Genomic DNA, 48,699 nt, shown 5'->3' with positions numbered 1-48,699 from the left:
CGGGTAAGAAACCCAAAGAAGGAGCGGTTACACGCAAGAAGAGAAAACAGCCCCCCCCCCCCCCCCCCCGCGCCCCCCCCCCCCCCCCCCCCCCCCCCCCCCCCGCCGGGTGGGTTCAGCTGTCGCGGGACACCGCGCACTCCGCGCAGGTGCCGAAGATCTCGACCGTGTGGGCCACGTTGACGTAGCCGTGTTCGGCGGCGACGGCCTCGGCCCACTTCTCCACGGCCGGCCCCTCCACCTCGACCGCCTTGCCGCAGGTGCGGCAGACCAGGTGGTGGTGATGGTCGTCGGTGGAGCAACGGCGGTAGACGGACTCGCCCTCGGCGGTGCGCAGGACGTCGACCTCACCGGCGTCGGCGAGGGACTGCAGGGTGCGGTAGACCGTGGTGAGTCCCACCGAGTCGCCCTTGTGCTTGAGCATGTCGTGGAGCTCCTGCGCGCTGCGGAACTCGTCGACCTCCTGGAGCGCAGCCGCCACAGCGGCCCGCTGCCGAGTGGCGCGGCCCTTCACGGGCGGTCCAGCGGTGGTCACCGTTGCCTCCTCACATCTGCCTCTGCCGGGGCCATTGTGCCAGTCCGGGCGGAGGCGGGTCAGACGCCCGCCCCGTCGGGGGCCGTGCGGCCGGCGGGGATCGCGCACTCCGCGGGGTCGCCGCCGGGGTGCGCGGCGGCCAGCGCCCGGGCGCGGCGGCGGGCCAGCGGGGCGGCCAGTGCGGTCAGCACGACGAACGCGCCGATCGTCAGCAGCACGATCGTCGCGCCGGGCGGCACGTCCTGGTAGTAGGAGGTGACCGTGCCGCCGAGGGTCACGCTCACGCCGATCCCGACGGCGAGGGCGAAGGTGGCGGCGAAGCTGCGGCCGATCTGCTGGGCCGCCGCGACGGGGACCACCATGAGCGCGCTCACCAGCAGCAGGCCGACCACGCGCATCGCGACCGTGACCGTGACCGCCGCCGTGACCGCCGTCAGCAGGTTCAGCAGGCGCACCGGCAGGCCCGTGACCCGCGCGAACTCCTCGTCCTGGCTGACCGCGAACAGCTGTCGGCGCAGACCGACCGTGACCAGGACGACGAACGCGGCCAGGACGCAGATGGCCGTCACGTCGGACTCGGAGACCGTCGACAGGGAGCCGAACAGGTAGGACGTGAGGTTCGCGTTGGAGCCGGTCGGGGCGAGGTTGATGAACATGACGCCGCCCGCCATGCCGCCGTAGAAGAGCATGGCGAGGGCGATGTCGCCGCGGGTCCGGCCGTACCAGCGGATCAGCTCCATCAGGACGGCGCCGAGGACGGAGACGAGCGCGGCCATCCACACCGGCGACCAGCTGAGCAGGAAGCCGAGGCCGACGCCGGTCATGGCGACGTGGCCGATGCCGTCGCCCATCAGGGCCTGGCGGCGCTGGACGAGGTAGATGCCGACGGCGGGGGCGGTGATGCCGACCAGGACGGCGGCGAGCAGCGCCCGCTGCATGAAGGCGTAGTTCAGGAATTCCATCGGATCAGCTCAGCAGTCCCGTGCGGATCGGTTCGGCGCCCGCCGGTGCGTGCGGGTGGACGTGGTCGTGGCCGGGCAGGGCGTGCTGGCCGACGGCCTTCGGGGGCGGCCCGTCGTGCAGGACGCAGCCGTCGCGCAGGACGACCGCCCGGTCGATCAGGGGCTCCAGCGGGCCCAGTTCGTGCAGGACGAGCAGGACGGTGGCGCCCTCGGCGACCTGGACCCGCAGGGTCTCGGCGAGGACCTCCTGGCTGGCCAGGTCCACGCCCGCCATCGGCTCGTCCATGATCAGCAGTTCGGGTCCGGCGGCGAGCGCGCGGGCGATCAGCACCCGCTGGTGCTGGCCGCCGGAGAGCGCGTCGACGGAGTCCCCGGCCCGGTCCGCCATGCCGACCAGGTCCAGGGCGCGGCGCACCGCCTCGCGGTCGGCCTTGCGGAAGACGCCGAAGCGGGTGCGCGCCAGGCGGCCCGAGGAGACCACCTCGGTCACCGTCGCCGGCACACCGCTCGCGGCGGTGGTGCGCTGCGGGACGTAGCCCACGCGCGCCCAGTCGCGGAACCGGCGCTGCGGGACGCCGAACAGCTCGATCTCGCCGGCGCCGACCGGCACCTGGCCGATGACGCTGCGCACGGCCGTCGACTTGCCGGAGCCGTTCGCGCCGAGCAGGGCGACGACCTCGCCGCGGTGCACGGTGAGGTCGATGCCGCGCAGGACCGGGCGCGAGCCCAGTTCGGCGCGGACGCCGCGCAGGGATATGGCGGGCTCGTTCATGCCGTCCTCCGTGGGGGCGGGGTGTCCGGGGCCGGTCACTCGGCTCCCAGCGCGGTCTGCAGGGCCTTGAGGTTGGCCTCCATGACCTGGAAGTAGTCGTCGCCGCGGGAGTCGTCGGTGATGCCCTCGACGGGGTCGAGGACGTCCGTCTTCAGCCCGGCGTCGGCGGCGAGGGTCCTCGCGGTCCGGTCGCTGACGAGTGTCTCGTAGAACACGGTGGTGACGCCGTCGGCCCGGGCCGTCTCCGTGAGCTCCTTCACGCGGGCGCCGCTGGGCTCGGCCTCGGGGGACAGGCCGCTGATGGCCTCCTCGGTCAGGCCGTAGCGCTCGGCGAGGTGGCCGAAGGCGGCGTGCGTGGTGATGAAGACGTCGGTCTTGCGGTTCTTCAGCCCGGTCTCGAACGCCTTGTCCAGGTCGTTCAGCTTGCCGACCAGGGCCTCGGTGTTCTTCCGGTAGTCGGCGGCGTGGTCCGGGTCGGCCTTCTCGAAGGCCTTGCCGACGCCCTCGGCGACCTCGGCGTACTTGACCGGGTCGAGCCAGACGTGGGGGTCCTCGCCGCCTTCGTGGTCGTGGTCGTGGCCGTGTTCGTCCTCGTGGCCGTGCTCGTCCTCGTGGGCGTGCTCGTCCTCGTGGCCGTGTCCGTCCGCGGGTGCCCGGAGGGAGGTCAGAGCGGCCGCGTCGATCCTCGTGCCGATCCCGGACTGGTCGATGGCCTCGTCGACGGAGGGCTGCAGGCCCTTGAGGTGGAGGGCCGCGTCGGCCTCCTCGAGCGACGCGATCTGCCGGGTGCTGAGCTCCAGGTCGTGCGGCTCCTGGCCGGGCTGGGTGAGACTGGTGACCCGGACGTGCTCGCCGCCGATCTGCTCGGCGAGGAACGCCATCGGGTAGAACGACGCGACGACGTCGAACTTGTCGGTGCCGCCCGCGGCGGCACTGTCGGAGGAGCAGGCGGAGAGGGCGCCGAGGCCGAGGACGGCGGCCGCGGACAGGGCGGCCGCGGATATGGGGCGTCGTCGTACGTTCATGACAGTCATTTTCAAATATTATGGAAACCGTTGTCAACAAGGCAGGTGGGGGTCCGAACAGGGAGACCGATTGGTTGAGGGGTGGTCCTCGCCGGTAACCTGGGTCATTCGCTGGAAGCATCTCGCTTCGTCGCCCGTCGTCGTAATGAAGAGAGCACCGTGGCCGCCGACAAGATCGACACCATCGTCAGCCTGAGCAAGCGCCGTGGCTTCGTATTCCCCTGCAGTGAGATCTACGGCGGCCAGCGTGCCGCCTGGGACTACGGGCCGCTGGGTGTCGAGCTCAAGGAGAACCTCAAGCGCCAGTGGTGGCGCTACATGGTGACGTCGCGCGAGGACGTGGTCGGAATCGACTCGTCCGTCATCCTGGCCCCCGAGGTGTGGGTGGCCTCCGGCCACGTCGCCACCTTCACGGACCCGTTGACCGAGTGCACCTCCTGCCACAAGCGGTTCCGCGCGGACCACCTGGAGGAGGCCTACGAGGAGAAGAAGGGCCACGCCCCGGAGAACGGCCTCGCCGACCTCAACTGCCCCAACTGCGGCAACAAGGGCACCTTCACCGAGCCCAAGCAGTTCTCGGGCCTCCTCTCCACCCACCTCGGCCCCACGCAGGACTCCGGCTCCATCGCCTACCTGCGCCCCGAGACCGCCCAGGGCATCTTCACCAACTTCGCCCAGGTGCAGACCACTTCGCGCCGCAAGCCGCCGTTCGGCATCGCCCAGATGGGCAAGTCCTTCCGCAACGAGATCACGCCCGGCAACTTCATCTTCCGCACCCGCGAGTTCGAGCAGATGGAGATGGAGTTCTTCGTCAAGCCGGGCGAGGACGAGAAGTGGCAGGAGTACTGGATGGAGCAGCGCTGGAACTGGTACACCGGTCTCGGCCTGCGCGAGGAGAACATGCGGTGGTACGAGCACCCGCAGGAGAAGCTCTCCCACTACTCCAAGCGCACCGCCGACATCGAGTACCGCTTCCAGTTCGGCGGCAGTGAGTGGGGCGAGCTGGAGGGCGTCGCCAACCGCACCGACTTCGACCTCGGCGCGCACTCCAAGGCGTCCGGCCAGGACCTCTCCTACTTCGACCAGGAGGCCGGCGAGCGCTGGACGCCGTACGTCATCGAGCCGGCGGCCGGTGTCGGCCGGGCGATGCTCGCCTTCCTGCTCGACGCCTACGTCGAGGACGAGGCGCCCAACGCCAAGGGCAAGCTGGAGAAGCGGACCGTGCTGCGGCTCGACCACCGCCTGGCCCCGGTGAAGGTCGCGGTGCTCCCGCTGTCCCGCAACCCCGAGCTGTCGCCCAAGGCGAAGGGCCTGGCGCAGACGCTGCGACAGAACTGGAACATCGAGTTCGACGACGCCGGCGCCATCGGCCGCCGCTACCGCCGCCAGGACGAGATCGGTACGCCGTTCTGCGTGACCGTCGACTTCGACACGCTGGACGACAACGCGGTGACCGTGCGCGAGCGCGACACCATGAAGCAGGAGCGCGTCTCGCTGGACCAGATCGAGGGCTACCTGGCCGCGCGTCTGGTCGGCTGCTGAGGCCTTCCCCGACGACCGACTCCGACCGGCCCCCGGCACGGCACCCCCGCGGTGCCCGTGCCGGGGGCCGGTGCGCGTCCGGGAGGGGCGCCGTGTCCCGCCCGGACGCGCACCCGGCCGGCCCGCCCGCCGCCCTACGCGGCCGCCGGATCCACCGTCGCCTGGTGGACCCGGGCCAGGTGCTCCCGCGCCGTGGCGGCCCACGCCGGGAACCGGGCGCCCCCGCGCCAGCCGCAGGTGCCGCACCTGAGTGTGCGCTGCACGCCGGCGCGTTGCACGCGCACGACGTGCCGGCGGCCGTGCAGGTCCCATCGGCTGACCTCGCCCGTGTCGATCTGCGGCATGACCCCTCCCGGTGTCCACGGCGCCGACGGTGTCGACGGCGTTCGCGTCGCGCTGTCGTCGTCCTTGTGCCCGCGTTCGGGGACGGCAAGGAGGGCGCGGCGGGAACGGGGCCGCCGGGTCCGGAGCCGGCTTCCCGCCGTCAGCCGGCGTACGCGCCGGCGGAGCGCCGCGCCTCGCGCCGCCCCGCGTAGCGCTCCCTGCGGTTTCCCGCCCTGGCCCACCGCTGCCGCTCCCTGATGGGGGAGCGCCTCTTGCATCCCGAGCAGCAGTGGGCGCCGGGCAGCCGTCCGACGTCCGCACCGCTTCCGGTGCGGGCGCGGCGTCCGGGGGCACCGTCTACTGCCGGGCGTCCGCTCCCGCCGCCCGGCAGGTCGGTGCCGGGTCCAGCCGCTCGGCCGTGCGCCGTGCCGTCTCGCGGGCCCAGCGGCCCGAGGTCGCCGCGCCCACCACCAGGACCAGGAAGCCGCAGCCGGTGATGATCCACCAGCCGGGCCGGGCCGCCGGTACGAAGGCCTCCGCGTACGGCGACGAACCCACCCCGGCCGCCAGGACCGCGCCGACCACCGCGACCCCCAGCGCCTGGCCCAGCTGGCGGCTGGTGGACGCGACCGCCGAGGCCACCCCCGCCTGGGCGACCGGCATGCCGGAGACGGCGGTGTTGGTGATGGGGGCGTTGACGAAGCCGAAGCCGACGCCGAACAGGACGTAGCCGACGAAGAGGGCGGTGCGGGAGGTCTCGGCCTCGAAGAGGGCGAACAGCAGTCCGCTCACCGTCATCGCGGTGCCCGCGACCAGCAGCGGAAGGCGCGGGCCCCGGCTGCCGACCAGACGGCCGGAGAGCGGGGCGCACAGGAAGGTGGAGGCGGCCATCGGGAGCATCCACAGACCGGCCTCCAGGGCGCTCAGCCCCCGGACGTTCTGCAGGTGGAGCGTGGTCAGGAAGAGGAATCCGCCGAGCGCCGCGAACGCGCTCACCGCGATCACCGTGGCCCCGCTGAACGGCGCCGAGCGGAAGAAGCGGAGGTCGATGAGGGGTTCGCGGCGGCGGGGCTCGTAGTACAGGAGGGCGAGCAGGGCGGCGAGCGCGAGGGCGGCGAAGGGGACGGTCGCCGCGAGGGTGGTGTGCGGGGCCTCGATGATCGCGTACGTCAGGGAGCCGAACAGGACGACGACCAGGAGCTGGCCGACCGGGTCGGGGCGGCGGGCCCGGGGCGCGCGGGACTCCGGGACGAAGCGCAGGGTGAGCAGGAGGGCGGCGAGTCCCACCGGCAGGTTGATCCAGAAGATCGAGCGCCAGCCGACCGAGTCCACCAGCAGGCCGCCCACCAGCGGACCGGCGGCCATCGAGAGGCCGACGACCGCGCCCCACGCGCCGATCGCGCGGGCGCGTTCGCGGGGATCGGTGAAGGTGTTGGTGATGATCGACATGGCGACCGGGTTGAGCATCGAGCCGCCCACCGCCTGCACCGCCCGGAAGGCCACCAGCGCCTCGAGGTTCGGGGCGAGCGAGCACAGCAGCGAGCCGAGGGTGAAGACCACCAGGCCCGTCATGAAGACCCGCTTGCGGCCGATCCGGTCGGCCGTGGAGCCCGCGAGCATCAGCAGCGAGGCGAGGACGAGGGTGTAGGCGTCGATGGTCCACTGGAGCCCCGCGGTGCTCGCGTGCAGCTCCCGCTGCAGGGAGGGCAGGGCGACGTTCAGGACGGTGTTGTCCAGACTCACGATCAGCAGGCTCATGCAGCAGATCGCGAGGACCAGCGCGCGCCGGCCGGAACTGAGCTCGGGCATGGCGTTCATCATAGGCGCACGTCGATAGTGCGGTTAACTAATGACCGTTACACGATCACCGTGACGGGCACCCCGCGGCATGCGGGACAATGGGGGAATGCCCGCGTCCACGTCCACGCACCCGACGAACCCGACCCTGCGGATCGGCCCGCACACGGTCCGGCCGCCCGTCGTGCTCGCCCCCATGGCGGGCATCACCAACGCGCCCTTCCGCACGCTCTGCCGGGAGTTCAGCGGGGGCAAGGGACTGTTCGTCAGCGAGATGATCACCACCCGGGCGCTGGTCGAACGCAACGAGAAGACCATGCAGCTGATCAGGTTCGACGCGAGCGAGACACCGCGTTCGATCCAGCTGTACGGCGTCGACCCGGCGACCGTCGGCAAGGCCGTCCGCATGATCGTCGAGGAGGACCTCGCCGACCACATCGACCTCAACTTCGGCTGCCCGGTCCCCAAGGTGACCCGCAAGGGCGGCGGCTCGGCCCTCCCCTACAAGCGGAACCTGCTGCGCGCCATCCTGCGCGAGGCGGTCGCCGGGGCCGGGGACCTGCCGGTGACGATGAAGATGCGCAAGGGCATCGACGACGACCACCTGACCTACCTGGACGCCGGGCGGATCGCGGTCGAGGAGGGCGTGCGGGCCGTCGCGCTGCACGGCCGCACCACCGCCCAGCACTACGGCGGCACCGCCGACTGGGACGCCATCGCCCGGCTGAAGGAACACGTCCCGGAGATCCCGGTGCTCGGCAACGGCGACATCTGGTCGGCCGGGGACGCGCTGCGGATGGTGCGCGAGACGGGCTGCGACGGAGTCGTCGTGGGCCGCGGCTGCCTCGGCCGGCCGTGGCTGTTCGCGGACCTGGTGGCGGCCTTCGAGGGACGCCCCGACGACCTCGCGCGCCCCACGCTGCGCGTGGTCGCCGACGTCATGGTCCGGCACGCGACCCTGCTCGGGGAGTGGATCGGGGACGAGGCGCGCGGGGTGGTCGACTTCCGCAAGCACGTCGCCTGGTACCTGAAGGGCTTCGCGGTCGGCTCGGAGATGCGCAGGCGGCTCGCGGTCGCCTCCTCGCTGGCGGAACTGCGGTCCGGGCTGGACGAACTGGACCTGGACCAGCCCTGGCCGGCCGGCGCGGACGGTCCCCGCGGCCGTACGTCCGGCAACAACCGGGTGGCGCTGCCGGACGGCTGGCTGAAGGACCCGTACGCGTGCGCGGGCGTCGGCGAGGACGCCGAACTCGACACGTCCGGCGGCTGACCGGCACCGCCCGGACCGCGGGGCTCCGCCCCGTGCGGAGCCCGCGCGCACGGCTCCCGATCCGCACGGTCGCACGCGTACGGCCCCGCTCCCTGGGGAACGGGGCCGTACGGGGGCCGGACCGCTCAGGCCGCCGGCTGCGGCGGGGCCGCGTCGTCCTCGGGACGCTCGGGGTGGCGGCGCAGGTGGACGACGGCGCCCACCAGGCCGCCCCAGACGATCACGATGGCCACGATCAGCATGATGATCGCACTCGTCGACATCAGTTCTTCCCCCCTTCGGGTGCGTCGGAGCCGGAACCGGAGCCGGTGCCCACCCCCGCGGCGGAGACCGGACCGGCCTCCGCGGCCGCTTCGGAGTCGGCGGAGCGCCAGGGCACCAGGCTGAGGACCACGCCGACGAGCAGCGCCCCCGCGGCGACGCCCCAGCCCGCCCAGAGCAGGAACTCCGTCGGGTAGCCCTCGTAGTTCTCGGCGAACTCCGCGCGCAGGCTGTCGACCATCATCCAGCCGAGCACCAGCGGGGTGACGATGCCGAGGCAGACCAGCCACCAGCGGCCGACCCGCATCGTGGAGACGTCGTTGGCGTGCTTCTGGAAGGCGGGCAGCCGCCGCAGCACCCAGCCCACGAGGACGAGCGAGGCCAGCGCGGCGAGCACGATGCCGTACTGGTTGATGAAGTGGTCCGCCGCGTCCAGCAGGTAGATGCCGCTGTCGGTCGGGAAGACGAGGACCGACACCAGGGCGACGGCCCCGCCGACGCCCAGGACCGCCGGGACCCGGCGCATGCCGGTGCGGTCCTGCACGGCGGCGATGACGACCTGCACGATGCTGATCAGCGAGGTGAGGCCGGCGATCACCAGCGAGGTGAAGAACAGCACGCCGAACAGCGTGCCCATCGGCATCTGGGAGATGACCGTCGGGAACGCCACGAACGCCAGGCCGATGCCGGAGCTCGCGACCTCGTTCACCCCGACGCCCTGGGCCGCGGCCATGAAGCCGAGGGTGGCGAACACGCCGATGCCCGCGAGGATCTCGAAGGCGCTGTTGGCGAAGCCGGCGACCATCGCGGTGCCGGTGAGGTCCGAGCGCTTCTTCAGGTACGAGGCGTACGTGATCATGATGCCGAAGCCGATGGACAGCGAGAAGAAGATCTGGCCGTACGCGGCGACCCACACGCTGCCGTCGCCGAGCGCCGACCAGTCCGGCCGGAACAGGCCGTCCAGTCCCGCGGCGGCACCGTCGAGCGTGAGCGCGCGCACGACCAGGACGACGAAGAAGAGCACCAGCAGCGGGATGAAGAACTTGTTGGCCTTCTCGATCCCGTTGCGGATGCCGAGCGCCAGGATGACCAGCACGACCACCCAGACCGCGAGGAGCGGCCAGAGCACCCCGTCCACGTAGGACGACATGACGCCGGGCTTCTCGGCGGCCTGGAGGAAGTCGCCGAAGAAGAAGGCGTTGGCGTCGTCGCCCCACTGCTCGCCGAAGGAGTAACCGATGTAGCGCACCGCCCAGGCGAGGATGACGGCGTAGTAGGCGGCGACCACGAAGCAGATCGCGACCTGCCACCAGCCGATCGCCTGCGCGGGTCTGGACAGCTTGCGGAAGGCCGCCGGGGGCGACTTCCGGAATCGGTGGCCGATCGAGTACTCGAGGATGAGCAACGGGATGCCGGCGGTCAGCAGCGCGACGAGGTACGGCAGGAGGAAGGCCCCGCCGCCGTTGTCGTAGGCAACGGCGGGGAAGCGCCAGATGTTGCCGAGGCCGATCGCCGATCCGATCGCGGCGAACAGGAAGCCCGCGCGGCTTCCCCACTGCTCACGGGAAGGACTGGACATGATCACGGTTCCTTGGTCTTTTCTTGCGTAGCGCGGCACGCTAGCAACAAGAACGCCTGGCGAACAGGGGTCGTCGCATAACGGTCACGCCCGTCGCCGCCGGGCCCGGCGGGCGGTGTCGTCCAAGGTCACGGCCGGGTCGCGCGGCCGGCCGGGCCGGGGTCGCCGCTCCCCTCCCCGCCGGCCGTCCGCGGCGGGGAGGCCAGGGCCTTTCGCTCGGCTCGGGCCGGGCTCGCGGGGGCCGGCCCGGTTCAAACGAAAGGCACTAGCCGCCGGCCGGGTGCGGAACGGAACCGTAGGCCTTCAGGAAGCGGTCGCGGAACGCGTCCATCCGCCACACCGGCGCGTCCTCGGCCGGCCGCAGGCCCTCCGTCCACTTCCAGTCGGCGATCTTCTCCAGCACCTCCGGGTCCTTGGCGACGACCGACACCGGCACGTCGCGGCTCGCGCGGGGGCCGCTGACCCGGGCGATGGGCTGGTGGTCGCCGAGGAAGACCAGGACGGTGTCGTCGGTGCCGTAGCGCTCGAGCCACTGGAGGAGGCTGGTGACCGAGTACTGGATCGACCGGCCGTACTCCCGCCGGGACTCGGTGGTGTCGGCGATGACGTCGGCGGACTTCCGCCCGTTCTTCTCGATGGCGTCGAAGACCGAGCCGTCGCCGATCTCGTCCCAGCCGACCAGCTCGGGGATCGGCGCCCAGGGCTGGTGGCTGGAGGTCAGGATGACCTCCGACATCAGCGGCCGGTCGCGCTCGCGGCCGTGCTCCAGGCGCTGGAAGGCCTCCAGGGCGTACTGGTCGGGCATCGTCGACCAGCTGAACTTCGGGCCCCGGTACCCGAGGTCGAAGGCGTCGTAGACCTTGTCGAGCCCGTACCACTTCGCCTCCGGCCAGGCCTTCTGCACGCCCGGCATGACGCCGACGGTGTCCCAGGCGCCGGTTCTGCGGAACGCCCCGGTGAGGGTGAGGCGGTCGCCGGCGGTGACGGTGCGGTAGCGCTGCTGGTTGTCGATCCACAGGCCGGACAGGGCCGTGGAGTGGCCGAGCCAGCTGCTGCCGCCGAAGGTCGACGAGGTGAGCCAGCCGCTGCGGGCCCGGTAGCCGGCCCGCGCGAGCGCCTCGGTGTGCGTGTCGAGGGTGCGCCTCACGCCGGGAGCGATGAGGGGGTCCTCGACGGCGGTGCGGCCGTAGCTCTCGATGAAGGCGAAGACGACGTCCTTGCCGCGCAGGTCCGGGAGGAGCTGCGCGGGCGGGGTGGCCCCGAAGGCGTCGGCCCGCGCCTCCTTCGCGAACGCCGCCTCGTCGCGCAGGGTGTCCGCGACCCGCTCGGCCTGCGCCCGCATGGCCTTGGCGGCACGGTCGGAGGCGACCGGCACACCGGAGATCTGCAGGCCGAGGGCGGTGCAGGTGATCCACACGGTCGCCGCCACCAGCGCGCCCCGGGTGGCGCGGGAGCGGTGCCGGGCCAGCAGGTTGCCCAGCCGGACGGCGGCCAGCGCCGGGAGGGCCACCAGGAGCAGGGCGAGGAGGACCGCGCCGACCGCGGCCGCGGTGGCGGCCGTGCCGCTCACCGAGTCCTCGACGTACGCCTGGGCGTCGTCGAGCAGTTCCCAGTCGAGGACGACGTTGAAGCGCCGGCCCAGGTACTCGACGAACCCCATGTCCAGCAGGTTCAGCACGGCCAGGACGCCGATGCCCGCCCCGTACAGCGCCGCCGCCGCGATCCGCGGGCGGCGCGGCAGGGCGAGCAGCAGCACGGCCCCGACGATCGCCTCGGCGGGTATCCGCAGGAACTGGCCCGGACGGAGCGCGGCGACGGTGTCGGGCAGCAGCAGGGCGCCGACGAGGAGGACGGCGGAGAGGACGTGCACGCCCCGGCGGGCGGCGCGCGCGGCGGCCGGGTGCGCGCCGCGCACGTCCGCGAGACGGGTGCGCGGACGGCGGAGGAGGGAGGGGCGGGGGACCGCGCAGGGAGGGGGCGCCGCGGACCCGGACCCGGACCCGGTGCCGGCGCCGGACCCGGTTCCGGTGCCTGTGCCGGACCCGGTTCCGGCCCGTGGTTGCTCGTCGGTGTCCGGTGTCCCGGTTCGTGGTTGCTCGTCGGTGTCCGGTGTCCCGGTTCGTGGTTGCTCGTCGGTGTCCGGTGTCTCGGTTCGTGGTTGCTCGTCGGTGTCCGGTGTCCCGGCCTGTGGCTGCTCGTCGGTGTCCGGTGTCTCGGTTCGTGGTTGCTCGTCCGCGTCCGGTGTCCCGGCCTGCGGCCGCTCGTCCGTGCCCGGCTTCTCCGTCTCCTCGCTCCTCCCGTTCTCTTCGGTCTTCCGTGCCGGTCGGCGCAAGCGTGAGGAGCCAGGCACCCGGAGGTCCTTCCGTACCCGTGCGGAACTCGGTCGATGCGGCGGACCCGGCGTGGGGGTCCGGGTCCGCCGCCGTTCCGTACGGGCGCGTGGGCCGATGTGTTCAGTCCGCCGGGGTTCCGGTGGCTCCACCCGCCCCGGCGCACGTCCGCATCGTGGGATCGGGCTCTCCGCACCGGCGTGATTCTCGCCACCCTTGATAGGGGATCCGCTCATATGAGCGGATCATGGGTGGCTGCACTTCTCAAAGTCTGGCACTCAGTGCCACCTCGCGATCGTTCATCGGGCGAAATCAGAGGTGCGAGTTGCTGCTCATCTGAGCGGTCGAGTGGGCTTGAGGGCGATGCCTGTCTTCAAGAAGTGAAAACATCCGGCCATGTCGGCTTGGCCAAGCTTTGACTTTCGATCCGCTGGCAGGCGACCGGTTACGGGCCCATGACTCACAGGTGGACGTACCCAGACGCCTTTGAACTGGGTATGTTCCTCGCCGTCAGGGCAGCCACCGCGTCCTCGAGGAGTCGAGACCCGTGTCGGAAAACAAAGATCATCATGGAGCTCAGCCGGGCGCGAGCGTTGAGGGCGTGAAGTTCGTCTACGACTTCACCGAGGGCAACAAGGACCTCAAGGACCTGCTCGGTGGCAAAGGGGCCAACCTCGCCGAGATGACCAATCTGGGCCTTCCCGTCCCGCCCGGTTTCACCATCACCACGGAGGCCTGCAAGGTCTACCTGGAGAGCGGCGAGGAGCCGGCGGCACTGCGTGACGAGGTGAGCGCGCACCTCGCCGCCCTCGAGGAGAGGATGGGCAAGAAGCTCGGGCAGGCCGACGACCCCCTCCTCGTGTCGGTCCGCTCCGGGGCCAAGTTCTCCATGCCGGGCATGATGGACACCGTCCTCAACATCGGCCTCTCCGACAAGTCCGTCCAGGGCCTGGCCGAGCAGGCCGGCGACGACCGGTTCGCGTGGGACTCCTACCGGCGCCTCATCCAGATGTTCGGCAAGACCGTCCTCGGCGTCGACGGCGATCTCTTCGAGGAGGCGCTGGAGGCGGCGAAGGCGGCGAAGAAGGTCACGGTCGACACCGAGCTGGAGGCCGCCGACCTCAAGAAGCTCGTCACCAAGTTCAAGAAGATCGTCAAGACCGAGGTCGGCCGGGACTTCCCGCAGGACCCGCGCGAGCAGATGGACCTCGCCATCAAGGCGGTCTTCGACTCCTGGAACGGCGACCGCGCCAAGCTCTACCGCCGCCAGGAGCGCATCCCGCACGACCTGGGCACCGCCGTCAACGTCTGCTCCATGGTCTTCGGCAACCTCGGCCCGGACTCCGGCACCGGCGTCGCCTTCACCCGCGACCCCGCCTCCGGCCAGCAGGGCGTCTACGGCGACTACCTGCAGAACGCCCAGGGCGAGGACGTCGTCGCGGGCATCCGCAACACGGTGCCGCTCGCGGAGCTGGAGCGGATCGACAAGAAGTCGTACGACCAGCTCATGCAGATCATGGAGACCCTGGAGAACCACTACAAGGACCTCTGCGACATCGAGTTCACCATCGAGCGCGGCCGGCTGTGGATGCTGCAGACCCGCGTCGGCAAGCGCACCGCGGGCGCGGCCTTCCGCATCGCCACCCAGCTGGTGGACCAGGGCCTGATCGACGAGGCCGAGGCGCTCACCCGCGTCAACGGCGCCCAGCTCGCCCAGCTGATGTTCCCGCGCTTCGACGAGAACGCCAAGGTCGAGCAGGTCGGGCGCGGCATCGCGGCCTCCCCGGGCGCGGCGGTCGGCAAGGCGGTCTTCGACTCCTACACCGCCGTCAAGTGGTCCCGCTCCGGCGAGCAGGTCATCCTGATCCGCCGCGAGACCAACCCCGACGACCTCGACGGCATGATCGCGGCCGAGGGCATCCTCACCTCGCGCGGCGGCAAGACCTCCCACGCGGCCGTGGTCGCGCGCGGCATGGGCAAGACCTGCGTGTGCGGCGCGGAGGAGCTGGAGGTCGACACCAAGCGCCGCCGGATGACCGTCCCCGGCGGGCACGTCGTGGAGGAGGGCGACCTGATCTCCATCGACGGCTCGACGGGCAAGGTGTACCTCGGCGAGGTCCCGGTCGTCCCGTCCCCGGTCGTGGAGTACTTCGAGGGCCGGATGCACCCGGGCGCCGACGACGCCGACGAGCTGGTCGAGGCCGTGCACCGGATGATGGCCTTCGCCGACCGCAAGCGCCGGCTGCGGGTGCGCGCCAACGCCGACAACGCCGAGGACGCGCTGCGCGCCCGCCGCTTCGGTGCCCAGGGCATCGGCCTGTGCCGCACCGAGCACATGTTCCTCGGGGACCGGCGCGAGCTGGTGGAGCGGCTGATCCTGGCCGACACCGAGGACGAGCGCGAGGAGTCCCTCAAGGCGCTGCTCCCGCTGCAGAAGCGGGACTTCGTCGAACTGTTCGAGGCGATGGACGGCCTCCCGGTCACCATCCGCCTGCTCGACCCGCCGCTGCACGAGTTCCTGCCCGACATCACCGAGCTGTCGGTCCGGGTCGCGCTGGCCGAGTCCCGGCAGGAGCCGCACGAGAACGACCTGCGCCTGCTCCAGGCGGTGCACCGCCTGCACGAGCAGAACCCGATGCTGGGGCTGCGCGGCGTCCGTCTCGGCCTGGTCGTCCCCGGCCTGTTCACCATGCAGGTGCGGGCCATCGCCGAGGCCGCGGCCGAGCGCAGGGGCGCCAAGGGCGACCCGCGCGCGGAGATCATGATCCCGCTGGTCGGCACGGTCCAGGAGCTGGAGATCGTCCGCGAGGAGGCCGACCGGGTCATCGCCGAGGTCCAGGAGGCCACCGGCACCGAACTCAAGCTCGCCATCGGCACGATGATCGAGCTGCCGCGCGCCGCGCTGACCGCCGGTCAGATCGCGGAGGCGGCGGAGTTCTTCTCCTTCGGCACCAACGACCTCACCCAGACGGTGTGGGGCTTCTCCCGGGACGACGTGGAGGCCAGCTTCTTCACGGCCTACCTGGAGAAGGGCATCTTCGGGGTGTCACCGTTCGAGACGATCGACAAGGACGGCGTGGGCTCCCTGGTGAAGCTCGCCGCCGAGGCCGGCCGCAGGACCCGGCCCGACCTCAAGCTCGGCGTCTGCGGCGAGCACGGCGGCGACCCGGAGTCGGTCCACTTCTTCCACGAGGTCGGCCTGGACTACGTCTCCTGCTCCCCGTTCCGCATCCCGGTGGCCCGCCTGGAGGCCGGCCGCGCGGCGGTCACGTCCACCGGGAGCGACCACCGCTAGCCCTTCGGGGCGCACCGGCCCCGGAGCCGTTGCCTGTCACCCGACCACCCTCAACCGATCGGCAACGGCTCCGGATCACGAAAGGGGGGGCGGCGCCCGTGCGGGGGCGCCGCCCCACCCGCGTCTCCGCCGTCTTTCCGCCTCGTCCGCGACGGCGTGACGGGTCCTTCACAGCCGAACCGCAACTTGTCCCCCATCCGGAGGGCCGGGTGGGCGAGAATGTCCGGTCCTGTCGGAGCCCGAGGCACGGAAGCGGTGGGTATGGAGCGGACGGAGCAGGCGGCATCGGCGGCGGCCGGCGAGGCCGGGGGCCGGACGGCCGGGGGCGTGATGTCGCCCGAAGTGCCGTCGCGTCCCGTCCTCGTGCTGCGGACGGGCGCCGCGGCCCCACCGGCCGCCCGCGGCGACCGGCTGGCCGCGCTGGACGGGCTGCGGTTCCTCGCGGCGCTGGCCGTGGCGCTCTTCCACTTCGTCGGCCAGACCCCCGGGACGATGCAGTTCATCTGGGGCCGCCCCTACCAGGAGGTCTTCCCCGAGGCGAACGCCTACTTCGCCTTCGGCCGGCTGGGCGTGGACCTGTTCTTCCTGATCAGCGGTTTCGTCATCTGCATGAGCGCGTGGGGACGCACCCCGCGGGACTTCTTCATCTCCCGCGTGACCCGCCTCTACCCGATGTACTGGGTGGCGATCGCGGTGTCGGCCAGCGTCATCTACCTGCTCGACACCCCGTTCGGGAACCCCCACCCGCAGATGCTGTTCGCCAACCTCACGATGCTGCAGACCCCGCTCGGCGTGGACAACCTGGACTCGGTGTACTGGACGCTGTGGCCGGAGCTCTGCTTCTACCTCACCTTCGCGGTCGTGGTGTGGAAGGGCCTCACCTACCGGCGCGTGGTGATCTTCTGCGGGCTGTGGACGATCGCGGCGGTGCTGGCGCCGACGGCCGACCTGCCGCTGCTCACGCTGCTGGCCAACCCGGTGTCCGCCCCCTACTTCATCGCGGGCATGGCGTTCCACCTCGTCCACCGTTTCCGTTCGACGCCGCTGCTGTGGGGCATCGTGGTCATGTCGTGGCTGCTGGCCCAGCACTTCCTGCTGACACCCCACGGCGGCCGCAACGACTGGGACGCCTGGGCGCCGTGGCGCGGCTGGCCGATCCTGGTGACCACGGTGTTCTTCCTGCTGATCGCCGCCATCGCGCTCGGCTGGACCAGCCGGATCCGCTGGCGCTGGCTGACGGTGGCGGGCACGCTGACCTTCCCGCTGTACCTGCTGCACAACGTGATCGGCGTGACCGTCGCGCACCGGTACGGGGACCGGGTCGACCCGTGGGTGCTGGTCGGGCTCACGGTGACGGGCCTGGTCGTCCTGTCGTACGTCGTGCAGCGGTTCGTCGAGCGCCCGATCGCGGTGGCCGTGCGGCGCCGGCTGAGCAGCGCCGAGTTCGGCCTGAAGCCGCCGGCCCCGCGCCGCCGCTGAGCGGACGGACGGCAACGGCTCCGCATCACGGGGAACGGGGCGGCACCCGTGCGGGGGTGCCGCCCCCGCCCGTGTCCCGGCGCGGGGTCAGTGGGAGGCGCGGCGCCGGCGCACCGCGAGCGTCACGCCGCCCGCGAGGAGCACGGCGGCGCCGCCGGTCGCGAGGTACAGGGTGGTGTTGCTGCCGCCGGTCTCGGCGAGGTCCGTGCCCTTCTCCCGCTCGCCGGTGTCGGAGCCGCTGTTCTCGGCGCCCGCCTCCGTCCCGGTGTCGGTGTCGATGTTCTCGTTGTCGTGCGGGGTGAAGTCCGCGGGCGGCTGGTCGCAGCCGATGCCGTCGCCGTCGCGGTCCAGGTGCTCGCCGTAGTGGTCGTCGCCCTGGGAGATGCTCTCGTACCCGTTGGCGTACGCCTCGGTGCAGTTCTTGAACGGGTGCTCGCCGTCGTGGGCCACGGCGGCGGTGGCGGGCAGGACGGCCAGGGCGAGGGCGGCGAGGGCCGTGGCGGACGGCGTGCGGAGCGGGTTCATGGAGAGGCCCCCAGATCAGGTGCGTGTGCGGGTGCTCGTTTGAGATCAAGAAGCTACTGAGGGGTTCGCCCTGTGGCGATAGCGCGGGGGGCTTGTGATGAAAACGTGACGTGATCGCGGGGTGGCTCTCCGCTACCTCCCCCGTCGTCACCGTTCCGTTACCGACGGTTCCGCCGCCGCCGTCGTCGTCCGACCGCCGTTCCGCCGCGACCCGGAGCGGTTCCCTCGCCTCGTGGGCGACGCCGCCCGCACCGCGTGGGCGACGCCGCCCGGCGGACTCCCGCCCGTCCCCCGCCGGCGGCCGCCGCCACCGCCGCGCGGGGGACCGGCGCCGGCGGGGCCGGCCGTGAGGGGCCGCGGGGGCCGCTCAGGTGCGCGGCTCCCACCGGAAGCGGCGGGCCGCGATCCAGGCGAAGACGCCGGTCCAGACGACGGCGAGCGCGCCCCTGGCCAGCGCCGCGCCCGCGGACAGCTCCCCGGTCCAGCCCGACCGCACGAGGTCGATCGTGGAGGACAGCGGCGCGAGGAGCAGCGCCTCGCCCAGCGCGTCCGGCAGCACCTCGCGGGGGATGTAGATCCCGGAGATCATCGGCAGGACGAAGAGCGCCGGGAGCGTGGCGACCAGGACCGACTCCACGGTGCGGCACAGCGCCGCCGTGGCGGCCGCCATCGCCGTCATCAGCGCGATGCCGGTCACCAGCCCGGCGACCGCGACGAGCGGGTGGCGGGGGGCCGCGCCGAACATCACCGACAGCACCACCGCCACCGTGACGATCTGCACCGTGCAGACCGTGGCGTACATGGAGGCGCCGCCGGCGAGGATCACCGGGTCGGACACCTCTCCGGTCCGCAGCCGCTTGAGGACGAGCTCGTCCCGCCGCGCGACGTACAGGCCGGTGACGGAGGAGTACAGGGAGAAGATCAGGAGGATCCCGGTGGCGGTGGACACCATCGAGGGGCCGAACGCGACTCCGTGCCGGGCGAGGTCCATCTGGTCCTGCACGAACTTCATGGCCATCAGGAGCATGACCGGGACGAGGAGCACGAAGACGTAGTTGGACTTGATGCGGTGGAACAGCTTCCACTCGATCCGGAACAGGGTGCTCGTGTGCCGCAGGGCGGGGTTGCTCATGCCGCGTGCTCCTGTCGCTGGGTGCCGTCGGCGCCGGCGATGCTGATGAAGGCCTCCTCCAGGGAGGCGGGCCGTGCGGTGAACCGGTCGAGGGTCACGTCGTGCTCCTCGGCCCAGGCGAGGAGGCGGGCGGCGTCCTTCTGCAGCTGCCCGGTGGTGACGGTCACCCGTCCGCCGGGTTCCCGCACCACTCCCGTCCCGCTGACGGGCAGGTCGTGCACCGACCGGCCGGCCAGCCCGAACGACAGCGTGGACGGATGGTCGGCCACGATCTGCGCGACCGTGCCCGAGGCCGCGATGCGCCCGCGGTGCATGATCGCCAGCCGGTCGGCGAGGGACTCGGCCTCCTCCAGGTAGTGCGTCGTGAGCAGGATCGTCGTCCCCTGCTGCCGGAGCTCGCGGATCAGCTGCCAGGTGGCACGGCGGCCCTCGGCGTCCATGCCCGCGGTGGGTTCGTCGAGGAACAGCAGGTCGGGGCTCGAGAGCGTGGCGACGGCCAGGTCCAGCCGCCGCCGCTCACCGCCGGAGAGGTTCTGCACCATCACCTCGGCGCGCCGGGACAGGCCGGTGAGTTCCAGGGCCCGTTCGACGGGGCGCGGCTCGGCGGTGAGCTCGGCCCACATCTGCACCGTCTCGCGCACGGTCAGATGGGAGATGAACCCGCCCTCCTGCAGCATCGCACCGCTGCGGGGACGGATCCGGGCGCGGTCGGCGACCGGGTCGAGGGAGCCGAACAGGCGGATGCGCCCGCGGTGCGGCGCGGCCAGCCCTTCCAGGAGTTCGACGGTGGAGGTCTTGCCGGCCCCGTTGGTGCCGAGGAGGGCGAAGAGCTCGCCCTCCTCGACGGTGAAACTGACACCGCAGACGGCGTCGAAGGCACTCCTCCCGCGCCCGTACCGGCGCCAGACGTCCTGGACGTCGATGCGACTGGTTTCCGCATCCGGCATGTCTCGCTCTCCCTTGAGTGTGGGCTGACGCGACGAAGATCCTGGCACGCACAGCCCCGCCGAGTGAAGGGCGGAAAGGATTTCACAATTAATTTTGAGCGAACCGGAGGCAGTGATTTGAGGTTCCTTTGAGCTTCCACTCGCTTTACCTGCTCTTAGGCTTGATCATGTCGGACATTGTGGGTGATCCTCGCCGAAAATCGGTGTCTTCACGTGGTGTGATCAAGCCTTGACTCGCCCCCGGGGCTGAGTTAGCTTCTTGCTCGCACAGGGCGGCCAAGTGTCGTTGGCCAGTGCACTGTTGGGGGCGTTGAACGGGGTACGGGGATCACGGCGGGCGGTATCGGCCATTTATGCGCCAAGCCTGCTCGTCACACTTCTTTAATCCTTCTTTGCGTCTTCATGGGGCTTGCCCTGTGTGCAGAAAACCTGTTGGAGCGCACCGCCGCAGGTGGTGGCGCAGTCGGTTGATCCTGGGCCAAGGAATTCCTCGCGCGTCACTCCGTTTGTGCAGCGCAACGGGGTTTTCCGCGGTCCGGCAATTTGTGGAGAGGAAATCATGCTCGTCGAAAAGGTGAACGCCAACACGTCGCTCGCGGGGATGCTGGAGCAGGGAGCCCCCGCCGGCGGAGCGGCCCCCGTGATGGCCACCCCGGCGCTGATCGCGACGCCCGTCATCGCCAAGGCCGCCGGTGCCGTGATCGGCGCCGGCGCCGTGACCGGTGCGGCCTACGTGGCCTACAAGGTCGCCACCGGCTGACGCCGACGGCCACCGCCTCCCGCGTCCCGGGAGGGAGTTCCCGGCGCCCGGTGAGAGACCGTGACCGCGCCGTGCACCACCCGCGGCCCGTCGTCCGGGCCGCACCAGGAGAACCCGGTTCTGGCAGGCAGTGATGGTGCCTGCCAGAACCGGCCCTCGTCCCACCTACCAGATCAACGGAGGAAACACAATGTCCGTGCTCGTCGACAAGGTCAACGCGGGTGCCGGTCGGATGACCGAGGGTCCGGTCGCTCCGGTCATGGCCACCCCGGCCGCCTTCGTGGCCGGCGTCGTGGCCGGCGCCAAGGCGTCCGCCATCCTCACGGCCGCCGCCGGCATCGGCGTCGCGGTGGCGAACGCCCAGAAGTAATCGGGCGCGGGCGGGGAGTCCTGCTTGTCCGGGGCTCCCCGCCCTTTCCTTGTCTCCGCCACCGCAACAGCCAAGCGATCAGGAACAGATCATGTTGTCACGTCTCCGCAAGGTGGCCGAGTCGGCATGCGCCAGGCCTCTCACCACCGCCGAGCGGCTCTCCGCCGCCACACATCTGCTGTCCAGTCTCGAGTACATGGTGCGCAGGACCGACCGGGAGCCGGGCGGACTGAACGACTGGACCCACACGAGGGCCCAGGTCCCCGCCAAGAGCAGGGCGATGCAGGCGGTCAGGGACTTCATCGCCCGTGAACCGGTCACCCAGGCCCTGCACGGCTCCCGCGCCCTGGCCGCGGCCGTGCTCATCTCACCGGTGAAGAGCAACAAGGTGCGGATGGCGGCCAACGCCTACCTGGCGGGCAGTCAGATCCTCGTGTACCCCCGGCACCTCTTCGGCACCGACGGCTCCGACCAGGTCTCGTTCCTGGTGCAGACCGCCGCCGCGCTCGGCCGCGCGGGCGGCACGGACGCCACCCGCAGCGCCGCCGTGCAGTTCATCGGCGCCCAGACGGTGCTGTCCTACGGAGCGTCGGGATGGGCCAAACTCCCCGGCGACGCCTGGCGTTCGGGCGACGCGCTGGTGAAGATCATGCGCACGCAGACCTACGGCGACGAGTGGTTCTTCAAGCAGCTCGACCGGTACCCGGCGGCGTCCCGCGCCGTCTGCCACGCGGTTCTCGCCCTGGAGTGCGGCTTCCCCCTGCTGCTCCTGCGGAAGGGCAAGTACATCGACGCCGGCCTTCTGGCGATGGGCGCCTTCCACCTGGCGAACGCCCGGTTCATGGGGCTGTCCCGCTTCGCCTGGGCGTTCGTGTCGACGTACCCGTCCGTGCGGGCGCTCGCCAAGGGCACCGGGGAGGCGGCGTGAACCCGCGCACCGCGATGACCTTCCCGAAGCTCACGACGGCCGGCCTGGCGGCGTGCCTGGCCGCGGGCCTGCTCCACCGGAGCTACGCCAACCTCGCCTCCCGCCGGGGGCACGCGGGTTTCGAGCAGCGCCGGCGGCGCTGCCGGAGCGGGAACATCGTCACCTACCACGTGCGGCGCGGCACGGCCGGAGGACCGACCCTGGTCCTCGAGGCCGGCCTCATGAACACCTCGGCCGCGTGGCTCCTGGTGGCCGACCACCTCGACCCCTCCGTCTCCGTGCTGCTGTACGACCGCGCCGGGTACCGCGCTTCCCTGCGCCGCTGCCCGGAGGACTACTCGCTCAACGAGTCCGTGAACGATCTGCTGGAGATCATCGAGGAGGGCGTGGGGACCGACGGGCCGTGCGTGCTGGCGGGGCACTCCCTCGGCGGCTACCTCGCCCACCGTGCGGCGGCGGCCGCCGGCGGCCGGGTCCACGGCCTGATCCTCGTCGACCCGACCCACCCGGGCGAGCTGCTGCACTCCCGCAAGCAGCGCGAAGGCTCCCGGGGCGTCAACCTGACGATGAAACTGGGCCCGTGGTCGGCGGCCTTCGGCGCCGGCCTGCTGATCGACAAGAAGGGCCTGTTCGCCTACGCCGAGGGCAGCCCGTACTACCGCACCCTGCGGCTCGAGGGCTCGGCCACCTCGACCTGGTACACCGCGCGGCGCGAATGGGACTACTCCTACGCGTTCATGCTCGACGGGGGCCGGCCCCTGGACACGCTGCACGTGCCCGTCTGGGTGGTGGCCGCGGAGTCCACGCTGCAGCAGACCCCCGAGCACGAGCAGCTGTACAAGGAGTACATCGCCTCGGGGACGGGCGGCCGGATCGTCACGGTCCCCGGATCCACCCACCTGTCGATCACCGGCGGCACCGCGCACGCCCCGCTCACCGCGCGGACGATCGAGGAGGCCCTGGCGGACATCACCGAACGCCCGCACGACGAGGACCGGCGACAGCCCGAGGAGGCAGCGTGAGCAGGACCGCGACGGTGATGGAGCGCGCGGTTCCCGCGGTGCTCGCCGGCTGGTTCGTGGCGTCGGTGCTGTCCCAGCACCCCGACCGCGGCTTCGACAAGATCCGCAAGGCGGACCGGACCGGCACCGGGATCGTGATCCCCAACTGGCGTTTCTTCGCCCCCACCCCCGCGGTGGAGGACCAGCACTTCCTGTACCGGCTCGCCAGCGCGGACAAGACGGAGCACACCCCGTGGCGGGAGGTGTACCAGATCGCCCCCCGCAGGCTGGTGCACGCCTTCTGGTTCCCCGGCCGCCGGATCGAGAAGGCCATCTTCGACGTCGCCTCGACCCTCGTGCACAACCCGGGCGCGATGACCCCGCTGCACGAGGAGGCCAAGAAGTCGGCCTACCGGCTCGTCAACGAATTCGTCCGGGCACGCCTGACCCCCGAACCGGGCTTCCCCCTGTTCCAGGTCATGCTCGTGCGCTACTCCGGCTTCGACCACAGCGAAGACCCCAAGTACGACCTGGTCTTCGACTACGAAGAGGTGAACCCGTGACCCTCGACGTGCAGTACGGCACCGCCGTCGCATCCGTCTACGACTCCCTGATAGCCCCCGCGATGCCCCTGGAGGAGGCCGTCGAACGGCTCCGTCCGCACGTCACCGGAGCACGCGTGCTGGAGATCGGCGTGGGCACCGGCCGCGTGGCCCTCCCGGTGGCGCGGCTGGCCCGCGAGGTGGTCGGCATGGACAACTCCCGGGCGATGCTGGACAGGCTCCGCGCCAAGGACGTCCCGGAGAACATGTCCCTGGTGGAGGCCGACTTCCGCCGGCCCCTGCCGCTCTCCGGCCGTTTCGACACGGCGTACTCCACCATGGGCTCGCTCGCCTGCGTACGCTCCCGCCAGGAGCTCACGACCGCGCTCGGACACGTCCGGGACGTGCTCGAGCCGGGCGGGACCCTGTCCCTGGAGTACTACGCGACCGCCGCGTACCTGCCCCTGGTGGACGTGCACACGGTCACGGTCCCCATGCCGCACCACGGCGGGACCACCACCTTCACCGTCGTCCTCGACGGGGACGTCCTCACCATGGACACCCTGGTCGAGGCGGACGGCGAGTCGGCGGTGAAGTTCAGCGAGCAGGTGCTCCTGATCGAGCGCGAGGACGTCGAGAAGTGCCTGGCCGAGGCCGGATTCGCCGTCGACCGCGTGTACCCGGCCGAGGCGTCCCAGCCCTACGACTGGTACGTCGCCCACCACACCCACTAGGAAGGCCGGCAGTGTTGACAGCAAGTCGTGTGACGTGGTTCGTCCTCACCTTCGCCCTCGTGTTGCCGGGCATGCTCATGATGTTCCGGGGCGGCGGCGAACCGGCCCGCTCGTGGACCCTGAGCCTGGTCTTCGCCGCCTGCGTCGCCGCGATGATCGCGATCGTCATCGGTAAGGGCAGGTCATGAACATTTCCGTGATCGTGCGCGGCCAGCGACTGCTGCTGGGCGTCGGCATCCTCCTCGGCCTGCTGGGCACGGCCGCCACCCTCCTGCAGCCGCTCCTCATCGGCGACCTGATCGAAGCGGTCGCGCTGGACGAGTCCGTGAGCGGGCCGATCGCGCTCATCGCCGCGCTCTTCGCCGCCGACGCCCTGCTGGCGGCGACCCACTTCTACCTGATCGGCCGCGCGGGCGAGAACATCGTCCTGGACATGCGCACCACGCTCACCGGGCGACTGCTCCACTCCCGGATCAGGGCCTTCAACGAACTCGAGCACGGCGACGTGTTCACCCGCACCGTCGCCGACACCTCCCTCGCCCGGGTCGCCCTGTCGTCGTCCGTGGCCCAGATCATCACCGCGGGATTCACCAGCGTGGGCTGCGTCGCCGTCATGGCGTGGATCGACTGGCGGATGCTCCTGGTCACCGCGGGCTGCCTGGCGACGGCCTCCGCGGTGGCCCTCGGACTGGCCCGGGCCGTCCGCAGGGCGGCCGTGGCCAACCGGGAGGACACCAGTGACTTCGGCTCCGGGCTGCTGCGGGTCCTCGGCGCCCTGACGACGGTCAAGGCCTCCCGCGCCGAGCAGCGGGAGGCCGAGCGCCTCGGAGCGCTCGCCGGCGCCGCGTGCGGCAGCGGCGTCCGGGTGACGCGGCTGTCGGCCATGCTCATGCCCGCCATGAACGTCGGCACCCAGGTCTCCCTCGCCGTGGTCATCACCTGGGGCATGGCCCGGACCGCCACCGGGGCCCTGCCCATCGAGGACCTCACCGCGTTCATCATGTACCTGTTCTACCTGGTGTCCCCGCTGGTGATGCTCTTCATGGCGCTCGGGGAGTTCCAGCAGGGCAGGGCCGCCATCGACCGGGTGCAGGAGCTGGCCGCGATCGAGCAGGAGACCACCGGGGGAGCCGCCGACGCCTTCGACGACTCCGCACCCGCCATCGAGTTCGACCGGGTCACGTTCACCTACGACCAGCACCCGGTGCCCGCCGTGCAGGACGTCTCGTTCTCCCTGCCCGCGGTCGGCGTGACCGCGATCGTCGGCCCGTCCGGCGCCGGCAAGACCACGCTGTTCCAGCTCATCGAACGCTTCCACGCACCCGACCGGGGCACGATCCGCGTCGCGGGCGGCGACGTCACCACCGTGCCGCTCGCCGACCTCCGGGGCCGCATCGGCCTGGTCGAGCAGGACGCCCCGCTGATGCGCGGCACCGTGCGGGACAACCTCGTCTACGCCCAGCCCGACGCCACCCCCGACGACATCGCGCGAGCGGTGGAGGCGGCCCACCTCACCGAGGTGATCGCGGCCCTGCCCGACGGCCTCGACACCGAACTCGGCGAGGGCGGCATCGGCCTGTCCGGCGGGCAGCGCCAGCGACTGGCCATCGCCCGCGCCCTGCTCGCCGAACCCGAGGTGCTCCTCCTCGACGAGGCCACCTCGAACCTGGACTCCGACTCGGAGACCGCCCTGCGGGACGCGCTCGCCACCATCGGCACCCGCTGCCAGGTCCTCACCATCGCGCACCGCCTGTCGACCACCATCGGCGCCGACCAGATCCTCGTCCTCGAGGAGGGGCGCCTGCGTGCCCGCGGCACCCACGCCGAACTGATGGACTCCGACACCACCTACCAGCGGCTGGTCAGGCAGCAACTCGCCCCCGCCGGAGCCGCTTCGTGACCGACGCGGCGATCGTCGGCACCGGGCCCAACGGGCTCGCCGCCGCGGTGACCCTCGCCAGGGCCGGGCTCCGGGTCGCCCTCTTCGAGAAGGCCGACACCATCGGCGGCGGTCTGCGCACCACGTCGCTGTTCGACAGCGACGTCCGGCACGACGTCTGTTCCGCCGTCCACCCGATGGCGGCCGCCTCGCCGTTCTTCCGCCGGTTCGACCTGCGGGCCAGGGGAGTGGAACTCCTGCAGCCGGACATGCCCTACGCACACCCCCTGCCCGGGGGCGGGGCCGCGGTCGCCTGGCGCGACCTCGCCCGCACCGCCGAGGGCCTGGGCGCGGACGGGCCCCGCTGGACCCGGCTCATGGCACCGCTGGTCGCCCGCTCCGGCGCGGTCGTCGACCTGGTGCTGTCCCACCAGCGGGCCCTGCCCGGGGACCCGGCCGCCGCGGCGCTGCTCGCGTCGCGGGTCCTGGCCCACGGCAGGGCCCGCACGCCCTTCACCACCGAAGCGGCGCGGGCGCTGCTGACCGGGGTGGCCGCGCACGCCGTGGGGAAGCTCCCCTCGCTGGCCTCGGCGGCGGTCGCCATGCTCCTGTCCCACACCGCCCACAGCAGTGGCTGGCCCCTCCCGGAGGGGGGAAGCGCCCGCATCGCCGACGCCATGGCCGCCGACATCACCGCGCACGGCGGCGTCTTCCACACCGGTCACCACGTCCGGGACCTGGCCGAACTCGGCGGCGTCCCCCTCGTCATGCTCGACGTCAGCCCCAAGGAGTTCCTCTCCATCGCCGGCCGGCGGATACCCTCCCGGTACGGACGCGCCCTGCGCCGCTACCGGTACGGACCGGGAGCGGCGAAGGCCGACTTCCTCGTCAGCGAGCCCATCCCCTGGGCCGACTCTCTTGTGGGGCAGGCCGGTACGGTGCATCTCGGGGGAACCCACGACGACATCGTCCGGCAGGAGGCGGCCACCGCCGCGGGCGACCGGGTCGCCGACCCCTTCGTGCTCGTCGTCGACCCGGCGGTCACCGACCCGTCCCGCGCGTCCGGCGGCAGACGGCCCGTGTGGGCGTACGCCCACGTGCCCCACGGCGACACCCGTGACCCCACCGACCTGATCCGCCGGCGCATCGAGGAGTACGCGCCGGGGTTCGGCGACACGGTCATCGCCTCCCGGGGGATCTCGGCGGCCCGGTACGAGACGTACAACCCGAACTACGTGGGGGGCGACATCGCCTCCGGCGCGATGACGCTGCGCCAGGCGCTCGCCCGGCCGGTGGCGCGCTGGGACCCGTACCGGACGCCGCTCCCCGGGGTCTACCTGTGCTCGTCGGCCACGCCTCCGGGGCCGTCCGTGCACGGCATGTGCGGATACCTGGCGGCCCGGTCCGCGCTGCGCACCCACCACGGCCTGCGCACCCCGCCCGACCTGGCTCCGGCGCCCGTCGGCGCCGGCCCCGTCGGCTGACCGCCGCCGGACCGGCCGCCGGGTGCGGCGGATCCGGCCACCGACTCCTGCGCTTGCGGCAGGGCACCACCTGGCGGCCCGACCAGCGGACCGACCAGTCTCCACCCACACCGAAAGGGGAAACAGCGTGAACGGCATCGACAAGGACACCCTGGACGAGGTCATCGCCAAGACCTTCAAGGAGGTCAAGACGGCCATCGACACGCACAGCGACAAGAGCCTCCACATGTACAGCCACGCGCTGCGGGCGCTGGTGGAGCTGCGGCAGCAGGTCCTCGCCGAGGAGCGCGCCGACGGCTGACCGCGGGGCCCCGCGCGGGGTCGGTCCCCGGCGCCCGGTCACGGGCCGGCGGCCGGCCCCGCGGCGTTCCGGCGCGGGCGGTGCGGCCCCGGCGGGGCGGACCGGTCCGGCCGGGCCGCCGCCGGTCCCGTCCCGCCGGGGCGGACCGCCTCCACCCGGTACACCGCCACCCGCACCGCCTCGTCGTCCAGGCACTGTCCCGACTCCAGGTCGAAGCGCTGCTTGAGCAGCGGGGAGGCGACGAAGGGGCGGCCCCGGTGGGTGCCGGTCAGACCGCGGGAGAGGACCGCCGCGCCGGTGAAGGGGTCGCGGTTGTCGAGGGCGTAGAGGCGGCCGGCGCGGTCGGCGAAGACGGCCGCCTGGCGGCCGTCGGGCAGCAGGGCCGCCACCCCGCGGCCCGGGAGCAGCGCGCTCAGGTCGCAGACCGTGAGCCAGCCGTCCGCCAGGCGGAGCCGGACCTTCGGACCGGTGGTCTCCGGGGCCAGGGTCATCGCGGGGCGCTTCCTTCCAGGATGTCGTCGGCGGGCCGCGGGCCGATGTCCAGCAGCGGCAGGTCGGGCTTCATCTGGTCGCGCTCGGGCACGAAGGCGACGACCGGGTCGGGGGTGTCGGGCGCGTTCACGAAGGACACGAAGCGGGCCAGCTTCTCCGGATCCTCGACGGTCTCGGCCCACTCGTCGCGGTAGTGGGAGACGTGGGCGGCCATCAGGGCCTCCAGCTCGTCGCAGATGCCGAGCGAGTCGTGGACGACCACGTCCCGTACGTGGTCCAGGCCGCCGGGGATCCGCTCCAGCCAGACGCTGGTGCGCTCCAGGCGGTCGGCGGTGCGGACGTAGAACATCAGGAACCGGTCGATCAGGCGGACCAGTGCGGCGTCGGAGAGGTCCTGGGCGAGCAGGTCCGCGTGGCGCGGGACGGCGCCGCCGTTGCCGCCGACGTAGAGGTTCCAGCCGCCCGCGGTGGCGATGACGCCGAAGTCCTTCGACCGGGCCTCGGCGCACTCGCGCTGGCAGCCGGAGACCGCCGACTTCAGCTTGTGCGGCGAGCGCAGGCCCCGGTAGCGCAGCTCCAGGTCGATCGCCATGCGCACGGAGTCCTGCACGCCGTAGCGGCACCAGGTCCGCCCCACGCAGGACTTCACCGTGCGCAGCGACTTGCCGTAGGCGTGGCCGGACTCGAAGCCGGCGTCGACCAGACGGGCCCAGATGCGGGGGAGCTGTTCGACGCGGGCACCGAACATGTCGATGCGCTGACCACCGGTGATCTTGGTGTAGAGGCCGAAGTCGCGGGCGATCTCGCCGATCACGATCAGCTTCTCCGGGGCGATCTCGCCGCCGGGGATGCGGGGCACCACCGAGTACGAGCCGTTCCTCTGCAGGTTGGCCAGGAAGTGGTCGTTGGTGTCCTGCAGCGCCGCCTGCTCGCCGTCGAGGACGTAGGTGCTCGCGCCGATCACGGGGGCGAGGGAGGCGAGGACCGAGCCGACCGCCGGCTTGCAGACCTCGCAGCCGTCACCGCCCCGCGCGGCCTCACGGCCGTGACGGTCCAGCAGGTCCCGGTACGAGGTGACGCGCAGGACGCGCACGATCTCGTACAGCTCCTCGCGGGTCTGCGGGAAGCAGCCGCACAGGCCCTTGCCGACCTCGACGCCGCTCGCCTCCAGCTCGGCGTCGAGCAACCGGCCCAGCACCTTGACGCAACTGCCGCAGCCGGTACCGGCCCCGGTGCACTTCTTCACCTCGGGCACGGTGGTGCACGCGTGGTCGGCGACCGCGGCCCGGACCGTGCCCTTGGTGACGTTGTGGCAGGAGCAGACCACCGCGTCGTCGGGCAGCGCGGACGGGCCGAGCCGGGCCGGGGCCCCGGCGCCGGCGGGCAGCACCAGTGCCTCCGGGGCGACGGGCGGCACCGAGCCGGTGAACGCGCGCAGCGTGCCGTACGCCTCCGCGTCACCGACCAGGACGCCGCCGAGCAGGGTGCCGTCCCGGCCGACCACCAGCTTCTTGTAGAGGCCGGAACGCGAGTCGGAGTACACGACGTCCAGGCAGTCCCCGGTGGTGCCGTGCGCGTCGCCGAAGGACGCCACGTCCACGCCGAGCAGCTTCAGCTTGGTCGACAGGTCCGCGCCGGTGAAGGCGGCCTCGTCCCCGGCGATCGCCGCGGCGGCCGTCTCCGCCTGCTCGTAACCGGGCGCGACCAGGCCGTACACCCGGCCGTCGGCGGCCAGCGCGCACTCGCCGATCGCGAACACGCGCGGGTCGTCGACCGTGCGGCACCGCTCGTCGACCGCGATGCCGCCGCGCTCGCCGACGGTCAGGCCGCAGTCGCGGGCGAGCTGGTCGCGGGGGCGGACACCGGCGGAGAACACCACCAGGCCGGTGGCGAGTTCGGAGCCGTCGGACAGCTTCATGCCGGTGACGGCGCCGTCCTCGCCGACCACGATCTCCCGCGTGCCGACGCCCGTGTGGACGGACAGGCCCATGCCCTCGACGGTGCGCCGCAGCGCGGCCCCGCCGCCCTCGTCGACCTGCACCGGCATCAGGCGCGGCGCGAACTCCACGATGTGCGTGTCGAGCCCGAGGCCCTTGAGCGCGCCGGCCGCCTCCAGGCCCAGCAGACCGCCGCCGACCACCGTGCCGGTCGTCGACCGCTTCGCGTGCTCCTCGATCGCGAACAGGTCCTCCAGCGTGCGGTAGACGAAGCAGCCCTCGGCGTCCCTGCCCGGCACCGGCGGCACGAACGGGGAGGAGCCGGTGGCCAGGACCAGCACGTCGTAGCCGACGACCAGCCCCGACCGCGCGGTCACCGTGCGCGCCGTCCGGTCGACGGACACCGCCGGGTCGCCGACGCGCAGTTCGATGCCGTGCTCCTCGAGGAACGCCGGGTCCGTCAGCGACAGGTCCTCGGGCGTCCGCCCCGAGAAGTACGAGGTGAGCTGCACCCGGTCGTAGGCCGGGCGCGACTCCTCGCCCAGCACCACCACGCGGTGCGTGGCGGTCAGGCCGCGCTCGGCGAGCGCCTGGAGGAAACGCTGGCCGACCATGCCGTGGCCGACGAGCACGAGGGTGGGGGATGCCCCGGGGGCGGCGGTCATCAGGAGCCTCCGTCGTTGGTGAGCAGGTGGAACAGCGGGCCGCCGTCGGCGGGGAGCGGCTCCGCCCCCTCCCAGGCGCGGGCGAGGGCGCCGACGGTGCCGAGGGCGCCGACGAGGACCCCGCCGACCAGGCGGTCGTCGCGCACGACGACCTTGCGGTAGGTGCCCCGGGTGGCGTCGGCGAGCCGGACGACGTCGTCGCCCGGCAGCGCCTCGGGCTCGCCGAACGCGGCCAGGTCGAAGGGGCTGTCCGGCCCGGTGAGGGTGAGCCGGGTCAGCGAGCGGGTGCCGGTGTAGCGGGCGCCCGTGTCCCCGGCGAGCAGCGCGGCGAGCGCGTCGGCCTGCTCCAGCGCCGGGGCGGCGAGCCCGTACACCGTGCCGGCGTGCTGGGCGCAGTCGCCGACGGCGTGGACGTACGGGTCGGAGGTGCGCAGCCCGTCGTCGACGACGACGCCCTCGCGGACCTCGAGCCCGGCGGCCCGCGCGAGCCCGGCCCTCGGGAGCACCCCGCAGGCCAGGACCACGAGGTCGGTGTCGAGGACGTACCCGTCGGCCAGCTCCACCGAGCGGACGGCGCCGGCGGCGCAGCGCACGTCCCGCACCCGGCAGGCGGTGTGCACCTCCACGCCGAGGGAGGCCAGGTACCGCTCGACGAGTGCGGAGGCGGCCGGGTCGAGCCGGCGCTCCACGAGCCGCTCGGACTGCTGGGCGAGGACGACCCGGGCGCCGCGCACGGCGAGGGCGCGGGCCGCGGAGACCCCGAGCAGCCCGCCGCCGATCACGACCGCCCGCACGCCCGGCCGCACCGCGCGGGCCAGGCCCAGGCAGTCGTCCAGGGTGCGGAAGGCGTGCACGCCCCCGGGCAGCCGGCGGTCCCCGGTGAACAGGCCGCGCAGCGGCGGCAGCACGGGGCGGGAGCCGGTGGCCAGGACGAGCCGGTCGTACGCGGTCACCGAACCGTCCGCGCAGACCACGGTCCGCCCGGCGCGGTCGATGCCGGTGACCCGGGCGCGGGTCAGCTCCGCGGGCGCCGGCAGGGCGATCACCTCGGGGCCGTACCGCCCGGCCAGCACCTCGGCGAGCAGCACCCGGTTGTAGGGGCGGTGCCGCTCCTCGCCGATCAGCGTCACGGGCGTGCCGAGTTCGCCGAGCCGCCGGGCCAGACGTGCGCCCGCGAGGCCGGAGCCGATCACCACCACGCGCTCGTTCGAGGTCATGCCCCGAGCGTGCGGTGCGGGTGTTACCCGGTGGCGTCCCCGCTGTTTCCCGCGCGGAACGCCGCCCTCAGCGGGGGCGGGGAGCGGATGTGAGGACGGGGAGCGGACGCGGGGGCGGGGAGCGGACGCGGGGGCGCGCGGCACCCGGTCCGCGGCGGGTGTGAGCAGGGTCAACCTCAGGAAACGCTCATTTCGATGGACGCCGCAACTATCTGCTCCCTAGGGTCGCGGCCATGCCCGACATCTCGCTGACCGTGGTCGTCCTGCTCTGCCTCGCGGCCCTCGCCGCCGGCTGGATCGACGCGGTGGTCGGCGGCGGCGGGCTGCTGCTCCTGCCGGCCCTGCTGCTGGGGCTCCCCGCCGGCACCCCGGCCGCGCACGCCCTGGGCACCAACAAGGCGGTCGCCATCGTCGGCACCACGGGCGCGGCGGTCACCTACGCCCGCAGGGCACCGGTCGACGTGAGGACGGCCGTGCGCATCGGACTGGCCGCCCTCGCCGGGTCCTCGGGCGGGGCCTTCTTCGCGGCCGGGATGAGCACCGAGGTCCTCAAACCGGTGATCATGGTGGTGCTGCTCGCCGTGGCCGCCTTCGTCATCCTGCGCCCCGCCTTCGGCACGGCCCCCGCCACCGGCCCGGCGACCCGCCGCCAGGTCCTCGCGGCGATCGGCCTGGCCGGCCTCGGGATCGGCTTCTACGACGGCCTCGTCGGCCCCGGCACCGGCACGTTCCTGGTCCTGGCCCTCACCGCCCTGCTCCACCTCGACCTCGTCACCGCCTCCGCCACCGCCAAGATCGTCAACTGCTGCACCAACGCCGGCGCCCTCGCGACGTTCGCCTGGCAGGGCGCGGTGCTGTGGCAGCTGGCGGCGCTGATGGCCGTGTTCAACCTGGCGGGCGGCACGCTCGGCGCCCGCACGGCCCTGAAGAAGGGCAGCGGCTTCGTGCGCGTCGTGCTGCTGACGGTCGTCTTCGCGCTGGTGGCGAACCTGGCGTACGAGCAGTGGCTGGCCTGAGGCGGCCCGCGGCCCGGACGCGGCCGGACGGCGCCCGTGGGACGGGACGAACGGCTCGACGAGCGGGCCGGGTCGTCCGCACCGGTCACCCGGTCCTTGGGGGCGTGGGGAGCGTGGGACTCAGAAGACGTCGATCCAGCGCCCGGGGTCGGGGGCGTCCGGCGGGCGGGCGGGGGCGTGCCCGCCCGCGTCGGGACGGAAGTGGAGCCCGTAGACGAACCCCGTCGTCCCGGACAGGACGGTGAGGGAGAGCCTGCCGGCCCGCTCGATGCGGGTGTGCGCGCCGAACGCCATCGCGAAGACCCGGGACAGGCCGCACTGCCAGGAACGGACCGCGTCCACGTGCTCGTCCGAGCCGGCACCGAAGAACCGGGCCAGTCGTTCGCAGTGACGGCTCGCCGCACCGATGGCGTCGGCGGCCTCCCTGGTCACCGCCAGCTCGTGCACCGGGGGCCGGTTGTCCTCGCGCGGGCGTGACGTCGCGGTGATCCCGGGATCCGCGTACCGGGCGGGCATCACGCGGTGCAGTCCCAGAGCGGCGTGCACGCCGGCACCGAAGGCCTCGGCGCGGGCGATGCAGGTCTCCGCGATGGCCAGCCACTGGGCTTCGGGAAGGGCGAACCGGGCGCGGTCCGGCGGCGGGACGTGACGGGCGTCCCCGCCGCTCGTCGACGGCCGGGGGCGGCCGTCGAGCACGGCGTAGAGGGCGCGTGCCGTGGCCGGGACGAGTCCCCCGGCCGTGCTCTCCGCGTCGATCGCGGCGGTGATCGCGGCCATCTCGTCGTCGGTCAGGACCCGGTGGACACATCCCGTCGTGTCGGTGCCGGACATGTGCAGCAGCCTCCTTCGCCGCGATGGCGGGGCCGGGCGCACGGGGCGCGGCCCGGCTCCACCCGGGGGGAGCCGGGCCGTGAAGGCCTCCCGGGTGGTGGTCTCAGCCGACGGCCCGGTAGGCGAGGACGCCGCCGAAGAAGACGATTCCGACGCCGGCGAGCAGGTCGACGCCCTGGAGCATCCTGGAGGTGAACCACCGTCGGAACAGCATCACTGCGACGCTCAGGGTGGTGAACCACAGCAACGTCCCGCAGCCGACGCCGACGAGCATGCCCAGCGACGCCGCGGACGTCCCCGTGACGTCGGCCGCCGTGGCCGCGGCGAAGGCCGCGGCCCAGTAGCCGATCGTCGCCGGGTTGGCCGCCGTCGCGGTGAGCGCGGTGCGGAAGGCCGCCATCGGCGGCACCGCCTCGCCCTCGGTCCCGACGGCCTCCCTGGCCCCGAAGGCGGAGCGCAGGGAACGGAAGCCCAGGTACACCATGACCACGGCGCCGGCGAGCCCCAGGGCCGTCCGCAGCACCCGGACGTCCAGCAACTTGCCGACGCCCGCGAGGCCCAGGCCCGCGTAGAGCACGTCGACGGCGGCCGCGCCGAGTCCGATGGCCAGGCCGCACAGGAATCCGTTGCGCAGGACGCTGCGGACGCACAGCAGTCCGATCGGGCCGAGGGGAAGGGCCACGAGGAAACCGAGGACGAGGCCGGCGCTCCATGCGGGGAGCACGGTCACCGCGTGCCCCCCGCGTGCGCGACGGCCCGCCCGATTTCCGGTGAGAGACTCCTCGGCAATTCCCCCGCCTCCTCGCGGCACACCCCGTCGATCAGCTCACTCGACCAGCTCGGATATGCCGAAGCGTACCTCATCGGATTCCGCGGGACTGAGGTCTTCGGGGGCGTAGAACATCTCGTAGACATTCGTGGAGAGCAGCTGACCCGCCCGGGTCAGGGAATACACGTCGTCACCCTTCTTTTCCAGCCATCCCTTGTCGAGGAGCTGCTCGAGTTCGCTCCCGAAGACGTCCTCCATGGTGACGCCGAAGCGGTTCAGGAAGTCATGGCGGTAGATCTCGCACATCTTCAGGCCGCGAATCATGACCCGCCGCATCTCCTGGTCCTTGGTGAGGTACGTGGCGAAATCGAGGGGGATCTTCCCTTCGCCGACCATCTCGTAGTACTGCTTGAGCGGCTTGACGTTCACGAAGAGGCGGTCGTGGATCACGCTCTTCGACGACACGCCGAACCCGATCATCGGCCAGGTGCGCCAGTAGTACTCCAGGAAGCGCGAGTAGTCCGGGCAGCGGTCGGGGTGGTAGTACCCCGTCGAGCTGCGCCGTTCGAAGCCGGCCGCCTCCAGCGCGTCGATGGCGTACTCGTACATGCGCGCCTCGTCCTCGGGCGTCGGGAGCGCCATCTTCCCGGACCTGATCAGTGAGTGGAAGGCCGTCTTCGGCCAGATCTCCAGGCCGTAGGCCGTGATGCACGCGGGCTCCAGCTCGATCGCCCGGTCCACGCTGTGCTTCCAGTCGTCCAGGGACTGGTCCGGCAGCGGGAAGATGAGGTCGATGTTGGTGTGCGTGAAGCCGCCGTCGACGATGGTCCGGTACGCGCGCTCCGCGGTGGCCAGGTCGTGCGAGCGGTTGCAGATCCGCAGCAGCCGGTCGTCGAAGGCCTGGACGCCGAGGTTGAGCCGGTTGAACCCGGCCTCGCGCATCCGCGCCACCTTCGCGGCGTCGACCGTCGAGGGGTCGAATTCGAGGGCGATCTCCACGCCCTCGTTGAATTCGAAGCATTCGCGGCACACATCGAGCAGCCGGGCCGTCTGGTCGCCGGTCAGGATTCCCGGCGTACCGCCGCCGAAGTAGACGGCGTCCACCCGGAACCCCGGGAACGTGCGGTTCGCGGCGAACGCCCGGATCTCCTTCTCCAGCGCATCGACGTACTGTGCGAAGTGCTGCTCGTTCTTGTTGATGTAGACGGTGTAGTCGCAGAACCCGCACTTGGTGATGCAGAACGGGACGTGCAGGTACAGCACCGCGTTCTCGAAGCGGAAGTACTCGTCGTAGTCGTGCTTGCGGTACTTGAAGGGGTACGTGTGGATGTTGCGGCGGACGATCTTCTCGGCCATCTGGCTGTTGCTCCTTGTCGTGCGCGCTCGGCGTGGTCGCGGGGCGTGACCGGGTGAGTCGGAAACGATCAGCAGAGCACCTGGAAGGGCCCGTAGTCCGCGGTGAGGTCGAGCGCCGGCCGGCCGTTGGGGACGACGGGACGGCCGCACGAGACGAACAGGTCGTCGTACCGGGTCCGGGACCGTCCGCGGTATGCGGCCTCGGACCGGGCCAGCATCTTGATGACCTCCTCGGCCAGCATCAGCTGGTACTGGCACGACTCGTCGTTGAGGTCGTTCACGTCCCCGGAGGCCACGTGGTTCTCCTGGCGGCAGCCCCCGCCGCACAGGTAGCGCGCCCAGCACGTGCCGCACACCGGGTGCTCGTCCACGGTGCGCCGCCACTCGGGATGTTCCCGGGTGATGCCCTCGGCACCGGTGCCCACGTCGAAGCTCTCGTCGCCGACCAGGCGGTGGCACGGGCTGATGCTGCCGTCCGGGGAGTGCGTGTAGTACGTGCGGCCACCGGAGCAGAAGGCGAGGGCGGTCGCTCCTTCGGTGACCATCTGCACCGTCCGCTCGTACTCCAGCACCCCCTTGAAGCGGTTGCCCGGGGCGAAGAGCTCCGGATAGTGGGCGAGGAAGTCCTTGAACTGCTCGACGATGCCGGGCTGGAGGAAGTGGTTGATGTACTGGATGCCCCGCGGCTCGGACAGCTTGCGGTCCCCCAGCGTGAGCGCGATGGGGACCTTCGTGCCCGTCTCCACCGGGTAGACGCCCGGGTAGATCTGGAAGTGGTCGAAGAGGTTCAGCTCCCACAGGTCGAGCACGCTGTCCCTGAGGCACGGCTCGGCCGTGGCGATCGTCATCCGCGCGACCAGGGTGATGTCGTCGCCGCACGCCTCCCGCAACCGCCGGAGGTTGCGGATGATCCGGTCGTAGGACCCCTTGCCGTTCTTCGACGGCCGGTTGGCGTCCTGCACCTCACGACCGCCGTCGATCGAGACCGAGACGATGAAGCGGTGGGCCCGGAAGAGGTCCTCGATCCCCTGGGGCATCAGCGTGAGGTTGGTGGAGATGCGGTGCACGAACTCCGTGCCGTCCCGGCCGGCGATCTCCTGCGCGCGTTCGCAGATCCTCTGGATCACGCCGAAGTTGGCCAGCGGTTCGCCGCCGAAGAACTCGAAGCGGACGCGCTGCCCCGGGGCCGCGTTGCGCTCGATGAAGTCGAAGATCCAGGCGATGGAGTGCTCGCCCATCGCCTCGGTGATCCGGCCGTAGTCCCCGCCCTCGGCGAAGCAGTAGGTGCAGGCGAGGTTGCAGACGTTCGTCAGGTTGACGTTGACCGCGAAGTCGGCCCCGTCGGACAGCGCGCTCCCGGCCAGCCGGGAACGGTTGACCTCGTCCTCGAGGCCGGCGGCGGCCCGCAGGCGGTCCCATGCCCGCCGCTCCTCGGGCAGCAGGTGGTCCACGCCGGACTCGAGCCGCCGGGCGGTGCCGGCCGGGGCCAGCAGCAGCCGGTGGTTCCCGGTGATGAGGACGGCGGCGGTGTCGTCGCTGAACGGCAGCACGCGGTAGTCGGTCCCGTGTTTCATGACAGCCCTCTCCTCCCGTCGTGGCGGGGCTCGTTCACCGCCGCGTGCCGGGCTGGAACAGGGGCAGCGGAGAGACGTCCTCGTTGAGTGTCCCGGCGGCCGCCTCCACGGTGGGGAAGTGAGCGCGGTCGAACACCTGGTGGAGGCTGGAGGTGCACTGCCGCGGGACGGCCACCTGCACACCGGCCTCGTCGGGCGTGCTCTTGGCCGCGATGTAGCGGAAGCTCTCCCGCGGCGCGAGGTCGATGACCTCCCAGCCCCGGTCCGCGGCCGCGTCGCCGTAGCGGCGGGAGTACGCTCTGGCCGGCGCCTCGGAGGTGTTGCGCACCTGGACGTGGAGCGCGCGCACGTCACCGTGCCAGTCGAAGCCCGCGACGTCGAGGTCCTCGCCGGCCGGAAGGTCCTGGACCCGTTCGCGGCGCCGGGCGTCCGGCACGAGCGTGATGCCGGCGTGGCTGCCGCAGGCGACGCAGTCGCCCCGCCCGTCCACGCCGACGAGGTCGGCGTTGAGGCCGTAGCGGGTGACCTGGAGCTGTCCGCACCGACTGCACCAGGTGTTGGTCGACTCGGTGTCGTACACGTTCCCGAGGTAGACGTGCTTCAGCCCCATGTCGAGGGCGATCTTCCGGGCCTTCTCCAGGCGGTCGACGGGGGTGCGGATGGTGTTCGTCATCTTGTAGTCGGGGTGGAAGCGCACGAAGTGCGTCGGCACGGAGGGGTCCAGTCGCTCACCGACGAAGGTGGCCATGTCGCGGGCCGTCTTCTCGTCGTCGCTGAGGTCGGTGACCATCAGCGTGGAGACCTCGACGTGCTTGCCGGCCCGGTGGACCTGTTCCGTTCCCGCGAGAACGGGCTCCAGCCACCCCTTGGTGATCTTGCGGTAGTACTTCGGGTCGAGGGACTTGATCGACACCGAGAAGATGTCGATGACGGGAATGAGCTGTTCGATCGCCTCGCCGCTGATGAAGAAGGCGGACTTGTAGAGGTTGACGATGCCCGCCGCCTTGGCGAGGGCGGCGGTCTCCACGACGAACTCGTGCCACACGACCGGGTCGTTGTAGGTCCAGGAGATCACCTTGATGCCGTGCCGGACGGCGATGTCGACGACTTCCTCGGGCGTGTAGTGGTAGACGTCCTTGTCCTCCACGTAACGCGCCTGCGAGGTCTTCCAGTTGTGGCAGTAGTCGCAGTTGAGCATGCAGCCCACGTTGCCCATGGACAGGATCCGGGCCCCGGGCGCGTAGTGGAACACGGCCTCGGTCTCGATGGTTTCCTCGGTGGCGTGCACCGAGCGCCCGTAGTTCAGGGTGACCAGGCGCCCGTCGCGGTTCGCGCGCACCATGCAGAACCCGTGCTGTCCGGGGCGTATCCGGCAGTTCCGCGGGCTGAGGTGACATCGGACGACACCGTCGTCCAGACGTTCCTCCAGCCGGGCGGGGTGGGGCTCGCTGTTCCATTTCGCCTTCGTCACATGCTGTCCTTCCGGGAAGGTGGTGGGCGGGAAGCGTGTGGACGGGGACCGGCCGGGCCCCTTCAGGTGCGGGAGCCCGGCCGGGGCAGAGCGGCGACGTGGTCGTGGTCCAGCGCGGTGGGACCGACCGCGGAAGCGCCGTTGGGGGTGCCGAGATCCGTCGTGGCGGTGAAGAACTCGGCGTTGACGCGTTCGTACTCCTGCCATTCCTCCGGGAGGTCGGTGTCCCGGTAGATCGCCTCGACCGGGCAGACCGGTTCACAGGCCGAGCAGTCGATGCATTCGTCGGGCTGGATGTAAAGGGTGCGTTCGCCCTCGTAGATGCAGTCGACCGGACATACGTCCAGGCAGGCTTTGTCCTTGACGTCCACGCATGGTTCAGCAATGACGAAGGTCATAATTCCCCCATGCCGATCGGCCTGTTCGCATGCGGTGCACATGCGCCACGCAAGAGGGTTCGATGAATAATCCCGAGCCATTCGAAGGGGTGTTATGATCGATCTGGCCCGTGGCCCCGCAAAGCTTAGTAGGGCGTTCTGGCCGACGTCCAGAAGCCGTTCGCGCAGACAATCGGCCAACTCGTTGGGAGTAAGGTGCGCCTTACTTTTCCTATTCATGGTGCTGACCTGTGTCTCCCCGCGGTGAGACGGTCCGGTGAGATCGAAAAGGCTGCCGCAGTATGGCCGAAAGAGCCTTCGGCCCGGCCCGGACATTCCACCGCGGCATTGAATTGATCTAGTGCCGCGGTCCGTGGAGATCACCGTGCCGGTCGGGGAAATTACCGTGCCCACAGGAATTCGATCTGTCCGGTGAGGGGGCCGGCCTTCTTAGGCGGGCCCCGCGGCGCTTCGCCGTCGGGCGTGCGCGCGAACTGCGCCGCGCGCTGCCGGGCGTCACCGAGAAGGTGCTCGCCGCGCACCTGCGGGAGCTGGAGGCCGACGGCATCGTGCACCGCGAGGAGTACGACGAGGTGCCGCCCCGCGTCGAGTACTCGCTGACCCCGCGGGGGACGTCCCTCAACGCGGCGCTGGAGCCGCTCGGGGCGTGGGGGCGGGAGAACGTGCTCGGGGCGCCTGCCGCGGGGACGGGGGACGGTTCAGCGGCGGCCCGTCAGATGCGCGTAGACGACGACGTTCCCCTGGTACCCGGTGGCGCGTGAGTAGCCGCCGCCGCAGGTGATGACCCGCAGCTCGGGGCGGTCCGCCGCGCCGTACACCTTCGCGTCGGGGAAGTGCTTCGCGTCGTACGCCTCGACGGCGTCCACCGTGAACACGGCGACGCCGCCGTCGCGCCGGTCCACCTCGACGGTGCTGCCCTTGCGCAGCGCGCCGAGGGAGTAGAAGACGGCGGGGCCCTCGGCGTTGTCGACGTGGCCCGCGATGATCGCGGTGCCGGTCTCGCCGGGGGTGACGCCGGCCTCGTACCAGCCGGCGAGGTTCTTCCGGTCGGCGGGCGGGACGTCGAGGCCGCCGTTCCCCGTCAGGCCGAGGCCGGTCAGGGGCGCGTCCACGTCGATCGCGGGGATGCGGACGCGGTCGGGCGGGGAGGGCGGCAGCGCGGGCGCCGCGGCCCGGCCGCCGCTGCGGTCGTCGGCGCCGGTGTGCGCCTGGGCGGCGGACGGCTGCGGCGGGGCGTTCCTCCCGACCCCGTCGCGCAGCAGCCACAGGCCCGAGCACAGGGCGCACACGGTGACGGCGGCTATGACCGTGTTGCCCGGACTGCCGGTCCGGCGGAACCTGCGGCGCATGGCGGACTGACCTCTTCTCGAATCGGCCCGTGCCCCCTCCGGGCCGCGAGGGGCGTCGGGCCCGGAGGGGGAGGGGACCTGCGGTACCGGGGGGCGGGCAGCGGAGGGTGCCCGTCAGATCCCGTCGCCTCTCGCCCGGCGATGCAGGAGCCAGGTACCGCCCGCGGCGGCGACGGCGAGAGCCGCCACACCGGCCGCGGTCTGCACGGGATCGGGGCCCAGGGCGCCGCCGATCCCCGTCTTCACACTTCCCCGGGGGTACACCTGCGGGGATCCGGAGGTCAGCGCGACCACCAGGTCACCGGTCACCCGGCGGCCGCTCTCGGCACACGTCGCGACGATCTCGTACGTCCCCGGCTGCGCGCTCGACGGCACCCGGAACTGTCCGATCGCGTCCCGCTCGTGCGCGCTCGGGGCCAGGGCGAACCGGCCGGCGCCCACCGCGGTGGCGTCACCGTCCGCCGGTCCCGTGTCGCCGCACGCCGAGGTGTTCACCGTGACGTGCGTGCCCGGGACGGTCGAGGACGGGTACACCTCCAGCGGGGCGGCGGCCTCCCCGGCGTACACGGGCGCGGCGAGCGTTCCCGCGGCCACGGCGAGCGCGGTGCCGGTCAGCAGCCGGGCGGTATGTCGCATCGATGCTCCCTCGGGCTCACGGAGGGAGCACGGCCCGCGGCACCTTCCTGCACCGCAGTCGGACGTGTCCCTGCCCCTTCGAGGTAAGTGCCACCGGGCCCGGAGCGCTTCTCGAGGAAGCGTCGGGGCGGCGGCTGAACGGGTGTCGGACGGAGCCCGGGCATGTCTCGGGCGCCTGGCGTTCCCGCAGGTCACCGGCGTCTTCCCGGCGGGCTGCGGGAAGACGCCCGAAGGGTGCGGGACACGGCTGTGAACGGGTGACCGCGGCGGATCCGACGGGCCGGCGGCGGGTCCGGGCCGTCCCGCCGGCCGGCGGGACGCGTCCGGCCGTCATCCCCGCCACCGCCCGCCCTCGACCGGCCTCCCCCGCGCCCGCAGCCGGGCGGCGACGGCGGGCGCGGCGACGTACACCCACGCCCGGACCGCCGTGCCGTCGGCGGTCCGGACCACCTCCCTGGCCACCCGCTCGTACAGGCTGCGCGGGTCGCCCGGCACGTACCCCTCCAGCCGGTCCAGCTCGGCGAGCAGCCCCGCGTACGCCTCCGGCAGCGCGGTCACCAGCTCGCCGCTCACCACGCCGTCCGGCTCCTCGACGGCGTACGGGTAACCGGGCCCCTCGTACAGCACCGCGCCCCGGAGCCGGCCGGGTTCCTCGCTCAGCGTGCGGCCGCGCAGGAAGCGGCCGTGGTTGCGCCCGCCGGGGCGGAGCGTGCCGTAGACGAAGAAGGGGAGCGTCACTCGTTCACCCGCGGACGGTCGGCGGAGCCCCGCCGCGCGGACGCGCCGCGGAGGCCTTGCGGAAACGATTCTCGCCCCCGTCCGCGGCACCGGGGGACCCGGGGCGGACTACGGGCGCACCGCCTCCACCCGCACCGCGCACGCCTTGAACCCCGGCATCCGCGACGTCGGGTCCAGGGCGGGGTTGGTGAGGGTGTTCGCCCGGCCCTCGCCCGCCCAGTGGAAGGGCATGAAGACCGTGTCGGCGCGGATCGCGGTCGTGATCCGGGCCGGCGCCACCGCCCGGCCGCGCCGGGACACCACGGCCACCGGGTCGCCCTCGGCCGCGCCGAGCCGCTCGGCGAGCCGGGGGTGCAGCTCCACGAACGGGCCGGGCGCGGCGGCGTTCAGCTCGTCCACGCGCCGGGTCTGGGCGCCGGACTGGTACTGCGCCACGACCCGGCCCGTGGTCAGCAGCACGGGGTACTCGTCGTCGGGTTCCTCGGCGATCGCGCGGTGCGTCACGGGCGCGAACCGGGCCCGGCCGTCCTCGGTGGCGAACCGGTCGAGGAAGAGGCGGGGCGTCCCGGGGTGGACGCCGGAGCCGGGCGCGGCGCCCCCGGGGCGTCCGGAACTGCCGGAGTCCCCGGAGTCCCCGGAGTCCCCGGATCCGCCGGTGGCGGCCGGCGGGTGGTCCGCCGGGGACGGGCACGGCCAGAACACGCCGTCCTCCTCCGCCAGCCTGCGGTAGGTGATCCCCGAGTAGTCCGCGGGCCCGCCCGCGCTCGCCCGGCGCAGCTCCTCGAAGACCTCCTCGGGATCGGTCGGGAAGCCCTTCTCCAGACCCCGCTCGCCGCCCAGCCGCGCGGCCAGCCCGTGCAGCACCTCCAGATCGCTGCGGACGCCCCCGGGAGGGGCGAGGGCCCGGCGGCGCAGCAGCACCCGGCCCTCGAGGTTCGTCGTGGTGCCCGTCTCCTCGGCCCACTGCGTCACCGGCAGGACGACGTCGGCGAGCGCGGCCGTCTCCGAGAGCACGACGTCGCACACCGCCAGGAAGTCCAGCGCCCGGACGCGTTCCTCGACGTGCGCCGCGCGGGGCGCCGACACCACCGGGTTGGAGCCCATCAGCAGCAGCGCGCGGATGTCCGTGCCCAGCGCGTCCAGCAGCTCGTAGGCGCTGCGTCCCGGACCGGGCAGGGTGTCGGGGTCCACGCCCCACACCCCGGCCACGTGCGCGCGCGCCGCCGGATCGGTCAGCCTGCGGTAGCCGGGCAACTGGTCCGCCTTCTGGCCGTGTTCGCGCCCGCCCTGCCCGTTGCCCTGCCCGGTCAGGCAGCCGTACCCGGACAGCGGCCGGCCCGCCCGCCCCGTCGCCAGGCACAGGTTGATCCACGCGCCCACCGTGTCGGTGCCCTGGGACTGCTGCTCGGGGCCGCGGGCGGTGAGCACCATCGCCGCCTCCGGCGCGCAGAACAGCCGTACGGCCTCCCGGAGCCGGGGGACGGGCACCCCCGTGATCCGCTCCACGTACTCCGGCCAGTGCGCCATCGCCGCGGCCCGGGCCTCCTCCCAGCCGGTGGTGCGCTCCCGGATGTACGCCTCGTCGGTGCGGCCCTCGGCGACGACCAGGTGCAGCAGGCCGAGGGCCAGCGCGAGGTCGGTGCCGGGCCGGGGCGCCAGGTGCAGGTCGGCCTGCTCGGCGGTCCTCGTGCGGCGTGGGTCGACGACGACCAGCGTGCCGCCGTTCTCCCTCAGCTCGGTGAAGTACCGCAGGGACGGCGGCATGGTCTCCGCCGGGTTCGACCCGACCAGGATCACGCAGCCGGTCCTGGGCACGTCCTCCAGCGGGAAGGGCAGCCCGCGGTCCAGGCCGAAGGCCCTGGTGCCCGCGGCGGCCGCCGACGACATGCAGAAACGGCCGTTGTAGTCGATCTGGGAGGTGCCCAGCACCACCCGCGCGAACTTGCCGAGGCCGTACGCCTTCTCGTTGGTCAGCCCGCCCCCGCCGAACACCCCGACCGCGTCCGCCCCGTGCGCCGCGCGGACCCGGCCGAGCCCCCGCGCGACCCGGTCCAGCGCCTCCTCCCAGGAGGCCGGGACCAGCGCGCCGTCCCCGGAACGCACCAGCGGCGAGGTCAGCCGCACCCGGGAGGAGAGCACGGCGGGCGCCGTGCGCCCCTTCCCGCACAGGGCGCCCCGGTTCACCGGGAAGTCCGCGCGCTCGCGCACCTCGACGGTGCCGTCCGGCGCGGGCGCCAGGTTCATCCCGCACTGCAGGGCGCAGTAGGGGCAGTGCGTGGGCGTCACGGTGTTCCGCATGCGGCCCAGCCTGCGCCGCCGGTGTTACGCGCCGCGCCGGCCCCGGTTACGCGGCCGGTACGGCGCCCTCCCCGCCGGCCGCGGGGCGCGGTGAGGGCCGGACGGCCTCACACCCCCGGCGGCCCGCACCGTGAGCCGTCGGTAAACGCCCGTCACCGGCGCGCAACGGCCGGGCAACGCGCCGCGCCCACCATCGGTGCATGACGGCGACACACCTCGGCAGCACGGCGGGCCTCCCGCACCGGACCGGCACCGGGCCCGCGGGGCGGCCCGGCCCCGTCCCGCCGGACGCGCGCCACCAGAGCCCGCCCGCCCTCGTCGTCGTGGCCCACGGCAGCCGCGACCCGCGCGCCCCGCGCACCGTACGGGCGCTCCTCGACCGCGTCCGCGCGCTCCGCCCGGGCCTGCCGGTGCACCTCGGCCACATCGAGCTGAACGCGCCCCTGCTGCCCGAGACGCTCGACGCGCTCGACGCGCGGGACGCCGGGGCCGCGGTCCTGGTCCCGCTGCTGTTCAACCGCGGTCACCACGTCCAGCGGGACATCCCCGCGATGGCCGCCGGAACCCGGCTGCACACCCGCACGGCCGCCCCGCTCGGTCCGCACCCGCTGCTCGTGGACGCCCTGCACGCCCGCCTGACCGAGGCCGGCTGGCCCACCCGCACGGACGACGGGACCCGTCGCGTGAGCGGGGTCGTGCTCGCCGCCGCCGGGTCCCGCGACCCCGGGGCGAGGGCCGGCACCGGTCACACCGCGCGCCTGCTCGCCGCGCGCCTCGGCGTCCCCGTCCTCCCCGCCTACGCCTCCGCCGCCGCCCCCACCGTGCCCGACGCCCTGCGCGCCCTCGCCGCCCGCGGCCGCCACCGGGTGGCCGTCGCCTCCTGCTTCGCCGCCCCCGGCCGCTTCGCCACCCGGTGCGCCGAGGCCGCGCCGTGGATCGCCTCCGCCCCCCTGGGCACCCACCCGGCGCTGGCCCGCCTCCTCCTGCACCGCTACGACCAGGCGCTGGGGACGGCTCCCGCGCCGGGCACCGCACCGGCCCCCGCCCCGGCGTGACCGGCCCCCGCCCCGGCGGGGAACGGACGCCGACGTCCCGTGGGCCGGCGGCTGCGTCTACTGTCGGCACATGGAAGGCATCACATCCGACACCCCCCCGACCCCGCCGCCCGGGCACCACGTCCTGCCCGCCGGATACGCCCCCTCGGCCGTCGAGCGGTGGGCCGCCGAGCCCGACAAGCGCCCCGGCCGCACCGCCTTCCAGCGCGATCGCGCGCGCGTCCTGCACTCCGCGGCCCTGCGCCGCCTGGCCGGCAAGACGCAGGTCGTCACCCCCGGGCAGGCCAGCCCGGTCTGGGACACCAGCCCCCGCACCCGCCTCACCCACTCCCTCGAGTGCGCCCAGGTCGGCCGCGAGCTCGGCGCCGCCCTCGGCTGCGACCCCGACCTCGTGGAGGCCGCCTGCCTCTCCCACGACCTGGGCCACCCGCCCTTCGGGCACAACGGCGAGCAGGCGCTGAACGAGTTCGCCGAGGACTGCGGCGGCTTCGAGGGCAACGCCCAGTCGCTGCGCCTGCTCACCCGCATCGAACCCAAGCGGTTCGTGGCCGACCCGGCCACCGGCGAACCCGCCAGCGTCGGCCTCAACCTCACCCGCGCCGTCCTCGACGCCGCCACCAAGTACCCCTGGCCCCGGGGCGCCCACCCCACCGACCCGGCCTCCTCGAAGTTCGGCGTCTACGAGGACGACCGGCCCGTCTTCGACTGGGTCCGCAAGGACGCCCCCGGCACCCGCGCCTGCTTCGAGGCCCAGGTCATGGACTGGGCCGACGACGTGGCCTACTCGGTGCACGACGTGGAGGACGGCCTGCACGCCGGCCACATCGACCCCAACTGCCTGCAGGCCGACCCCGAGCGGGAGGCCGTCTTCGCCGTCGCCGCCGGCCGGTACGCCGACGCCGGCACCGACCCCGCCGAACTCGCCGAGGCCCTCGACCGGCTCCTGGCCCAGGAGTGGTGGCCGCACGGCTACGACGGCACCGCCGTCGCCCAGGCCCGCCTGAAGGACGCCACCAGCCAGCTCATCGGCCGCTTCTGCCTCGCCGCCGAGGGCGCCACCCGGCAGGTGTGGGGCGGCGGGCGGCTCACCCGGTACGGGGCCGAGCTGGTCGTGCCGCGCAGCGTCCGCATGGAGTGCGCCGTCCTCAAGGCGGTCGCCGACCGGTACGTCATGCAGCGCGCCGAGCAGGAGCGGCTCCGCGCCGACCAGCAGATCGTCGTCCTCGAACTGGCCGAGGCGCTCACCGCCCGCGCCCCCGACGGGCTGGACCCGCAGTTCCGCACCCTGTTCGACCGGGCCGGCGACGACCGCGCCCGCAAACGGGTGATCGTCGACCAGATCGCGTCCCTCACCGACGTCTCGGCCCGCTCGCTTCACGCCCGCCTCACGGGGCAGGGATGAAGGAGGGAAAAAGGGAGGGGAAAGGGGAGGGAAGGGAAGAATGGGGAGGGGGACGGACGGCGAGGGACCGGTGAGACAGGGACGGACGAGACGAGGGGGACGCGAGCACGCCTGAAGGTGACCGTGCGTGGCCTGATCGGGCCACCACCCCTTCCCGCATCACGCTGCGTGCGGGACGCTCGCAGACGGCGGCACCCACAGTGTTCTCCGGGGGAGACCCCGGACCCGCGGCAGGAGGCATCACGTGGTCGACGCGGACCAGACATTCGTCATCGTCGGAGGCGGCCTGGCCGGCGCGAAGGCGGCCGAGACGCTGCGCACGGAGGGCTTCACCGGCCGCGTGATACTGATCTGCGACGAACGCGACCACCCCTACGAGCGGCCTCCCCTGTCCAAGGGCTACCTCCTCGGCAAGGACGCCCGCGAGGGCGCCCTCGTGCACGAGCCCGCCTGGTACGCGCGCCACGACGTCGAACTGCACCTCGGCCAGACCGTCGACGCCGTCGACCGCGCCGCGAGGACCGTCCGCTTCGGCGACGACGGCACCACCGTCCGCTACGACAAGCTGCTGCTGGCCACCGGCGCCGAGCCCCGCCGCCTCGACGTCCCGGGCACGGACCTGGCCGGCGTCCACCACCTGCGCCGCCTCGCCCACGCCGACCGCCTCAAGGGCGTCCTGGCCTCCCTCGGCCGCGACAACGGCCACCTGGTGATCGCCGGAGCCGGCTGGATCGGCCTGGAGGTCGCGGCGGCGGCCCGCGAGTACGGCGCGGAGGTCACCGTCGTCCACCGGGGCCCGGCCCCGCTGCACTCGGTCCTCGGCCCCGAGCTGGGCCAGCTCTTCGCCGACCTGCACGCCCGGCACGGCGTCCGCTTCCACTTCGGCGCCTCGCTCACCGAGATCACCGGGCAGGACGGCGTGGTCCTCGCGGCCCGCACCGACGACGGCGAGGAGCACCCCGCGCACGCGGTCCTCGTCGCCGTCGGCGCCGTCCCGCGCACCTCCCTCGCCGAGGCGGCGGGCCTGGAGCTCGCCGACCCCGCGGACGGCGGCGGCGTCCTCGTCGACGAACGGCTGCGCACCTGTGATCCCGACATCCACGCGGCCGGCGACGTCGCCTCCTTCCCGCACCCGCTCTTCGGCACCCGGCTGCGGGTGGAGCACTGGGCCAACGCCCTCAACGGGGGACCGGCGGCGGCCCGCGCGATGCTCGGCCGCCAGGAGCCGTACGACCGGGTGCCGTACTTCTTCACCGACCAGTACGACCTGGGCATGGAGTACTCCGGCTGGGCGCCCCCGGGCTCCTACGACCAGGTGGTGATCCGGGGCGACGCGGGCAAGCGCGAGTTCATCGCGTTCTGGGTGAAGGAGGACCGGGTACTGGCCGGCATGAACGTCAACGTGTGGGACGTCACGGACCCGATCCAGCGGCTGATCCGCTCCCGGGCCGCGGTGGACACGGAGGCGCTGGCGGACCCGCACGTCCCGCTCGAGAGCCTCGCCCCCTGAACGACGGAGCGCCACCGGCGGTGTTTCCCGGGGGGCGACCCCCGGACCCCCGGCCGGGGTACGGCTCCCCTCCCCGGAGGTGTCCGCGCGCCCCCGGCGGTGTTTCCCGGGGGGTGACCCCCGGACCCCCGGCCGGGGTACGGCTCCCCTCCCCGGAGGTGTCCGCGCGCCCCCGGCGGTGTTTCCCGGGGGGTGACCCCCGGACCCCCGG

43 protein-coding genes and 1 pseudogene are annotated in these 48,699 nt (G+C 72.7%); 19 read left to right on the top strand and 25 right to left on the bottom strand.

Annotated elements, in window-relative coordinates:
* Nucleotides 1-115 precede the first annotated feature (115 nt).
* The 4 genes from ACZ56B_RS18725 to ACZ56B_RS18710 are packed head-to-tail and all read right to left on the bottom strand — an operon-like array spanning nt 116 to nt 3,294.
* Complete coding sequence (locus tag ACZ56B_RS18725) at nt 116-535, bottom strand: Fur family transcriptional regulator (RefSeq protein ID WP_468791210.1); 420 nt, start codon at nt 533-535, stop codon at nt 116-118.
* 59 nt (nt 536-594) lie between these two features.
* Nucleotides 595-1,497, bottom strand: coding sequence for a metal ABC transporter permease (locus tag ACZ56B_RS18720; RefSeq protein WP_468791208.1), 903 nt, complete (start codon nt 1,495-1,497; stop codon nt 595-597).
* A gap of 4 nt (nt 1,498-1,501) precedes the next feature.
* Nucleotides 1,502-2,269: a metal ABC transporter ATP-binding protein gene (locus tag ACZ56B_RS18715; RefSeq protein ID WP_468791206.1), complete on the bottom strand. Its 768-nt coding sequence runs from the start codon at nt 2,267-2,269 to the stop codon at nt 1,502-1,504.
* Nucleotides 2,270-2,304: 35 nt separating this feature from the next.
* Nucleotides 2,305-3,294: a metal ABC transporter substrate-binding protein gene (locus ACZ56B_RS18710; RefSeq protein ID WP_468791286.1), complete on the bottom strand. Its 990-nt coding sequence runs from the start codon at nt 3,292-3,294 to the stop codon at nt 2,305-2,307.
* Between the two features lie 159 nt (nt 3,295-3,453).
* Between ACZ56B_RS18710 and ACZ56B_RS18705 the strand changes: the two genes are divergently transcribed.
* Complete coding sequence (locus ACZ56B_RS18705) at nt 3,454-4,836, top strand: glycine--tRNA ligase (protein WP_468791204.1); 1,383 nt, start codon at nt 3,454-3,456, stop codon at nt 4,834-4,836.
* A gap of 134 nt (nt 4,837-4,970) precedes the next feature.
* Here the strand turns inward: ACZ56B_RS18705 and ACZ56B_RS18700 are convergent, their stop codons facing one another.
* Nucleotides 4,971-5,180 carry a hypothetical protein gene (locus ACZ56B_RS18700; RefSeq protein WP_468791203.1) on the bottom strand — a complete coding sequence of 70 codons (210 nt, stop codon included), beginning with the start codon at nt 5,178-5,180 and terminating at the stop codon, nt 4,971-4,973.
* 337 nt (nt 5,181-5,517) lie between these two features.
* The gene (locus ACZ56B_RS18695) at nt 5,518-6,969 is read right to left on the bottom strand and encodes an MFS transporter (RefSeq protein WP_468791202.1); all 1,452 of its coding nucleotides are present in this window, start codon (nt 6,967-6,969) and stop codon (nt 5,518-5,520) included.
* Between the two features lie 97 nt (nt 6,970-7,066).
* Between ACZ56B_RS18695 and dusB the strand changes: the two genes are divergently transcribed.
* Nucleotides 7,067-8,227 carry a tRNA dihydrouridine synthase DusB gene (gene dusB / locus ACZ56B_RS18690; RefSeq protein WP_468791200.1) on the top strand — a complete coding sequence of 387 codons (1,161 nt, stop codon included), beginning with the start codon at nt 7,067-7,069 and terminating at the stop codon, nt 8,225-8,227.
* A 125-nt stretch (nt 8,228-8,352) separates the two neighbouring features.
* On the opposite strand, the gene ACZ56B_RS18685 is transcribed toward dusB, so the two are convergent.
* The 3 genes from ACZ56B_RS18685 to ACZ56B_RS18675 form a co-directional block, all read right to left on the bottom strand.
* A complete protein-coding gene (locus tag ACZ56B_RS18685) occupies nt 8,353-8,490 on the bottom strand; it encodes a methionine/alanine import family NSS transporter small subunit (RefSeq protein ID WP_468791198.1) in 138 nt (45 codons plus the stop codon).
* The gene (locus tag ACZ56B_RS18680) at nt 8,490-10,067 is read right to left on the bottom strand and encodes a sodium-dependent transporter (protein ID WP_468791196.1); all 1,578 of its coding nucleotides are present in this window, start codon (nt 10,065-10,067) and stop codon (nt 8,490-8,492) included. The genes ACZ56B_RS18685 and ACZ56B_RS18680 overlap by 1 nt, the downstream gene beginning before the upstream one ends.
* A gap of 265 nt (nt 10,068-10,332) precedes the next feature.
* On the bottom strand, nt 10,333-11,982 hold the full coding sequence (locus ACZ56B_RS18675) for an alkaline phosphatase family protein (RefSeq protein WP_468791194.1): 1,650 nt from the start codon (nt 11,980-11,982) through the stop codon (nt 10,333-10,335).
* Between the two features lie 962 nt (nt 11,983-12,944).
* On the opposite strand from ACZ56B_RS18675, the gene ppdK reads away from it, so the two are divergent.
* Both ppdK and ACZ56B_RS18665 read left to right on the top strand, forming a co-directional pair.
* On the top strand, nt 12,945-15,692 hold the full coding sequence (gene ppdK, locus ACZ56B_RS18670) for a pyruvate, phosphate dikinase (protein WP_468791192.1): 2,748 nt from the start codon (nt 12,945-12,947) through the stop codon (nt 15,690-15,692).
* A 261-nt stretch (nt 15,693-15,953) separates the two neighbouring features.
* Complete coding sequence (locus ACZ56B_RS18665) at nt 15,954-17,171, top strand: acyltransferase family protein (RefSeq protein WP_468791190.1); 1,218 nt, start codon at nt 15,954-15,956, stop codon at nt 17,169-17,171.
* A gap of 87 nt (nt 17,172-17,258) precedes the next feature.
* On the opposite strand, the gene ACZ56B_RS18660 is transcribed toward ACZ56B_RS18665, so the two are convergent.
* The 3 genes from ACZ56B_RS18660 to ACZ56B_RS18650 form a co-directional block, all read right to left on the bottom strand.
* A complete protein-coding gene (locus tag ACZ56B_RS18660; protein ID WP_468791188.1) occupies nt 17,259-17,696 on the bottom strand; it encodes an excalibur calcium-binding domain-containing protein in 438 nt (145 codons plus the stop codon).
* A gap of 367 nt (nt 17,697-18,063) precedes the next feature.
* Nucleotides 18,064-18,828, bottom strand: coding sequence for an ABC transporter permease (locus ACZ56B_RS18655; protein WP_468791186.1), 765 nt, complete (start codon nt 18,826-18,828; stop codon nt 18,064-18,066).
* A complete protein-coding gene (locus ACZ56B_RS18650) occupies nt 18,825-19,775 on the bottom strand; it encodes an ABC transporter ATP-binding protein (protein WP_468791184.1) in 951 nt (316 codons plus the stop codon). Before ACZ56B_RS18650 ends, ACZ56B_RS18655 begins: the two co-directional genes overlap by 4 nt.
* Before the next feature lie 559 nt (nt 19,776-20,334).
* Between ACZ56B_RS18650 and ACZ56B_RS18645 the strand changes: the two genes are divergently transcribed.
* The 10 genes from ACZ56B_RS18645 (at nt 20,335) to ACZ56B_RS18600 (ending at nt 27,774) form a co-directional block, all read left to right on the top strand.
* Nucleotides 20,335-20,535, top strand: a complete 201-nt coding sequence (locus ACZ56B_RS18645; RefSeq protein WP_468791182.1) for a hypothetical protein — start codon at nt 20,335-20,337, stop codon at nt 20,533-20,535.
* Nucleotides 20,536-20,725: 190 nt separating this feature from the next.
* Nucleotides 20,726-20,905, top strand: a complete 180-nt coding sequence (locus ACZ56B_RS18640) for a hypothetical protein (protein ID WP_468791180.1) — start codon at nt 20,726-20,728, stop codon at nt 20,903-20,905.
* A gap of 91 nt (nt 20,906-20,996) precedes the next feature.
* Nucleotides 20,997-21,833, top strand: a complete 837-nt coding sequence (locus ACZ56B_RS18635) for a hypothetical protein (protein WP_468791178.1) — start codon at nt 20,997-20,999, stop codon at nt 21,831-21,833.
* Nucleotides 21,830-22,855 carry an alpha/beta hydrolase gene (locus ACZ56B_RS18630; protein ID WP_468791176.1) on the top strand — a complete coding sequence of 342 codons (1,026 nt, stop codon included), beginning with the start codon at nt 21,830-21,832 and terminating at the stop codon, nt 22,853-22,855. The genes ACZ56B_RS18635 and ACZ56B_RS18630 overlap by 4 nt, the downstream gene beginning before the upstream one ends.
* On the top strand, nt 22,852-23,397 hold the full coding sequence (locus ACZ56B_RS18625) for a hypothetical protein (protein WP_468791174.1): 546 nt from the start codon (nt 22,852-22,854) through the stop codon (nt 23,395-23,397). Before ACZ56B_RS18630 ends, ACZ56B_RS18625 begins: the two co-directional genes overlap by 4 nt.
* Nucleotides 23,394-24,110: a class I SAM-dependent methyltransferase gene (locus tag ACZ56B_RS18620; RefSeq protein WP_468791172.1), complete on the top strand. Its 717-nt coding sequence runs from the start codon at nt 23,394-23,396 to the stop codon at nt 24,108-24,110. Before ACZ56B_RS18625 ends, ACZ56B_RS18620 begins: the two co-directional genes overlap by 4 nt.
* 14 nt (nt 24,111-24,124) lie before the next feature.
* Nucleotides 24,125-24,298 (top strand): hypothetical protein, encoded by a 174-nt coding sequence (locus ACZ56B_RS18615; protein ID WP_468791170.1) that lies wholly within the window; start codon nt 24,125-24,127, stop codon nt 24,296-24,298.
* Nucleotides 24,295-26,010, top strand: a complete 1,716-nt coding sequence (locus ACZ56B_RS18610; protein WP_468791168.1) for an ABC transporter ATP-binding protein — start codon at nt 24,295-24,297, stop codon at nt 26,008-26,010. Before ACZ56B_RS18615 ends, ACZ56B_RS18610 begins: the two co-directional genes overlap by 4 nt.
* Nucleotides 26,007-27,473 carry a phytoene desaturase family protein gene (locus tag ACZ56B_RS18605; RefSeq protein ID WP_468791166.1) on the top strand — a complete coding sequence of 489 codons (1,467 nt, stop codon included), beginning with the start codon at nt 26,007-26,009 and terminating at the stop codon, nt 27,471-27,473. Before ACZ56B_RS18610 ends, ACZ56B_RS18605 begins: the two co-directional genes overlap by 4 nt.
* 127 nt (nt 27,474-27,600) lie before the next feature.
* Nucleotides 27,601-27,774: a hypothetical protein gene (locus ACZ56B_RS18600; RefSeq protein WP_468791164.1), complete on the top strand. Its 174-nt coding sequence runs from the start codon at nt 27,601-27,603 to the stop codon at nt 27,772-27,774.
* A gap of 146 nt (nt 27,775-27,920) precedes the next feature.
* Here ACZ56B_RS18600 and nirD read toward each other — a convergent pair.
* The 3 genes and pseudogenes from nirD to ACZ56B_RS18585 all read right to left on the bottom strand — a co-directional run.
* Nucleotides 27,921-28,265: pseudogene (nirD, locus tag ACZ56B_RS18595) on the bottom strand (nitrite reductase small subunit NirD); the annotation flags it as partial.
* Entirely contained in the window at nt 28,262-30,868 is a 2,607-nt protein-coding gene (nirB, locus tag ACZ56B_RS18590) for a nitrite reductase large subunit NirB (protein WP_468791162.1), read from the bottom strand. The gene nirB and the pseudogene nirD, both read right to left, overlap by 4 nt.
* Nucleotides 30,868-32,085 (bottom strand): NAD(P)/FAD-dependent oxidoreductase, encoded by a 1,218-nt coding sequence (locus tag ACZ56B_RS18585; RefSeq protein ID WP_468791160.1) that lies wholly within the window; start codon nt 32,083-32,085, stop codon nt 30,868-30,870. Before ACZ56B_RS18585 ends, nirB begins: the two co-directional genes overlap by 1 nt.
* 233 nt (nt 32,086-32,318) lie before the next feature.
* On the opposite strand from ACZ56B_RS18585, the gene ACZ56B_RS18580 reads away from it, so the two are divergent.
* Nucleotides 32,319-33,101 carry a sulfite exporter TauE/SafE family protein gene (locus ACZ56B_RS18580; RefSeq protein ID WP_468791158.1) on the top strand — a complete coding sequence of 261 codons (783 nt, stop codon included), beginning with the start codon at nt 32,319-32,321 and terminating at the stop codon, nt 33,099-33,101.
* 120 nt (nt 33,102-33,221) lie between these two features.
* Here the strand turns inward: ACZ56B_RS18580 and ACZ56B_RS18575 are convergent, their stop codons facing one another.
* The 6 genes from ACZ56B_RS18575 to fdxA all read right to left on the bottom strand — a co-directional run bounded on the left by ACZ56B_RS18575 (nt 33,222) and on the right by fdxA (nt 39,500).
* Nucleotides 33,222-33,932 carry a hypothetical protein gene (locus ACZ56B_RS18575; RefSeq protein WP_468791156.1) on the bottom strand — a complete coding sequence of 237 codons (711 nt, stop codon included), beginning with the start codon at nt 33,930-33,932 and terminating at the stop codon, nt 33,222-33,224.
* Between the two features lie 103 nt (nt 33,933-34,035).
* Nucleotides 34,036-34,662 carry a LysE family transporter gene (locus ACZ56B_RS18570; RefSeq protein ID WP_468791154.1) on the bottom strand — a complete coding sequence of 209 codons (627 nt, stop codon included), beginning with the start codon at nt 34,660-34,662 and terminating at the stop codon, nt 34,036-34,038.
* 96 nt (nt 34,663-34,758) lie between these two features.
* Nucleotides 34,759-36,057: a coproporphyrinogen-III oxidase family protein gene (locus ACZ56B_RS18565; protein ID WP_468791152.1), complete on the bottom strand. Its 1,299-nt coding sequence runs from the start codon at nt 36,055-36,057 to the stop codon at nt 34,759-34,761.
* Nucleotides 36,058-36,125: 68 nt separating this feature from the next.
* Nucleotides 36,126-37,631 (bottom strand): radical SAM protein, encoded by a 1,506-nt coding sequence (locus ACZ56B_RS18560; RefSeq protein ID WP_468791150.1) that lies wholly within the window; start codon nt 37,629-37,631, stop codon nt 36,126-36,128.
* 34 nt (nt 37,632-37,665) lie between these two features.
* Nucleotides 37,666-39,102, bottom strand: coding sequence for an AmmeMemoRadiSam system radical SAM enzyme (amrS, locus tag ACZ56B_RS18555; protein ID WP_468791148.1), 1,437 nt, complete (start codon nt 39,100-39,102; stop codon nt 37,666-37,668).
* A 62-nt stretch (nt 39,103-39,164) separates the two neighbouring features.
* The gene (gene fdxA, locus ACZ56B_RS18550) at nt 39,165-39,500 is read right to left on the bottom strand and encodes a ferredoxin (protein WP_468791146.1); all 336 of its coding nucleotides are present in this window, start codon (nt 39,498-39,500) and stop codon (nt 39,165-39,167) included.
* A gap of 404 nt (nt 39,501-39,904) precedes the next feature.
* Here fdxA and ACZ56B_RS18545 point away from each other — a divergent pair, with 404 nt between their 5' ends.
* Nucleotides 39,905-40,261: a winged helix-turn-helix transcriptional regulator gene (locus ACZ56B_RS18545; RefSeq protein WP_468791284.1), complete on the top strand. Its 357-nt coding sequence runs from the start codon at nt 39,905-39,907 to the stop codon at nt 40,259-40,261.
* On the opposite strand, the gene ACZ56B_RS18540 is transcribed toward ACZ56B_RS18545, so the two are convergent.
* From ACZ56B_RS18540 to ACZ56B_RS18525, 4 genes are all read right to left on the bottom strand, one after another.
* Nucleotides 40,199-40,849 carry a class F sortase gene (locus tag ACZ56B_RS18540; RefSeq protein WP_468791144.1) on the bottom strand — a complete coding sequence of 217 codons (651 nt, stop codon included), beginning with the start codon at nt 40,847-40,849 and terminating at the stop codon, nt 40,199-40,201. The two genes, ACZ56B_RS18545 and ACZ56B_RS18540, sit on opposite strands and share 63 nt — an antisense overlap.
* A gap of 114 nt (nt 40,850-40,963) precedes the next feature.
* Entirely contained in the window at nt 40,964-41,485 is a 522-nt protein-coding gene (locus ACZ56B_RS18535; RefSeq protein ID WP_468791142.1) for a hypothetical protein, read from the bottom strand.
* 330 nt (nt 41,486-41,815) lie between these two features.
* Complete coding sequence (locus tag ACZ56B_RS18530; protein WP_468791140.1) at nt 41,816-42,223, bottom strand: gamma-glutamylcyclotransferase family protein; 408 nt, start codon at nt 42,221-42,223, stop codon at nt 41,816-41,818.
* A 108-nt stretch (nt 42,224-42,331) separates the two neighbouring features.
* Nucleotides 42,332-44,521, bottom strand: a complete 2,190-nt coding sequence (locus tag ACZ56B_RS18525; protein ID WP_468791138.1) for a molybdopterin oxidoreductase family protein — start codon at nt 44,519-44,521, stop codon at nt 42,332-42,334.
* 200 nt (nt 44,522-44,721) lie between these two features.
* Here ACZ56B_RS18525 and ACZ56B_RS18520 point away from each other — a divergent pair, with 200 nt between their 5' ends.
* The 3 genes from ACZ56B_RS18520 (at nt 44,722) to ACZ56B_RS18510 (ending at nt 48,488) form a co-directional block, all read left to right on the top strand.
* The gene (locus ACZ56B_RS18520) at nt 44,722-45,576 is read left to right on the top strand and encodes a sirohydrochlorin chelatase (RefSeq protein WP_468791136.1); all 855 of its coding nucleotides are present in this window, start codon (nt 44,722-44,724) and stop codon (nt 45,574-45,576) included.
* 70 nt (nt 45,577-45,646) lie between these two features.
* Nucleotides 45,647-46,978, top strand: coding sequence for a deoxyguanosinetriphosphate triphosphohydrolase (locus ACZ56B_RS18515; RefSeq protein WP_468791134.1), 1,332 nt, complete (start codon nt 45,647-45,649; stop codon nt 46,976-46,978).
* A gap of 244 nt (nt 46,979-47,222) precedes the next feature.
* Entirely contained in the window at nt 47,223-48,488 is a 1,266-nt protein-coding gene (locus ACZ56B_RS18510) for an NAD(P)/FAD-dependent oxidoreductase (RefSeq protein WP_468791132.1), read from the top strand.
* Nucleotides 48,489-48,699 lie beyond the last annotated feature (211 nt).

The sequence above is a fragment of the Streptomyces sp. NPDC034670 genome, assembly GCF_055574875.1.
Note: the sequence above shows the minus strand (reverse complement) of the source record. Positions and strands in the feature narration are given on the sequence as shown.

Coding starts and splice junctions, on each gene's coding strand:
- ACZ56B_RS18695 (WP_468791202.1), bottom strand. CDS start 6,969: ATGCCCGAGCTCAGTTCCGGCCGGCGCGCGCTGGTCCTCGCGATCTGC.
- ACZ56B_RS18720 (WP_468791208.1), bottom strand. CDS start 1,497: ATGGAATTCCTGAACTACGCCTTCATGCAGCGGGCGCTGCTCGCCGCC.
- ACZ56B_RS18535 (WP_468791142.1), bottom strand. CDS start 41,485: ATGCGACATACCGCCCGGCTGCTGACCGGCACCGCGCTCGCCGTGGCC.
- ACZ56B_RS18685 (WP_468791198.1), bottom strand. CDS start 8,490: ATGTCGACGAGTGCGATCATCATGCTGATCGTGGCCATCGTGATCGTC.
- ACZ56B_RS18655 (WP_468791186.1), bottom strand. CDS start 18,828: ATGAGCAACCCCGCCCTGCGGCACACGAGCACCCTGTTCCGGATCGAG.
- ACZ56B_RS18650 (WP_468791184.1), bottom strand. CDS start 19,775: ATGCCGGATGCGGAAACCAGTCGCATCGACGTCCAGGACGTCTGGCGC.
- ACZ56B_RS18585 (WP_468791160.1), bottom strand. CDS start 32,085: ATGACCTCGAACGAGCGCGTGGTGGTGATCGGCTCCGGCCTCGCGGGC.
- ACZ56B_RS18660 (WP_468791188.1), bottom strand. CDS start 17,696: ATGAACCCGCTCCGCACGCCGTCCGCCACGGCCCTCGCCGCCCTCGCC.
- ACZ56B_RS18680 (WP_468791196.1), bottom strand. CDS start 10,067: ATGTCCAGTCCTTCCCGTGAGCAGTGGGGAAGCCGCGCGGGCTTCCTG.
- ACZ56B_RS18710 (WP_468791286.1), bottom strand. CDS start 3,294: ATGAACGTACGACGACGCCCCATATCCGCGGCCGCCCTGTCCGCGGCC.
- ACZ56B_RS18665 (WP_468791190.1), top strand. CDS start 15,954: ATGGAGCGGACGGAGCAGGCGGCATCGGCGGCGGCCGGCGAGGCCGGG.
- ACZ56B_RS18640 (WP_468791180.1), top strand. CDS start 20,726: ATGTCCGTGCTCGTCGACAAGGTCAACGCGGGTGCCGGTCGGATGACC.
- ACZ56B_RS18580 (WP_468791158.1), top strand. CDS start 32,319: ATGCCCGACATCTCGCTGACCGTGGTCGTCCTGCTCTGCCTCGCGGCC.
- dusB (WP_468791200.1), top strand. CDS start 7,067: ATGCCCGCGTCCACGTCCACGCACCCGACGAACCCGACCCTGCGGATC.
- ACZ56B_RS18515 (WP_468791134.1), top strand. CDS start 45,647: ATGGAAGGCATCACATCCGACACCCCCCCGACCCCGCCGCCCGGGCAC.
- ACZ56B_RS18645 (WP_468791182.1), top strand. CDS start 20,335: ATGCTCGTCGAAAAGGTGAACGCCAACACGTCGCTCGCGGGGATGCTG.
- ACZ56B_RS18575 (WP_468791156.1), bottom strand. CDS start 33,932: ATGTCCGGCACCGACACGACGGGATGTGTCCACCGGGTCCTGACCGAC.
- fdxA (WP_468791146.1), bottom strand. CDS start 39,500: ATGACCTTCGTCATTGCTGAACCATGCGTGGACGTCAAGGACAAAGCC.
- ACZ56B_RS18715 (WP_468791206.1), bottom strand. CDS start 2,269: ATGAACGAGCCCGCCATATCCCTGCGCGGCGTCCGCGCCGAACTGGGC.
- ACZ56B_RS18540 (WP_468791144.1), bottom strand. CDS start 40,849: ATGCGCCGCAGGTTCCGCCGGACCGGCAGTCCGGGCAACACGGTCATA.
- nirB (WP_468791162.1), bottom strand. CDS start 30,868: ATGACCGCCGCCCCCGGGGCATCCCCCACCCTCGTGCTCGTCGGCCAC.
- ACZ56B_RS18525 (WP_468791138.1), bottom strand. CDS start 44,521: ATGCGGAACACCGTGACGCCCACGCACTGCCCCTACTGCGCCCTGCAG.
- ACZ56B_RS18560 (WP_468791150.1), bottom strand. CDS start 37,631: ATGAAACACGGGACCGACTACCGCGTGCTGCCGTTCAGCGACGACACC.
- ACZ56B_RS18520 (WP_468791136.1), top strand. CDS start 44,722: ATGACGGCGACACACCTCGGCAGCACGGCGGGCCTCCCGCACCGGACC.
- ACZ56B_RS18565 (WP_468791152.1), bottom strand. CDS start 36,057: ATGGCCGAGAAGATCGTCCGCCGCAACATCCACACGTACCCCTTCAAG.
- ACZ56B_RS18635 (WP_468791178.1), top strand. CDS start 20,997: ATGTTGTCACGTCTCCGCAAGGTGGCCGAGTCGGCATGCGCCAGGCCT.
- ACZ56B_RS18610 (WP_468791168.1), top strand. CDS start 24,295: ATGAACATTTCCGTGATCGTGCGCGGCCAGCGACTGCTGCTGGGCGTC.
- ACZ56B_RS18700 (WP_468791203.1), bottom strand. CDS start 5,180: ATGCCGCAGATCGACACGGGCGAGGTCAGCCGATGGGACCTGCACGGC.